The 53,936-nt window shown below is 69.9% G+C and carries 65 protein-coding genes (2 of these 65 only partly in view); 28 read left to right on the top strand and 37 right to left on the bottom strand.

Annotated elements, in window-relative coordinates:
- Positions 1–315, top strand: the 3' portion of a protein-coding gene (locus tag FHR37_RS22660) for a hypothetical protein (protein ID WP_139238851.1). It extends 225 nt beyond the left edge of the window; only the last 315 of its 540 coding nucleotides appear in the window; its start codon lies off the left edge, out of view; its stop codon occupies positions 313–315.
- A gap of 4 nt (positions 316–319) precedes the next feature.
- Here FHR37_RS22660 and FHR37_RS22655 read toward each other — a convergent pair whose 3' ends face one another.
- From FHR37_RS22655 to FHR37_RS22635, 5 genes are all read right to left on the bottom strand, one after another.
- Positions 320–1,273, bottom strand: coding sequence for a phosphotransferase family protein (locus tag FHR37_RS22655; protein WP_092882169.1), 954 nt, complete (start codon positions 1,271–1,273; stop codon positions 320–322).
- A gap of 75 nt (positions 1,274–1,348) precedes the next feature.
- Positions 1,349–1,609 carry a YciI family protein gene (locus FHR37_RS22650; RefSeq protein ID WP_092882171.1) on the bottom strand — a complete coding sequence of 87 codons (261 nt, stop codon included), beginning with the start codon at positions 1,607–1,609 and terminating at the stop codon, positions 1,349–1,351.
- 101 nt (positions 1,610–1,710) lie between these two features.
- Positions 1,711–2,487: a nucleotidyl transferase AbiEii/AbiGii toxin family protein gene (locus tag FHR37_RS22645; RefSeq protein WP_202817948.1), complete on the bottom strand. Its 777-nt coding sequence runs from the start codon at positions 2,485–2,487 to the stop codon at positions 1,711–1,713.
- Positions 2,484–3,113 (bottom strand): type IV toxin-antitoxin system AbiEi family antitoxin domain-containing protein, encoded by a 630-nt coding sequence (locus FHR37_RS22640; RefSeq protein WP_092882173.1) that lies wholly within the window; start codon positions 3,111–3,113, stop codon positions 2,484–2,486. The genes FHR37_RS22645 and FHR37_RS22640 overlap by 4 nt, the downstream gene beginning before the upstream one ends.
- Positions 3,114–3,254: 141 nt before the next feature.
- Positions 3,255–3,764: a hypothetical protein gene (locus FHR37_RS22635; protein WP_139238852.1), complete on the bottom strand. Its 510-nt coding sequence runs from the start codon at positions 3,762–3,764 to the stop codon at positions 3,255–3,257.
- A 137-nt stretch (positions 3,765–3,901) separates the two neighbouring features.
- On the opposite strand from FHR37_RS22635, the gene FHR37_RS22630 reads away from it, so the two are divergent.
- Positions 3,902–4,564, top strand: coding sequence for a hypothetical protein (locus FHR37_RS22630; protein ID WP_092882177.1), 663 nt, complete (start codon positions 3,902–3,904; stop codon positions 4,562–4,564).
- Positions 4,565–4,600: 36 nt separating this feature from the next.
- Here the strand turns inward: FHR37_RS22630 and FHR37_RS22625 are convergent, their stop codons facing one another.
- Positions 4,601–5,119: a GNAT family N-acetyltransferase gene (locus FHR37_RS22625; protein ID WP_092882179.1), complete on the bottom strand. Its 519-nt coding sequence runs from the start codon at positions 5,117–5,119 to the stop codon at positions 4,601–4,603.
- Between the two features lie 210 nt (positions 5,120–5,329).
- Between FHR37_RS22625 and FHR37_RS22620 the strand changes: the two genes are divergently transcribed.
- The 4 genes from FHR37_RS22620 (at position 5,330) to FHR37_RS22605 (ending at position 7,917) form a co-directional block, all read left to right on the top strand.
- Positions 5,330–6,166 carry a hypothetical protein gene (locus tag FHR37_RS22620; protein ID WP_202817949.1) on the top strand — a complete coding sequence of 279 codons (837 nt, stop codon included), beginning with the start codon at positions 5,330–5,332 and terminating at the stop codon, positions 6,164–6,166.
- Positions 6,167–6,246: 80 nt separating this feature from the next.
- Positions 6,247–6,576 (top strand): HIT domain-containing protein, encoded by a 330-nt coding sequence (locus tag FHR37_RS22615; RefSeq protein WP_092882183.1) that lies wholly within the window; start codon positions 6,247–6,249, stop codon positions 6,574–6,576.
- A complete protein-coding gene (locus FHR37_RS22610; RefSeq protein WP_092882185.1) occupies positions 6,576–6,965 on the top strand; it encodes a hypothetical protein in 390 nt (129 codons plus the stop codon). The genes FHR37_RS22615 and FHR37_RS22610 overlap by 1 nt, the downstream gene beginning before the upstream one ends.
- Before the next feature lie 115 nt (positions 6,966–7,080).
- The gene (locus FHR37_RS22605; RefSeq protein ID WP_092882459.1) at positions 7,081–7,917 is read left to right on the top strand and encodes an alpha/beta hydrolase; all 837 of its coding nucleotides are present in this window, start codon (positions 7,081–7,083) and stop codon (positions 7,915–7,917) included.
- Position 7,918: 1 nt separating this feature from the next.
- Here FHR37_RS22605 and FHR37_RS22600 read toward each other — a convergent pair whose 3' ends face one another.
- Positions 7,919–8,560 (bottom strand): GNAT family N-acetyltransferase, encoded by a 642-nt coding sequence (locus tag FHR37_RS22600; RefSeq protein WP_092882187.1) that lies wholly within the window; start codon positions 8,558–8,560, stop codon positions 7,919–7,921.
- A gap of 256 nt (positions 8,561–8,816) precedes the next feature.
- On the opposite strand from FHR37_RS22600, the gene FHR37_RS22595 reads away from it, so the two are divergent.
- Positions 8,817–9,500 carry a DNA alkylation repair protein gene (locus FHR37_RS22595; RefSeq protein ID WP_237768644.1) on the top strand — a complete coding sequence of 228 codons (684 nt, stop codon included), beginning with the start codon at positions 8,817–8,819 and terminating at the stop codon, positions 9,498–9,500.
- Positions 9,501–9,555: 55 nt separating this feature from the next.
- Here the strand turns inward: FHR37_RS22595 and FHR37_RS22590 are convergent, their stop codons facing one another.
- The gene (locus FHR37_RS22590) at positions 9,556–10,320 is read right to left on the bottom strand and encodes a MerR family transcriptional regulator (protein WP_202817950.1); all 765 of its coding nucleotides are present in this window, start codon (positions 10,318–10,320) and stop codon (positions 9,556–9,558) included.
- 141 nt (positions 10,321–10,461) lie between these two features.
- On the opposite strand from FHR37_RS22590, the gene FHR37_RS22585 reads away from it, so the two are divergent.
- Positions 10,462–10,845, top strand: coding sequence for an SHOCT domain-containing protein (locus FHR37_RS22585; RefSeq protein ID WP_092882191.1), 384 nt, complete (start codon positions 10,462–10,464; stop codon positions 10,843–10,845).
- Positions 10,846–10,866: 21 nt separating this feature from the next.
- On the opposite strand, the gene FHR37_RS22580 is transcribed toward FHR37_RS22585, so the two are convergent.
- The gene (locus FHR37_RS22580) at positions 10,867–11,109 is read right to left on the bottom strand and encodes a hypothetical protein (RefSeq protein WP_092882192.1); all 243 of its coding nucleotides are present in this window, start codon (positions 11,107–11,109) and stop codon (positions 10,867–10,869) included.
- Between the two features lie 52 nt (positions 11,110–11,161).
- Here FHR37_RS22580 and FHR37_RS22575 point away from each other — a divergent pair, with 52 nt between their 5' ends.
- Entirely contained in the window at positions 11,162–11,557 is a 396-nt protein-coding gene (locus FHR37_RS22575) for a VOC family protein (protein WP_237768645.1), read from the top strand.
- Here the strand turns inward: FHR37_RS22575 and FHR37_RS22570 are convergent.
- Positions 11,554–11,967, bottom strand: coding sequence for a hypothetical protein (locus FHR37_RS22570; protein ID WP_092882194.1), 414 nt, complete (start codon positions 11,965–11,967; stop codon positions 11,554–11,556). The genes FHR37_RS22575 and FHR37_RS22570 overlap by 4 nt on opposite strands.
- A gap of 226 nt (positions 11,968–12,193) precedes the next feature.
- Here FHR37_RS22570 and FHR37_RS22565 point away from each other — a divergent pair, with 226 nt between their 5' ends.
- Both FHR37_RS22565 and FHR37_RS22560 read left to right on the top strand, forming a co-directional pair.
- A complete protein-coding gene (locus FHR37_RS22565; protein WP_330831765.1) occupies positions 12,194–12,934 on the top strand; it encodes a VOC family protein in 741 nt (246 codons plus the stop codon).
- 49 nt (positions 12,935–12,983) lie between these two features.
- Positions 12,984–13,496, top strand: a complete 513-nt coding sequence (locus tag FHR37_RS22560; protein WP_175542402.1) for an AAA family ATPase — start codon at positions 12,984–12,986, stop codon at positions 13,494–13,496.
- A gap of 6 nt (positions 13,497–13,502) precedes the next feature.
- Here FHR37_RS22560 and FHR37_RS22555 read toward each other — a convergent pair whose 3' ends face one another.
- The 7 genes from FHR37_RS22555 to FHR37_RS31960 all read right to left on the bottom strand — a co-directional run bounded on the left by FHR37_RS22555 (position 13,503) and on the right by FHR37_RS31960 (position 19,550).
- On the bottom strand, positions 13,503–14,540 hold the full coding sequence (locus tag FHR37_RS22555; protein ID WP_175542403.1) for an alpha/beta fold hydrolase: 1,038 nt from the start codon (positions 14,538–14,540) through the stop codon (positions 13,503–13,505).
- A 162-nt stretch (positions 14,541–14,702) separates the two neighbouring features.
- Positions 14,703–15,254: an AAA family ATPase gene (locus tag FHR37_RS22550; protein WP_237768646.1), complete on the bottom strand. Its 552-nt coding sequence runs from the start codon at positions 15,252–15,254 to the stop codon at positions 14,703–14,705.
- A gap of 101 nt (positions 15,255–15,355) precedes the next feature.
- Positions 15,356–15,838, bottom strand: a complete 483-nt coding sequence (locus FHR37_RS22545) for an NUDIX hydrolase (RefSeq protein ID WP_092882198.1) — start codon at positions 15,836–15,838, stop codon at positions 15,356–15,358.
- A gap of 90 nt (positions 15,839–15,928) precedes the next feature.
- Positions 15,929–16,768, bottom strand: a complete 840-nt coding sequence (locus FHR37_RS22540) for a Fic family protein (protein WP_202817951.1) — start codon at positions 16,766–16,768, stop codon at positions 15,929–15,931.
- 378 nt (positions 16,769–17,146) lie between these two features.
- Positions 17,147–17,701: a HEAT repeat domain-containing protein gene (locus FHR37_RS22535; protein ID WP_092882199.1), complete on the bottom strand. Its 555-nt coding sequence runs from the start codon at positions 17,699–17,701 to the stop codon at positions 17,147–17,149.
- The gene (locus tag FHR37_RS22530; RefSeq protein ID WP_092882200.1) at positions 17,698–18,591 is read right to left on the bottom strand and encodes a GIY-YIG nuclease family protein; all 894 of its coding nucleotides are present in this window, start codon (positions 18,589–18,591) and stop codon (positions 17,698–17,700) included. The genes FHR37_RS22535 and FHR37_RS22530 overlap by 4 nt, the downstream gene beginning before the upstream one ends.
- Entirely contained in the window at positions 18,588–19,550 is a 963-nt protein-coding gene (locus tag FHR37_RS31960) for a LysR family transcriptional regulator (RefSeq protein WP_092882201.1), read from the bottom strand. The genes FHR37_RS22530 and FHR37_RS31960 overlap by 4 nt, the downstream gene beginning before the upstream one ends.
- Positions 19,551–19,733: 183 nt before the next feature.
- On the opposite strand from FHR37_RS31960, the gene FHR37_RS22520 reads away from it, so the two are divergent.
- Entirely contained in the window at positions 19,734–20,963 is a 1,230-nt protein-coding gene (locus FHR37_RS22520; protein WP_202817952.1) for an MFS transporter, read from the top strand.
- Positions 20,964–20,966: 3 nt separating this feature from the next.
- On the opposite strand, the gene FHR37_RS22515 is transcribed toward FHR37_RS22520, so the two are convergent.
- Positions 20,967–21,410 carry a winged helix-turn-helix transcriptional regulator gene (locus tag FHR37_RS22515; protein WP_092882202.1) on the bottom strand — a complete coding sequence of 148 codons (444 nt, stop codon included), beginning with the start codon at positions 21,408–21,410 and terminating at the stop codon, positions 20,967–20,969.
- Between the two features lie 122 nt (positions 21,411–21,532).
- Here FHR37_RS22515 and FHR37_RS22510 point away from each other — a divergent pair, with 122 nt between their 5' ends.
- Positions 21,533–22,468: an NADP-dependent oxidoreductase gene (locus FHR37_RS22510; RefSeq protein ID WP_237768647.1), complete on the top strand. Its 936-nt coding sequence runs from the start codon at positions 21,533–21,535 to the stop codon at positions 22,466–22,468.
- A 48-nt stretch (positions 22,469–22,516) separates the two neighbouring features.
- Here FHR37_RS22510 and FHR37_RS22505 read toward each other — a convergent pair whose 3' ends face one another.
- Genes FHR37_RS22505 through FHR37_RS33260 form a run of 3 tightly spaced genes read right to left on the bottom strand, consistent with a single transcriptional unit; the run spans position 22,517 to position 27,074 of the window.
- Positions 22,517–23,239, bottom strand: coding sequence for an ABC transporter ATP-binding protein (locus FHR37_RS22505; protein ID WP_202817953.1), 723 nt, complete (start codon positions 23,237–23,239; stop codon positions 22,517–22,519).
- On the bottom strand, positions 23,236–23,991 hold the full coding sequence (locus tag FHR37_RS22500; protein ID WP_092882203.1) for an ABC transporter ATP-binding protein: 756 nt from the start codon (positions 23,989–23,991) through the stop codon (positions 23,236–23,238). The genes FHR37_RS22505 and FHR37_RS22500 overlap by 4 nt, the downstream gene beginning before the upstream one ends.
- Positions 23,988–27,074, bottom strand: coding sequence for an FtsX-like permease family protein (locus FHR37_RS33260; RefSeq protein ID WP_139238854.1), 3,087 nt, complete (start codon positions 27,072–27,074; stop codon positions 23,988–23,990). The genes FHR37_RS22500 and FHR37_RS33260 overlap by 4 nt, the downstream gene beginning before the upstream one ends.
- Before the next feature lie 163 nt (positions 27,075–27,237).
- On the opposite strand from FHR37_RS33260, the gene FHR37_RS22490 reads away from it, so the two are divergent.
- Positions 27,238–28,137, top strand: a complete 900-nt coding sequence (locus FHR37_RS22490) for an aminoglycoside phosphotransferase family protein (RefSeq protein ID WP_092882205.1) — start codon at positions 27,238–27,240, stop codon at positions 28,135–28,137.
- Between the two features lie 11 nt (positions 28,138–28,148).
- On the opposite strand, the gene FHR37_RS22485 is transcribed toward FHR37_RS22490, so the two are convergent.
- Both FHR37_RS22485 and FHR37_RS22480 read right to left on the bottom strand, forming a co-directional pair.
- Positions 28,149–28,955 carry a class I SAM-dependent DNA methyltransferase gene (locus FHR37_RS22485; protein ID WP_092882206.1) on the bottom strand — a complete coding sequence of 269 codons (807 nt, stop codon included), beginning with the start codon at positions 28,953–28,955 and terminating at the stop codon, positions 28,149–28,151.
- 115 nt (positions 28,956–29,070) lie between these two features.
- Entirely contained in the window at positions 29,071–29,883 is an 813-nt protein-coding gene (locus tag FHR37_RS22480; protein WP_092882207.1) for a class I SAM-dependent methyltransferase, read from the bottom strand.
- 113 nt (positions 29,884–29,996) lie between these two features.
- Here FHR37_RS22480 and FHR37_RS22475 point away from each other — a divergent pair, with 113 nt between their 5' ends.
- The gene (locus FHR37_RS22475) at positions 29,997–30,668 is read left to right on the top strand and encodes a hypothetical protein (RefSeq protein WP_139238855.1); all 672 of its coding nucleotides are present in this window, start codon (positions 29,997–29,999) and stop codon (positions 30,666–30,668) included.
- Between the two features lie 12 nt (positions 30,669–30,680).
- On the opposite strand, the gene FHR37_RS22470 is transcribed toward FHR37_RS22475, so the two are convergent.
- The 3 genes from FHR37_RS22470 to FHR37_RS22460 all read right to left on the bottom strand — a co-directional run bounded on the left by FHR37_RS22470 (position 30,681) and on the right by FHR37_RS22460 (position 33,257).
- On the bottom strand, positions 30,681–31,784 hold the full coding sequence (locus tag FHR37_RS22470) for an acyltransferase family protein (RefSeq protein WP_092882209.1): 1,104 nt from the start codon (positions 31,782–31,784) through the stop codon (positions 30,681–30,683).
- A 9-nt stretch (positions 31,785–31,793) separates the two neighbouring features.
- Positions 31,794–32,492 carry a DUF305 domain-containing protein gene (locus FHR37_RS31945; protein ID WP_092882210.1) on the bottom strand — a complete coding sequence of 233 codons (699 nt, stop codon included), beginning with the start codon at positions 32,490–32,492 and terminating at the stop codon, positions 31,794–31,796.
- A 174-nt stretch (positions 32,493–32,666) separates the two neighbouring features.
- Positions 32,667–33,257, bottom strand: coding sequence for a phosphatase PAP2 family protein (locus tag FHR37_RS22460; protein WP_139238856.1), 591 nt, complete (start codon positions 33,255–33,257; stop codon positions 32,667–32,669).
- A 179-nt stretch (positions 33,258–33,436) separates the two neighbouring features.
- Here FHR37_RS22460 and dinB point away from each other — a divergent pair, with 179 nt between their 5' ends.
- Complete coding sequence (dinB, locus tag FHR37_RS22455; protein ID WP_092882212.1) at positions 33,437–34,627, top strand: DNA polymerase IV; 1,191 nt, start codon at positions 33,437–33,439, stop codon at positions 34,625–34,627.
- Here dinB and FHR37_RS22450 read toward each other — a convergent pair.
- Entirely contained in the window at positions 34,624–35,247 is a 624-nt protein-coding gene (locus tag FHR37_RS22450) for a DUF2087 domain-containing protein (protein ID WP_092882213.1), read from the bottom strand. The two genes, dinB and FHR37_RS22450, sit on opposite strands and share 4 nt — an antisense overlap.
- Before the next feature lie 412 nt (positions 35,248–35,659).
- Between FHR37_RS22450 and FHR37_RS22445 the strand changes: the two genes are divergently transcribed.
- Complete coding sequence (locus tag FHR37_RS22445; RefSeq protein ID WP_092882214.1) at positions 35,660–37,642, top strand: elongation factor G; 1,983 nt, start codon at positions 35,660–35,662, stop codon at positions 37,640–37,642.
- 63 nt (positions 37,643–37,705) lie between these two features.
- Here the strand turns inward: FHR37_RS22445 and FHR37_RS22440 are convergent, their stop codons facing one another.
- From FHR37_RS22440 to FHR37_RS22430, 3 genes are all read right to left on the bottom strand, one after another.
- Complete coding sequence (locus FHR37_RS22440) at positions 37,706–38,740, bottom strand: fatty acid desaturase family protein (RefSeq protein WP_092882215.1); 1,035 nt, start codon at positions 38,738–38,740, stop codon at positions 37,706–37,708.
- 255 nt (positions 38,741–38,995) lie between these two features.
- The gene (locus FHR37_RS22435; protein ID WP_139238857.1) at positions 38,996–39,760 is read right to left on the bottom strand and encodes an AAC(3) family N-acetyltransferase; all 765 of its coding nucleotides are present in this window, start codon (positions 39,758–39,760) and stop codon (positions 38,996–38,998) included.
- A 35-nt stretch (positions 39,761–39,795) separates the two neighbouring features.
- Positions 39,796–40,338 carry a 2'-5' RNA ligase family protein gene (locus FHR37_RS22430; protein WP_092882217.1) on the bottom strand — a complete coding sequence of 181 codons (543 nt, stop codon included), beginning with the start codon at positions 40,336–40,338 and terminating at the stop codon, positions 39,796–39,798.
- 108 nt (positions 40,339–40,446) lie between these two features.
- Here FHR37_RS22430 and FHR37_RS22425 point away from each other — a divergent pair, with 108 nt between their 5' ends.
- The 5 genes from FHR37_RS22425 to FHR37_RS22405 all read left to right on the top strand — a co-directional run bounded on the left by FHR37_RS22425 (position 40,447) and on the right by FHR37_RS22405 (position 46,214).
- On the top strand, positions 40,447–41,313 hold the full coding sequence (locus FHR37_RS22425) for a nuclease (protein WP_092882218.1): 867 nt from the start codon (positions 40,447–40,449) through the stop codon (positions 41,311–41,313).
- A 104-nt stretch (positions 41,314–41,417) separates the two neighbouring features.
- On the top strand, positions 41,418–42,308 hold the full coding sequence (locus tag FHR37_RS22420) for a thermonuclease family protein (protein ID WP_092882219.1): 891 nt from the start codon (positions 41,418–41,420) through the stop codon (positions 42,306–42,308).
- A gap of 152 nt (positions 42,309–42,460) precedes the next feature.
- Positions 42,461–43,660, top strand: coding sequence for a phosphatidylinositol-specific phospholipase C1-like protein (locus tag FHR37_RS22415; RefSeq protein WP_237768649.1), 1,200 nt, complete (start codon positions 42,461–42,463; stop codon positions 43,658–43,660).
- Between the two features lie 194 nt (positions 43,661–43,854).
- On the top strand, positions 43,855–45,261 hold the full coding sequence (locus FHR37_RS22410) for an alkaline phosphatase PhoX (protein WP_202817954.1): 1,407 nt from the start codon (positions 43,855–43,857) through the stop codon (positions 45,259–45,261).
- 134 nt (positions 45,262–45,395) lie between these two features.
- Positions 45,396–46,214 carry an NAD-dependent epimerase/dehydratase family protein gene (locus FHR37_RS22405; RefSeq protein WP_092882221.1) on the top strand — a complete coding sequence of 273 codons (819 nt, stop codon included), beginning with the start codon at positions 45,396–45,398 and terminating at the stop codon, positions 46,212–46,214.
- Positions 46,215–46,248: 34 nt separating this feature from the next.
- On the opposite strand, the gene FHR37_RS22400 is transcribed toward FHR37_RS22405, so the two are convergent.
- From FHR37_RS22400 to FHR37_RS22390, 3 genes are all read right to left on the bottom strand, one after another.
- On the bottom strand, positions 46,249–46,557 hold the full coding sequence (locus tag FHR37_RS22400) for a winged helix-turn-helix domain-containing protein (protein ID WP_092882222.1): 309 nt from the start codon (positions 46,555–46,557) through the stop codon (positions 46,249–46,251).
- Complete coding sequence (locus tag FHR37_RS22395) at positions 46,554–47,000, bottom strand: hypothetical protein (RefSeq protein WP_092882223.1); 447 nt, start codon at positions 46,998–47,000, stop codon at positions 46,554–46,556. Before FHR37_RS22395 ends, FHR37_RS22400 begins: the two co-directional genes overlap by 4 nt.
- An 81-nt stretch (positions 47,001–47,081) precedes the next feature.
- Entirely contained in the window at positions 47,082–48,182 is a 1,101-nt protein-coding gene (locus tag FHR37_RS22390; RefSeq protein WP_202817955.1) for a hypothetical protein, read from the bottom strand.
- 44 nt (positions 48,183–48,226) lie between these two features.
- Here FHR37_RS22390 and FHR37_RS22385 point away from each other — a divergent pair, with 44 nt between their 5' ends.
- Positions 48,227–48,976: a TetR/AcrR family transcriptional regulator gene (locus FHR37_RS22385; RefSeq protein ID WP_092882224.1), complete on the top strand. Its 750-nt coding sequence runs from the start codon at positions 48,227–48,229 to the stop codon at positions 48,974–48,976.
- On the top strand, positions 48,976–49,707 hold the full coding sequence (locus FHR37_RS22380) for an aspartate/glutamate racemase family protein (protein ID WP_092882225.1): 732 nt from the start codon (positions 48,976–48,978) through the stop codon (positions 49,705–49,707). The genes FHR37_RS22385 and FHR37_RS22380 overlap by 1 nt, the downstream gene beginning before the upstream one ends.
- Before the next feature lie 11 nt (positions 49,708–49,718).
- On the opposite strand, the gene FHR37_RS22375 is transcribed toward FHR37_RS22380, so the two are convergent.
- A complete protein-coding gene (locus tag FHR37_RS22375; RefSeq protein WP_092882226.1) occupies positions 49,719–49,955 on the bottom strand; it encodes a helix-hairpin-helix domain-containing protein in 237 nt (78 codons plus the stop codon).
- A gap of 64 nt (positions 49,956–50,019) precedes the next feature.
- On the opposite strand from FHR37_RS22375, the gene FHR37_RS22370 reads away from it, so the two are divergent.
- A complete protein-coding gene (locus FHR37_RS22370) occupies positions 50,020–50,253 on the top strand; it encodes a hypothetical protein (protein ID WP_139238858.1) in 234 nt (77 codons plus the stop codon).
- Between the two features lie 10 nt (positions 50,254–50,263).
- Here FHR37_RS22370 and FHR37_RS22365 read toward each other — a convergent pair whose 3' ends face one another.
- Positions 50,264–51,376, bottom strand: coding sequence for a serine hydrolase domain-containing protein (locus tag FHR37_RS22365; protein ID WP_237768650.1), 1,113 nt, complete (start codon positions 51,374–51,376; stop codon positions 50,264–50,266).
- A 127-nt stretch (positions 51,377–51,503) separates the two neighbouring features.
- Here FHR37_RS22365 and FHR37_RS22360 point away from each other — a divergent pair, with 127 nt between their 5' ends.
- Entirely contained in the window at positions 51,504–51,938 is a 435-nt protein-coding gene (locus tag FHR37_RS22360) for a DUF1622 domain-containing protein (protein ID WP_092882228.1), read from the top strand.
- Positions 51,931–52,215 carry a hypothetical protein gene (locus tag FHR37_RS22355; RefSeq protein ID WP_092882229.1) on the top strand — a complete coding sequence of 95 codons (285 nt, stop codon included), beginning with the start codon at positions 51,931–51,933 and terminating at the stop codon, positions 52,213–52,215. The genes FHR37_RS22360 and FHR37_RS22355 overlap by 8 nt, the downstream gene beginning before the upstream one ends.
- Here the strand turns inward: FHR37_RS22355 and FHR37_RS22350 are convergent.
- Positions 52,204–52,524 (bottom strand): rhodanese-like domain-containing protein, encoded by a 321-nt coding sequence (locus FHR37_RS22350; protein WP_092882230.1) that lies wholly within the window; start codon positions 52,522–52,524, stop codon positions 52,204–52,206. The genes FHR37_RS22355 and FHR37_RS22350 overlap by 12 nt on opposite strands.
- Before the next feature lie 159 nt (positions 52,525–52,683).
- On the opposite strand from FHR37_RS22350, the gene FHR37_RS22345 reads away from it, so the two are divergent.
- On the top strand, positions 52,684–53,304 hold the full coding sequence (locus FHR37_RS22345) for a hypothetical protein (protein ID WP_202884552.1): 621 nt from the start codon (positions 52,684–52,686) through the stop codon (positions 53,302–53,304).
- Here the strand turns inward: FHR37_RS22345 and FHR37_RS22340 are convergent.
- A protein-coding gene (locus FHR37_RS22340) for an NAD(P)/FAD-dependent oxidoreductase (RefSeq protein ID WP_175542404.1) crosses the window boundary here: on the bottom strand, positions 53,195–53,936 show its 3' portion. Its footprint extends 437 nt past the window's final position; the window shows 742 of its 1,179 coding nt (coding positions 438–1,179); its start codon lies off the right edge, out of view; its stop codon occupies positions 53,195–53,197. The genes FHR37_RS22345 and FHR37_RS22340 overlap by 110 nt on opposite strands.

The following is a 53,936-nucleotide window of genomic DNA, read 5'->3' as shown; positions in this document are numbered from 1 at the left end:
CACTACGCGACCGCGCAGATCGCCGACGACCAGACAACGGTGTCCGGCCATGATCGCGCAGACTCCCGCTCCGTCGTCTTCTACCCGGCCAGGGGTGGTGCGCAGGCGGACCTGCCCATCGTCATCATGTGCGTCCAGTTGACCGACCTGAAGAACGAACTGTGCCCGTCCACGGCCGACTCCCGGCACCTGCAGCGGCACTACCGGCACAGCCGAGTTGCCATCTACGCCGTGAGCAAAGCTCACTGGGACGTCGCCGCGTGGAAGACCGTCCGGCTCACCGACGACCTGAACCAGGTCCGTTGGCTGCGCTGAGACCCTAGGGGAGGGGGCCGCGTTCGAGGAGTTCGGCGAGGAGCCTGACCGTTGCGTCGACATGTTCGGGTTGCCAGGTCCGCAGGCTCCACCCTAAGTGGGTGAGGCCGAGCTGCAGCTCGTAGCAGTGATGGCGTATGGCAGCATCGACGAGCGCGGTCTCGTCGGCTCGCAGGATCGGGTCCTCGAGCAGTCCGGACAGCGGGTCGATGGCCGCGATCCCGGGGTAGAACACCGGCCCCCAGGCACTGCACCAGGCGGCGTCGTACAGGAAATCCCCGCGCAGCGAGCACTTCCAGGAGATGACCGCCTGAACCCGGCGGTAGTCCGGGCTTACCAGCACGTTGCCGTGCAGGAGATCGCCGTGGATGAGGTCGCGGCGTTCGGGGCAGGCCTCGATCAGCGTCCCCACCCGGTCGCTGACCGCCGTCGACAGGGCCGCGAGCTTCGGGTCGGCGGCCAGGTCGGCGCGCCAGCCGTGTGCCCGGCTCCCCGGGTCGTCCACCAGTCTGCCGAGGACGAGCTCCCGCCAACTGCGGGCCGGTGTGCCCGCCGGGTGCCACATCACCGGGATGTCGGGGGCCGCGGGTACCTGCTGGAGCGCGACGAGCAGGCGGGTGAGGGTGGGGGCCACAGCGTCGGCGTGCTCGACCGGGGTGTCCTCCAGGAACTGCCCGTGATGGCGTACCGAGATGGCGTACGCCAGTCCGTCCGGGGTGGTCCCAATCTCCCTGACCTCCGGCACCGGCAGCTCCGGTCCGCCGAATGCCATCGCCATCCGGTCGGTTTCGTACCACGAACGTTCACGGCCGAAGCGGATCACCAGCTCTTCGTCGCCCGCTCGGTAGGCCCACGCCGACGACCACGCGCCGCCGGTGAGAGGCTCAAGGTCACTGGGAGGGCTACCGGAGTGTCGGGTGAGGAACGCGGCGACCTCATCGCGTGTGGGGTGCTGCATCCGGCCAGTATCCGCCCAGGTCGCCCGCACGCCCGTCGACGGGTTCGCCACGCTTGGCGTCAGGACGTGTCGCGGTCAGGCGTCCCAGGGCAGCGGTTCACTCGGCTTCACCAGGCCCTTGGTGACGAACGGATCCCCGGCGACGAATCGATGCGCGGAATCAAGCGAGGCGAAGATCGCCATCGATCCGTTGGTGAGAGGGTCCTCGAAGGCTCCGATGCCGACGATGTCGGTGGCCGGCTCGAACGCGTCGATGTACGCCTTGTGAAGGGGGTACACCGTCATCAGGTCGGCCGCGCGCTCTTGGACGGTCGAGTAACGCACCACGTACTTCATGCGTCGACATTAACTGGATCGAACGATGCGAACCCGCCATTATGTCGTGTCTGGTTGGGTGTCCCCGGTGTGGCGGCTCAATGTCGCTGACCGTCGATTGATCATCCCCAGCGCTCGTTCACGGCGTCGGCCCACGCCGTGCGTACGATGCCGAGCGCCTCAGCTGCAGTGACCCGGAGGCGGGTCTGCTCGGCCAGGGCGGCATGCCATACCGGCTCGCTCGGCGGAGTGGAGAACATGAACTCGCGCGGAGGTGTGCCGGTAGGTCCGAACCTGGCGAACAGGGTGGCTGCCACGGCGGTGATCGACCTGGCTTCGGCCAGGGCCCACAGGTCGTAGAGGTCGCGAGATGCGCCGCGTTCGGCCCAAGCTGCGGTTTTCGATCCGGCAAAGGAGGCAACGGTCGGCACGTGCAGAGCTGCGGGACGTGCATCGTGATACCGCTGCTCGATGTCGTGCAGCTCCGTCGGCCAGGACTCATAGTTTCGCCCATCAAGTAGCTGCACCCGTATGGACGTTCCACTCGTGGTGTGTATGACAGCAGGATCCACATCGCGGGTGGTGAACGGCGGAGACCACGAGAGCCTGCCGTGGCTTCGCCGTAAGGCTGTATCGATCGAACGCACGAATCGCTCGGCGATCTCGGCACGATTGCCGAGGGCAATCAGGTCGATGTCCTCGGAGAGTCTCGCGTGGATCAGGTGAGTCCGGCTGAGCGCCGTCCCACCGAAGAAGACGACCTCGTTGCACAGGCTGTCGGAGATTGCGGCGAGGATGTGAGAAATAGCGTGATCGCGACGGACCTGCTCGTCCGCGACACCGAAACGTGCGATCTCGCGGTCCAGGTCTTCCTGGGAGAGTCCGAAGCCTGCCGTCACGATGCCATCCTGCGGACCCGCTCGAGTGCTCGGCCAAGTCTTTGCGTGGAGGCAATTTCGGCCATCTGGTCCCAATCACAGCGCGGCATCAGTGTCTGGATGGCTGCCATGGCTTCGCCTTCGGCTGCACCGATTCCAGGGAGGTGCGCGAGGTCGAGCACGGTCTGCTCAGGCGTGGTGACCAGGCAATCGCCTAGATCGGTCTGCATCAACTCCACCTGCAGGACGGCGATGTCGCGGACAAGGAAACGCACCGTGGCTTCGCGATCGGTCAGGCGCAGAGACTGCCGGCGTCGTGGCGCAGCGATCGTTGCGGTGGCGATCGCCCTGGGGATCGCATTGTGCAGTCGGGCGGCGGTCAGGCTCATCAAGGCGTAGTTGCCCGTGCCGAACTCCGCTGCGCCGATGCCAGCGGCCGCCCCCTCCAGGGTAGGCAGCCACTCGCTACCCACGCGATTTTGTGGGACCACCGTGTAGAAACCCTCGGCAACGCGGTGCAGTAGGCCCTGCGTCTCCAACCGCGCCAACTCCTTGCGAGGGTTGGAGTACGCGGCATCGCGCGGGCGGACGGTGCGCAGCGGCGCGCGAGCGACGTCGAACGGCAATCCGGGGTGTCGAGCGCTCATACTGGCTCCGAACAACGAATCTTCGGCTCTAGTAGCCTTCGAGGCTACACTAGCCGCACTTTTGGCAAAGCGGTTGCAGTACGAACGCATAACGTGATGATCATCGTCCGGTTCGGCGGACTCGACCGGCGCCGCTCTGGGTCATGGGTGGGGCTGGCCTGGATCCGTCTGCTCGGTGCGGTCGTCGTCGCGCCGGTCCAGGGCTGCTTCTCGTTGATCCAGTGCTGCTTCTCGCTCGTTAGCGGCGGTCTCTCGGCGGTCGGCGACACGTTCTCGTTCGTCGGCGACTGCTTCGCGGTCGTCGGCCACCCGCTGACGCTCCTTCGCGGCGAGTTCCCGTGCCCCGAGTTCGACAGGAAGTGCGTCTCCGATCCGGATCCGCTCCTGCGCCGCCTGGGCGCGAAGTGTCCCGGCCGCTTCGCGTTCGCGTCCCGCGACGGCACGATCTTCCCGCAGCCGCCTCCGCAATGCCGCGGCACGATCACGCCACAGGTCGGGGGAATGCCACTCCTGGATGCACCGGTCGAACTCCTGCGCCGACCGATCGCGAAGCTCGGCAGCGAACTGGCGCAACCTGGCCTCCCGCTCCCGCAGCTGACGAACAGTTTCGTCGTACTCAGGACCGCCATCGGGGGGCAGGTCCGTGCCCATATCTTGGAGTCTAGGCACCTCGCGGGCCGCCGATCGAGGGGCCATCCCTTACAAACAAAGCAATTGCTGGTACGAAGTGGCCCAAACCCACCCGATGTGAGCGTGAGACCGACGGCCGGCCGCGCTACGTTGGACGTGTGCCCACAGCCGACGACGGTCGGCAGTACGAACCGATCGAAATCCCACGAAGGCAACGGATCGCGCTGAGCTTTCGGCAGCGAGCCGCGGAGGCCCGTGCGCTCGCCGCGCGGCTGCGCAAGGGAGCGTCGGAACGCAGAAGGCTCCTCGCGGCGCGGGAGGGTGAAGCCGCCTCCGGTCGCCATCGAGCCACCGGTGAACGCGCCGCGGCGACCGAAGAGCGCGACAAGGCCAGCAAGGAACGACGGCGCAAGACCTACATCCGGAACATGGAGGCCGAAGCTCGCCGCCGGCTTCAGGAACTCCGGTTCATCGAGGCCGACGAGCGTTCGCGTAGCGCCGACGAACGCGATCGTCTCGGCAACCAGCGCAACCACGAGGCCGACGAACGTGACCTCGAAGGCGACGAGCGGGAACGGATCGCCGACGAACGGGAACGTAGGGCCGACCAGCGGGACCGCGAAGCTCACCATCGGGAGCGAGTTGCCGATGATCGTGAACGCGACGCCGACCAGCGCGACCACGAAGCTGATCAACGTGACAGTGAAGCCAACCAGCGCGAGCAAGCCGCGGACGACCGGGAGAAGGCTTCCGACGAGAAGGAACCAGCCACCGGCGAGCTGGACGTCCCCTATGCCCGCCGGCACACCGACGCCCCCTGACGCCTCACGGAGGCTGGTTTGTCAGGCCGCGCGGCTTCACCGATGCAGATCGATCCAGTAACGCCTCACCGGGCCATGGTCGCTGTCGCGAACACCTTCGAGCACTCCGCCGTTGCGTTCGATCGTGCGGGCCGAAGCGACGTTGTCCTCCAAGCAGGGAACGAGAACTCGGTCCAGGCCCAGAGCACGCGCCTCGCCGAGCATTTCGCGCAGCGCCCAACTCGCGAGTCCGCGACGGCGTGCGGAGGGACGGATGCCGTAGCCGATGTGGCCGATGTCGTCGCTGAACCAGTGCCGCAGGGCGATTCCCCCGAGCACATGGCCATCCTCGACGATCCACCGGGGTGAGCCGTGGCGTTCGTCCGGACAGGGGTCCTCGGGCGGATGAGTCAGGCGCGTCCGCTGGTGAACCCAGGCCGCGAAGCCGTCTGCTGAGTCCAGGTCGTCATCGGCGGACAGGCCGAAGCCGTCCTCGTGCAAACCAGGTCCCCAGTCGTCCCGGCACTCCAGGAACGCCGCGTGCAACTGGGTGGTCGGCAGGATCAGTTCGGGCATACGGCCACGTTAGTCGGCGACCCGTGTGCGTCCACGCCTGATCGCCGACCGATTGCACACCCAGGCGTACGTGCGCCGCAGTACTGTCTGCCCAGGCTGTCCTCGTGATCGGTGCCGGCGACGAAACGAAGGGGGTGACAAGTGGCAGTTGACTGGTCACGGACGGAAGTGCTCGCAGCGATCCGCACCCACTTGCTCCAGGCTGGTGCGGTGACCGACGGGTACGCCGGGGTCGAGGTGATCGCGCGGGCCGAGACCATGCTCCTGGTCTTCCGTTGGCGGCGTGACCCGAACGTGTACGCGATCGAGGTCGACTACCCGAGGTCGCCCGAGAGCCCGATGACAGGTGAGCCCGCGGAGTCGGCCGATGAATGGGCGCAGCACCTGGGATGGCATCTGAGCGAGGAACTGGGAACCGGACTGGTACACCGTGCCCGCCGGACCCTCCGAGACGGCCGTGTCCTGTTGGACGTCGACAATGCACCTGACGTCGGTCCGCCCGGATTCCACATCGACTCGGTCCAGTTCGACGATGACGATCACCGCGGACGGTCACCTGGACGGCGACGGTTCGGGCAGCTCCGGCAGGAGGTCACGAACACCTTCTGGGTTGCATGGAACTGCCTCTTCCGGCGCAGGCTGTACGGCGTGTCGCTCACCGTTCCGCCGGAGCCGGCGGGCGAATCCGCGCCCGAGCTCTGGCTGACCGAGCCTGCGATGGACGACACCATCCCCAGGCGGTTGCTCGCGGCTGGGCGTCTTGCCTGTTGGGTCCGGACGTACTCCGAGCACGGAGGAGTATTCGTCGGCCAGGCCGCGGCGTCGTGGGAGGACGACGAACGCACTACCGCCCGCGTCGAGGTGCTGTACACGCTCCCCGGGGTTCCCTCGGAAGTTCGCCATGCCCTGGCGCGCCACATGATTGTTGAGGCGGCCGGGGGCGGCGCGCTACGGGTGGTCACCTTCATCGACGATCCGGTCCTGCCGCGCCTCGGATTCCGGTCCTCGGGTGCCGGTGAGTTCACAGTCGGAACGGCTCACGAGTAGGCAGACGGCCCGCTACGATCAGCGACTCGGGCCGACGTCGTGGGCGCCGACGCGACAAGGACCGGGGATGAGGGGCAGTTGTGAGTGAGGACTTCTACTGCGATGAGGCGTTGAGTGGCCGAACGCCGGTCGAGGTCGTTGCCGAGACCGAGGAGGCTCTGGCGTTCCACCACACCAGACCCTTCTGGCCAGTACACATTGTCGTGGTGCCGAAGCGGCACATCCCGTCGCTGACAGACCTCGGCGGCGCTGATGAGGGTCTCCTCCACAGCGTCCTGGCCGTGGTCCGTCAGGTGGCCGGACGGGTCGAGACCGAGCACGGCGCATGCCGCGTCCTGACGAACCTCGGCCGCTACCAGGACTCGAAGCATCTCCACTTCCACGTCGCTGCCGGAGAGGAGCTCCGATAGTGGACATGGGCCGGATCTGGCGTTCCTTGCCGGGGTGGTTGCTGGTTAGCTATGCGCTGCTTCTCCTGCTGCTGCTCGGCTACACAGAAATCCTGAGCGCCGTGATGGGTGCCTACTCTCCGCTCGGAGTGGCGCCGGTGCCGGTGTTGATCTCCGTCGGGCTGGCCTGGCTCGTGTGGTGCCGGATCCGCCTTGCGTGGTGTGTTCTCGTTACGCTGAGCGTCCTGACGTTGTTCGTGATCGTCGTCAGCAGCGATGTCACCGCGTACAACTTCCCGCTGTTCCCGGTCCTGGGTGCCCACGTGGCGATCCTGCTGTCGCCCGCCATACGCACCCACGTGGCGCGACCAGCAGGGTCGGCTCCGCCACCTGCACCGGACACGGCCTGATCGCCGGGAAGTACGCCGGCGCCCTTCCGGTCGTTCAGCCGGCAGCTTCGGCTGAGCGCGTCGGTCTACGGAAACCTCTTGTGGCTTCCGTCCGGCCTCCCGTAGCGTGCCGGCCGTGATTGTCGAGGTGCCCTACCAGCCGATTCCTGTCGATCAGTCGGACGTTCGTTACGTCCACGGACCCGACTCGGAGCTTCGGCCGGGTGTTCCCGCCGGTGAGACCGTCGAGTTCGAATGGAATGACAGCGCGATCTACCCAGGCACGTCACGGAAGTTCTGGGTTCACGTGCCCGTGAAGTACGACCCCTCCGAGCCGGCGTCGCTGATGGTGTTCCAGGACGGGCAGTGGTACCTCGACCCGGACGGAGAGGTGCGCGGTGGAATCGTTCTGGACAACCTGATCCATCGCGGCGAGATCCCGGTGACCATCGGTGTGTTCGTCGACCCCGGTGTCTTCGTCGGTGCCGAGAACCCGAAGAACCGCAATGCCGAGTACGACGCGTTCGACGACCGCTACGTCAACTTCCTCCTGACGGAGATCATCCCCCAGGTCACCGACCGGTACTCGATCACCGATGACCCGGACCGGTGGGGTATCTGCGGTGGCAGCAGCGGGGGCAACTGTGCCTTGACAGCCGCGTGGATGCGTCCGGACAAGTTCCGGCGAGTCATCGGCTACCTGTCCAGCTTCGTTCAGATGCCGGGAGGCAACCCCTACCCGGAACTCATTCCCAGTGTCCCCAACAAACCGCTGCGCATCTTCCTGCAGGCGGGTCACCGTGACCTGGGCTGGAACGAGCCCAAGGGGAACTGGCTGGCGGCCAACCTGCGCGTCGCGGCCGCGCTCGCCGAAGCGGACTACGACTTCCGTCTCGTGCTCGGCGACGGTGACCACAGTCCGAACCACGGTGGAGTCCTGCTGCCCGACGCCCTTCGCTGGCTGTGGCGATGACTCAGTCCGCAGGCGTCGTGGGCGAACGTTGGTAGTTCTTCCGCAGCAGCACGCAGACTGTCAATGGTGGGTTGCCAAGGGCTCCTTCGAACTCCTCGCTCCACAGGTCACCGGCGTATCGCATGCCGATCCGTTCCATGACAGCACGCGAACGTACGTTGTGGTGATCTGTGCACGACATCACGGCTTCCATCCCGAGGACGTCGAACGCGTACGCCAGCCCGGCACGTCCGACCTCGGCCGCATAGCCGCGGCCCCAGAACTCGTGCCGTAGCGCCCATCCGATCTCCAGCCAGTTCGCGTGCACCACGGACGGGTGGCGGTTCTCGTGCACGACGTCCACCCACGGCTCTGCCGGCAGGAAATCGTAGACCCGCCCCCAGTCGTCGTCTACCGGTGTGCGTCCCAGGCCACCGCGACCGACGACCTCACCACTCACCCGGTTGTACGCGATCCACTTGGCGGCGCCGTGCGAGCGCCACGACTCGCCCATCGACGCGGCCCACCGCTCGACCTGCAGTCGGTCCGGCTTCTCGTTGCCGTACGAGGGCCACGCCTCGTCGTCGCCATGAACAAGCCACAGGTCGTCGGCGTTGGCCGGGCCGACCGGCTCAAGCCGCAGGCGTTCGGTGTACTCAGCCATGTCGCAGGACGCTAGCGGTTACGCCTGGTGCTCTCAAAAGGTTTGCGTGGCTATGGTGTGGCGGCACGCGCAGAGCGGGACGACACCACCGACGACGCTCGCTGGTTCACTCGTGATGCCGCCGGTGGGCTCGATCTCTCCGCGCATGCCCGTTACGGAGTTGGGCTTCTGATCGGCGACACCGAGCTGGACGTGGGTCGATCCCAGCGACGCCCGTCGTAGTGTGAAGCCGATACGGCACAAACAGGAGGCTGAGGTGGCCGAGAAGACACTGACCGATGTGACGGTGGCCGAAGTGATGGCCGAGCTGGCCGCGCTCGAGGACCCCAAGGTGCGCGAGGTCAACGAGAGGCACGGTGACGATCACGGGGTCAACCTCGGCAAGCTGCGCGCGGTCGCGAAGCGGCTGAAGACCCAGCAGGAGCTCGCGTGCCGGCTCTGGCAGACCGGAGACACCGCGGCGAGACTGCTGGCGTTGCTGATCTGCCGCCCGAAGGAGTTCGAGCTTGACGAACTGGACCTGATGCTGCGTGAGGCGCGTACACCCAAGGTGCACGACTGGCTCGTGAGCTACGTGGTGAAGAAGAGTCCGTACGCCGATGAGCTTCGCCTGCGATGGTTCGCGGACGAGGACCCGGTGGTCGCGAGCGCCGGCTGGGCCCTCACCACCGAGCGCGTGACGAAGAAGCCGAGGGCCCTCGACCTCGAAGGGCTGCTGGACATCATCGAGGCGGAGATGAAGCATGCCCCCGATCGTCTGCAGTGGGCGATGAACGCGTGCCTGGCGCAGATCGGGATCGACCATGCCGAGCACCGCGCCCGTGCGCTCGACATCGGCGAGCGACTGGGGGTGCTCAAGAACTACCCGACACCGCCTAACTGCACGTCCCCGTACGCGCCCATCTGGATCAACGAGATGGTGCGCCGGCAGGAGGAGTAAGGACGCGCGCCATCCGCTCGCCGGCGTCGGCGTCGGCCTCGGCACGCGCGTCCGGTCAGCGTGCCTGCCGTACCCGCTCGATGTAGCCGACCAGAGCGGACAGCTGGTCAGCGCTCCAGGGCAGCCGCCGGCTGAGCTCGTCGGTGTGCTCGGTCCACATGCGCCGAGCCGCCTCCTTCGTCTGCTCCCCCTCGGAATGGAAGGCGTCGCCGAGCTCGTCCCAGCGGCGGACGAGTTCCTGAACCCGTTGGTCGTCCGTCGCGGTGTCGGCCCGAACATGCGCGAGCAGGTCCTCGACGAGACCGACCCACTCGCGTCGTGCGGCGTCCACCGAGTCGGCGCCGATCTCGACCCGGCGCTGCGCCAGTTGCTCCTGCTGTTCGTGGGTGAAGTAGTTGTCCAGCACCGAGATCATCTCCAAGGTGGTCATGAAATGGCCCGAAGCGGGAACTGACGGCCCGTCGAGCTGCCGGAGCAACCCGTCGACCTGCAGGGTCAGCCGCGCGATCCGTTGCCCTCGGGACCGAAGATCGCTCAACTGGGCTTGCAGCAGAGTGCGCATCGACACCAGGTCGTCCGGCGATCCGGCCACCACGTCCCCGATGTCCTGCAACGACATCCCGAGCGACTGCAGTGCCCGAATCCGGTACAGCCGGTGCAGGTCTGCCTCGGTGTAGCGGCGATGGCCGGAGGTCGTACGCCCGCCTGCCCGCAGCAGGCCGATCTCGTCGTAGTGGTGCAGCGTCCGCACGGTCACGCCGCTGGCGGCGGCCAGCTCGCCGATGCTCCACCGACGTCCGGTGGCGTCCTTCCCGGTCACGTCGGCAACCGTAGGACCTGACGCCACGTGAGGTTCAAGCTCTCGCGTCCTGAAGACCGCCCCATGCGGGTGATGCGCCACCGCACGACGGCGCGAGGCTGGGTAGCGGCGTGCCCGCACAGTCCGAATCGGGGAGGAACCATGCAGTATCCCCTCTGGCAGATATTGGTCACCATGGCCGCTCTGTTCCTCTGTATCTTGTGGATCTTCCTGCTGTTCAAGGTCATCACCGATCTGTTCCGCAGCCAGGATGTGGGCGGATGGGGCAAGGCGGGTTGGTTGCTGTTCATCGTGATCTTCCCTGCCATCGGGGTCCTGACGTACCTCGGTGTGCGTGGGCCGTCGATGGCCGAGCGAGAGATGGCGGCGGCGGCCAGGCAGGAGCGGGAGGTTCAGGAGTACGTGCGTACGACCGCCCGCATTCCGAACCAGGCGGACGAACTCAGCAAGCTCGCCCAACTTCGGGACCACGGTGACATCTCCGAGGCTGAATACCAACGGGCCAAGGAGAAAATCCTCAGCTGAGGTGACTGGCCCGGTGGAAACTCAGGTTTCCGCTCGGGCCGGCCAGCCGATCAGCAGGGGTGTGCCGCCGACTTCTTCAAGCAGCGGTGTGAGCTCTCCACGCACCCAGGCCTGGACGGGCGGCTCGAACGGATCCGGCCGGTTGGGCGACCACGAGTGGCGGTGTACCGTCGCGCCCCGGCGTTCGGCGACCAGGGACGCGTACATCAGCAGGCCTGCCGCCGGCCCGAACGCTCCACCGGGAACCACCACCGCGTCAGCCATGACGGCCAACCTATCTTGAGAACCGGCAAGCGGACCTGCCATGGTTGGCGTCGTGACTCGATCTCCGCAGCGGTACCCCCATGGTGACCTCGTCGTCGTGATCGACTGCTCGGATCTCGAACGTTCCGCGAGGTTCTGGACCGGCCTGCTGGGATACGAACGCGCCGGCGCGGCGGTGGAGCCCTACCAGAGCCTGGTGCCTCCCGGCGGTGGCTGCGAACTGCTGCTGCAGCAGGTGCCGGACGCCAAGCGTACGAAGAACCGCGTTCACCTCGACCTGCGAACGAGGGACCTCGACGCCGAGGTCGAGCGCGCCCGGTCGCTTGGAGCCGCGCTGCTGACCGAGGAGCCCGTCGTCGAGGAAGGATGGGGCTGGCACGTCCTGGCAGACCCGGACGGCAACGAGTTCTGCGTACTGCAGCCGCCGGAAGAGTACTGGCGCGGTTAGCGGGTCGGAGAGGGCGTCGAGGGGAGCGACCGCGTGAGCGCCAACAACACCAGCGCGATCACAACCGCCGCCGACAACCCGATCAGCAGTGGTGGGCGTTGCCCTGGCGTGAGGTGGTGCAGCAGGCGAACGTGAATCAGCAGGTGCGGCACGGCGAACACCAGATACACGGCAAGCGCGGTGCGCACCATGCTCCGCCCCGTGATGACGACGCTCACTGCCAGCACCACCGACGTCGCCAGGCTCATCGCGCCGTAGTCCATCATCAGGTGCGCGTTGTACGGCATGTGCATCCCGACCCACGGAATGTCGAAGAACGAGCGGGGAGACATCAGCGCCCAGCAACCCACGACGAACTGTGTGCCGGCGAGGAAGGCCAGGCCGAGACGGAGCCAGGTGCGCGCGTTCATGCGGCAATCCTCCTACTCCGATGACCGTTGCCGGTGGTGAGAGTTGACAGATCCTGTTACCCATGCCGGGTGACCTTGGCATCGTCCCTAGCGACGGACGTGCGGTGGCGATGGAGCACGAACAATCACGTTGCACGGTGGAGGGCCGGCGCCTAGCGTTCGCTCCACCAACTGTGGCCCGGCGGACGTGCCACTCCGCGCGGCCTTCGACTCAGAGGATCGGGAGGTGCGGAGCCGAATGACCTGTCAGCTCGACGCGCTCTGCTTCGACACGAACAACCCTTCTCTGCTGGCCCGATTCTGGGCCGGAGTCCTCGGCCGGGAGCTGGTCGACGATCCGCAAGCCGGGGTTGCGCTGCTGCCGAGTGACGACATCGGTTTCAGGCTTCGCTTCCTGCCGTCCCAGGCGCAGAAGACGGGTCAGAACTGGACCCACTTCGACCTGACCAGTACGTCCCTGGAAGACCAGCAGGCCACGGTGGCGAGGGCGCTCGAACTCGGTGGCCGGCACCTCGACATCGGTCAGGGGCCGGACGCCCGTCACGTCGTGCTGGCGGACCCGGAGGGCAACGAGTTCTGCGTGATCGAGCCGGGCAACAACTTCCTCGCCGGCACCGGGTTCATCGGCGCGCTCGCGGGCGACGGCTCGCAGGAGGTCGGCTACTTCTGGAGCGCGGCACTGGGCTGGCCGCTGGTCTGGGACCAGGACGAGGAGACCGCGATCCAGTCGCCCCACGGCGGTACGAAGATCACCTGGGGCGGACCGCCCGTGGAACCGAAGACCGGCAAGGAACGCCTGCACTTCGACCTCGCCCCACCCGCGGACGGCGACCAGCAGGCGGAGGTCGACCGGCTCGTCTCCCTCGGTGCGACGCGCATCGACATCGGTCAGGGCGACGTCAGCTGGGTGGTCATGGCCGACCCCGACGGCCGCGAGTTCTGCGTACTGCCTCCGCGGCTGCCCTGATGAACCCGTGACTCGGCCCGAGTGGTCTCACGAACGGCCGGAAGTGCCGGTGCTGGTACTCAGCGGCACCGTCGGGGTCGGGAAGACCAGCGTGGGGCGAGCCATCTCATACCTTCTGAGCCAACGGCAGGTTCCGCACGCGCTGATCGACCTCGACTGGTTCGAGACGTTCTGGACGCAGCGGAAGGACCTCGAGCAGAACGAGGAGACGCTGCACAGAAACATCTCGGCCGTGTGGCAGAACTACCGGGACGCCGGCGCCGAGCGACTTGTGTTCTGCCGCATCGTGGAGGCGAACGCCGTGCTGGACCGGCTTACCGACGCGGTTCCGGGAGCCCGTCCGATCGTGGTCTGGCTGGCGGCTCCCACCGATCAGGTGCTGGCCCGAATCAGGTCACGAGAGGCCGAGGACCCGAGCTGGTTCATGGAGACCTCGGTACAGGTGGCGGAAAGAGTCGTACCCGAAGACATCGCCGACCACGTGATCCACGTCGGTGAACGTACGCCGACCCAGATCGCCGAGGAGGCCCTTCGCCTCACCGGCTGGGGCGAGCTCCGCTGAACCGGCTCACGCGGGTGACGCGACGCGCTGCGGTGCGCTGGTCTCGTGTACGAAGCGGTTGATCGCCTCGGCCACCTGGGCGGGTTGGTCGAGGTTGTCGAAGTGGCTGGCGCCGGTCACCCATTCCAGCTTCACGTTCGGGAACCTGCTCGCGGCATCGTGGAACAACCACTGCGGCTGCGAATCGTCCTCGGTCGCCTGCAGTTGCAGGATCGGGAACGGAAAGCTGTCCTCGGCGATCCGGTCCGTGGCGGCGGGCAGGTCCCAGTTGCGGGCAAGGTAGTAGTGCGCGACCGCCTCTGCGACCCCCGGCCGGGAGAACTCGTACACGAGGTAGTCACGATCCTCCGGCCGCAGTCGCGTCGTCATCCGCGGCGGATAGACCTTGTCGATGAGCTTTCCCGGGTCCTGCATCTTGTGCCGGCCGAACCAGTAACTGCGGCAGAACAGCCACTGCGGCTTGAGCCGGTAGAAGGTGATCCAGTCCCTCAGCGACTTCGGGCTGGCCAGGTCGACCTCCATCCGCACGTACCCGAGGATCCGCTCCGGGTAGTTGCCGACGAGGATGCTGCCGATGACCGTGCCCCAGTCGTGTGAGACGACGTAGAACTTCTTGATGCCAAGGTCGTCCATGAAGTCCAGGGTCTGCCGGGCGACCGTGTGCCAGTCGTAGTTGCGGTCCTCGTGGTCGGATCGGCCGTACCCCTTCATGTCGACGGCGATCAGCCGGTAGTCGTGATCAACCAGCGGGAGAACGTGGCGCCAGGAGTACCAGCTTTCGGGTAGTCCGTGCAGGAAGAGGATGACCTCGCCGTCACGCGCGCCTTCGTCCACGTAGTGCCAGTTCAGGCCGTTCACAACCCGGTCCTGGTGGTTGAAGTCGGCATCGACGCGATCGTGTGCGGCCTGCTGCTGCGCCCGAAACGCTACGTACTTCTTGGTCAGGCCCTGTGCACGCAGGCGGTCGTACACCTGGGTGTACGCGACACCCGCAAGCCCCGCACCCGCCGTGAGCAACGCTGCTCGTTTCACCAGCCTGCGCATCGCGATCATCCCCTTCGTCTCGCCGCTGCCAAGGCCCCACCAACCACCACATCAGCACCTCCTCGGCAAAGCGCAGGGCCTTGTGGTGCAGGGTTTCGCGACCCAGGTACCGGACCGACAGCCATGTCCGCGGCGTAGGTCGGGGACGAGCAGCCGAGGGAACTACTTCAGCCGGGCGCGGTGTGCCGCTTCCCTGACGATCAGTTCGGCGGTCGCGCCGGGGGTGAGGCCAGAAGTGTCGAGCCACCAGCCGACGTCGCCGAAGTCCCGTCGCAACCCGGCCTCGAGCCGGTGGTAGCCGTCGAACTCCCATCGCTCACTCAGCTCACGCGTCGCGTTCCGCTGCCGGCAGACGTCGACGGTTGGGGCGAGGGTGACGAGATGAACCGGCCGCGGCGCCATCAGGCCGACGAGGAAGTCGAGCTCCGCAAGATCTGTCACGAGCTGGTCGAGCAGCACGGTGAAGCCGAAGTCGATGTAGTTGTTCGCCAGACCGGCCAGGTTCCGGTCACAGAGCTCGCCCTGCCGCCTGGCTTCGTCCACTGGTTCGCCCAGCCGCCAGACGCGGCCGCTGAGAACCATCTCGTTCACGTCGTCGGCCTTGATCCGAGCGGCGCGAGGCAACAGCCGGGCGGCCAGTCCGGTCACCGTCGACTTCCCCGCCCCGGGCATCCCCGACACGATCACGCAGTCCTGCAGGTCTTCTCCGGTCACGGCCACGATCGTGCCGAGCCGCCGTGCGGACCGGCAACCCCATTTCGGCCGGACCTCCGGCGGATCACTTCCGAGCGATGTCCAGGACACGCCACAGGCACTCAGTGCTGGATGAGGCCGCCGACCGGGACGGGATCGACGTGGCCTGTGGCCGGTGTCAACCGCGCCAGGGTGAGCCCGACGTCGACCAGCGACGAACGAGGTAGCCGGGCGACGTCGGGAATCGGGGTCCACACGGATTCGACGACGTCGCCGTCCGGCTCGGGCCGCAGCTCGCCGCCGGTGATGCGAACCTGGTAGAAGATCCCGACGTTCTGGTGCTTGATCCCTCTGCGTGCCTCGGTTGCGGGAATCACCCGGGAGTCCACGCCCAGCAGGCGCTCGACGACTGCCTCGTAGCCGGTCTCCTCGGCGACCTCCCGGATCACCGCGTCGTACGGATCCTCCGCGTGCTCGACCCTGCCACCCGGAAGGGTCCAGGTGCTCTCGACCACCGCCGAAACGAGTCGGGCCAGGAGCACCCGGCCGTCCTCGACGCACACGGCGTATGCCGCGAGCCGGAAGCTTGGCTCCGTGCCGTCCACCAGCCCCTCCGATCTCCCAGCGTTCAGGACGCCATTCCCCGATTATGCGGGTCACCTTCCAGGCGATACCCAGCCCCCACGCATCCGGTCTCAGCCTCGTGGGGACTTGTAAGGGTCGCTGATGGTGTGGCGGCGGTGCGCGACGTCGAGTACGTCGGAAGGAAACTGAGGACCGGCAACGTAGTAGCGGGCCTTGGTGTTGCCGACCGGAGTGAGCAACCCCGCTCTGGTCAGGGCCTGGATGTCGCGGACGGCCTGTTGGTTGCTGAGAGCCTCGGCCTTCTCATAGCGCGAACGGCGTACGCGGCCGGAGATCGCGACGTCGTGCAGTGCGGTGATCTGGCGTTCGGCGAGGTGGAGCCGATCGGCGTGGTCGGCCAACGCGATCCAACAGTCGGTCGAGCGTTGTACGCGGTGCCGGACCCGCTGGGACTGTTCGTGATACGCGCGCAGGTTGAAGCGGACCCAGGGAAGAGTCTCCCGCTTGGGTGAATACACCGGCCCGCCCACTTCCCGCAGCACGCTGTAGTACTCCCACGTGTTGCCGGGAAGGCCGAGCCATTCCTCGATCGAGGAGAACTCGGGGGCCACCACGCCTGCTCGGGCGATCAGCAGGGTCTGCAGGCTGCGCGACATCCGGCCGTTGCCGTCGATCCACGGGTGGATCTTCACCAGGTTGAGATGAGCCATCGCCGCGCGCACCAACGGATCCGCCTCGAGATCACCTTGATTGAGCCAGGAGACCAGCTCGTCCATCAGATGAGGGACGTCCGCCTCGTCCGGTCCTTCGTATTCGGTGGCGTGCGGGTCGCCCGCCGTCGTGATGAAGATGGGCTTCTTCCGCCACCGGCCGGCCGGATAGTGAGGATGGTGATGGCCCTGCAGCATCCAGTGCAGTGCGTTGAGAAGACCCTGAGTACTCGAAATCATCGACGTCCCACAGTGACTGGATATAGGTCATCGTCTGTTGAAAGGCGAGCGTCTCCTTCTTGTTCCTATCGCTGGTATCGACGGCTTCTCGCTCTCCGTCGAGCAGGTCAGCCACATCCACCGGATCGACGCGGTATCCCTCGATGGTGTTCGACGCAGCGATCGCCGAAGCAGTCAAGGAACGCCGGATGTTGTCGACCAACCTCACGGGAACTCGTTGCACGACCTCGCGCAACTCGTGCCGCATGGCGGCGACCTCGACGAGGACCTCTCGGTCGATGGAGACCGGCGGCGGAGTTCGGTAGAGCACACGCCGAGTATGACCCACAGGTTGACTGACGATCCCGCGAAGCGCCGACCAAGATCGCGATCCCGACGTCAGTGGTCGTGGTGGGTGAGTTCTTCGGGGTTGAGGTCGAGGCGGTCACGTAGGGCCGCGAGGGCCTTCTCGGTGGCCACCCGAACGATGCGCTCCGGGTCGTCGGTCAGCCGGAGCAGCGTGGGGAGGTGCTCTCGCTCGGCGACGCTCGCCATTGCCCGGGCAGCGGCGGCTCGGACGCGGGGCCCGGGGTCCTCGGTAAGGGTCACGAGGGTGGGCACGGCGTCGGCAAGTTCGCGGTCACCGGCGATGACCGCGCAGTGCTCGACGACCCGCCACGCCTCGTCGTACAGGCCATGGAGCACGGCGGCCGCGGCCGTGTCGTCCCAGCAGTAGCGCAGGGCCCGTGCGGCCCAGACCCGAGCCCAGTAGGGGTTCGGCTCCTTCAGCAGCCAGGACAGCTCGCCACGAAAGCCCAGCGTCCGCAGGAACTCCTCCTCGCCCGCGGGATCCGCGCCGCGCAGCAGGGCCGCGCAACGCCGAACGACGTCCGCCGATCCGTAGCGGGCACAGGCCTGGCGTACGTACTCTCGCGGCGCTTGCCGGGCATTCATGACGGCGACCCTGTTCTCGCCGGATCGATCACCGGGCTGATCTCCGTACGGACAAGCCGCCGGTACGTGTCGACATCCAAGACCCTCGCACGTACGCGATGACGAAGGCGACGGGCACGCACCGACCGCGGTCCGGAGTCGAAGAACCCGAGTGCGGCGTCACGGTCGCGGCGCAGCGCCGGTTGCATGTACGCCGGCCGGCGGGAGGCCGCCTGCAGCAGTCCGTCCGTCAGTCGGGGACTCGTCCCGGACAGGAAGCGGTGCAGGTCGTCGTGGATGCCCGCCGGCGCCGCAACCGTGAACGACACAGGCGCCGACCTGGTGATCGAGGCCGGCACGTGCAACCCGTCACCGGAAGCCGCCCACAGCAGACGCAGAAAGGCGGTGTAGCCGTCGCTGCAGGTGACCCCGAGGCGTGAGCCCATTCCCTTGCCCAGGTGAGGAAAACAGCCGTAGGCGCGCCCACCCTTGGGTACGACGGGTTCCAGCGTGAAGCTGTGCATCCCTTCCGGCGTCTCCGTCACGACGATGTACGGGACCAGCGGTTCCTTCGTGATCGGGTTCGGAGAGCGCAGGTCAGGGTCGGCGTTGAACAGCGGCCGGAGGGCGAACATCAACTCCTCCTCCCGCCAGAACGCGGCCTGTTCGTCGGCGGCGGGCTCCCAGGCGACCCGGCGTACGAGGTCGTAGCGCTGGTCCAGTCGCGACCGGGGCACCTTCGTCGCCGCGTGCTGGCTCAGCCGCTGCCGGAGGTTCGTCGCCTTCCCGACGTAGATGACCTCCTCGTTGTCGTCGAGGAAGAGGTAGACCCCTGGATGGCGAGGCGCCTCGGCAGCGGCGGCCCGCAGGACGCCGAGCCCCACCGCACCCCAGCCGTTCGCTTCGGTCATGGCCGGACGATAGTCGGCGCGGTGAAGGAGGACCAGGTGGGCAGCCAGAGATCGCCGGCCTCGTCCGGCTGGGACCGGCTGCGGAGGAAGGCGAGCAGCGTCGGCAGGGCTTCGTGCGCGCTGTGTGCGGACCAGAGCGGGTAGAGCGGATACACCGGCGTGGGTGCCACGACGGGAATCCGGCGCAGGTCGTACGTCGCCGGCCACAGGTAGCGGCTGCCCCGGCCGACGAGGGTGGCAAGGCGTGGTGAGCCGGCGAGTTCGGCGAGGAGCGCCTCGTTGCCGAAGTTCGGGGCGACCGAGTCGATCGTCAAGCCGAAGTTGGCAGCAAGCTCGCGGTAGTAGGCGCCGGGTTCGCTGGCGGGCGGCATCGGGAACATCCAGATCGGGTGGTCGACCAGGTCGGCAAGCTCAAGTTGACGGCGGTCCGCGAGCGGGTGGCGGGGACCGACGAGGAGTTCGTGCCGGTCGTACAGCGCGGGCCCGGCGCGAAGCCCCGCAGGAGCGCGGCCGGCGGTCGCGGCCAGCGCGCGGAAGGTGAGGTCGACGGTCCCGTCGGCGAGGGCGGCCAGCGCCTCGTCGCCTTCGAGGAGCGGCAACGTCACGACGTCCAGGTCGATCTCGGGGTGTTGCCGGTGGAACGCCTGCAGCAGTACGGCGGGGGCGATGCGCCGGTTCACCACGTCCACACGCAACGCCCGGCTGGCCGGCAGGACGGACGCGACGGCGCGGTTCTCCACGCGGAGGAGTTCCCGCGCGTGCGGGAGGAACGCCTGGCCGTCGACGCTGAGGCGCACACCCTTCGGGCCGCGCACGAACAGGCGTACCCCCAGATCGCGTTCGAGTGCCGCGACCCTCTTCGACACGGCCTGCTGGGTGAGGGCCAGCTCGTCCCCGGCGGCCTGGAACCGGCCGGTGTCGGCGACGGCCACGAACGTACGCACGGCGTCGAGGTCCACCGGCCGAACCTATCTCCTCGGGCTCAGCACCCTGAACACCTCCGCACCCCCGAACAACTCCGCACAACGGCCGGTTGTGCCCGATCGGCGTGTCGGTTGTTTGGCTGCCCGGCCGCGGTCCGGTTGGCTACCGGTCGGGCAGCGCGCCGCTGTCCGCGACAGGTGGCGACGGGGGAGTGCTGGTTGCGGTCGTTCGGGAGTCTGGGCAGGCGGTTCGGCTGGTTGTGGGCGGCGTACGCGGTCAGTGCGTACGGGACGTGGCTGGGGTTCGGCGCGTTCTCGTTCATCGCGATCCGGGTGCTGCACGCGAGTGCCGCCGAGGTGGCCGCGATGTCGGCGGCCGGGCTGGCGGTCGGTGCGCTGGCGGCTGTGCCGGTCGGCCCGTGGGTGGAGTTCCGCCGCAAGCGTCCGGTGATGATCACGATGGATCTGGTGCGGTTCGGTGCGCTGGTGTCGATCCCGGTCGGCTACGCGTTCGGCGTCCTGAGCATGGCTCAGCTGGTCTGCGTCTCGATCGTGCTGGCGGCCGCCAACATCGCCTTCACCGCCGCAAGCGGTGCGTTCCTGAAGTCACTGGTCGCACCGGGCGACCTGCTGACCGCCAACGCGCGGTTCGAGTCCACAACGTGGTCGGCCAGCGTGGTTTGCCCGACCGTCGGCGGGGCGGCGATCGGGCTCTTCGGGCCGGTGGTGACGATCGCCGCCGATGCGGTCAGCTACCTGCTCTCGGCCCTTGGCGTCACATCGATCGGCGGCCCGGAACCCGCTCCGGCCGGACCGTCGGCCCGCCCGAGCCTGGCCGGACTTGCCGAGGGCTGGCGCCACATCCTGCGCCATCGCCCACTGCGCCGGCTGTTCCTGAACTCGGTGGTGGTCAACGGCCTGATCATGGCCGGCGAGGCGCCGCTGGCGGTGCTCATGCTCGGCGAGCTGGGGTTCCCCGCCTGGCAGTACGGACTCGCGTTCGCCGTCCCCTGCGTCGGCGGCCTGGTCGGCTCCCGGCTGGCCCGTCCGCTCAGCGCGCGCTTCGGCAGCGCCACCGTCCTGCGCGTCTTCGGGGCACTGCGGTGCGTGTGGCCGCTCGGGCTCGTCCTGGTCGGTCCCGGGCTGCCGGGCCTGCTCGTCGTGATCGCGGTCGAACTGGTGCTGATCGTCTGCTGCAGCATCTTCAACCCGGTGATGGCTACCTACCGGCTGCAGGCCGTCGACCACGACCGCGTTTCCCGCGTACTGGCCGCCTGGTCGGTGACCAGCACCGCGGCCAGGGCCGTCCTCATCGCGGTGTGGGGAGTCCTCGCCACCGCCACCAGCCCGCGGTGGGCGCTGGGCTTCGCCGGAGTGCTCCTGCTCGTGGCGCCTTTCCTGCTGCCCGTCGGCGTCAAGGACGACCGGACCGCTGCAACCGTGGGTTGACGCTCAGGGGAGAGACGCGTCGTACTCCTCCCGGTTGGCGAGCACCTCGTTCATGTGCGCCTCGGCCCACTTCTTGATGTCGCGCATCACCTGGTGGAGCGACAGCCCGAGCTCTGTCAATTCGTAGGTGACAGTGATCGGCACGGTCGGGGTCACCGAGCGGGTGACCAGGCCGTCGCGTTCGAGCGAACGCAGTGTCTGGGTGAGCATCTTCTGGCTCACTCCGGCCAGCCGCCGGGACAGCTCGGAGTAGCGCATCGCCCGCGGCCCTCCCGCGCGCTCGCCCCTGGTCCGGTGTGGGCCGTCGCTGCCGAGCGCAGCCAGGATCAGCGCGACCCACTTGTCGGAGATCCGGTCCAGCAGCTGGCGGCTGGGACACTCCGCCAGGAAAGCGTCGTACTCCACCTTCGCCTGTGCCCTCTTCTGGGCCGCCGTCTTCGTCGGCATCGAGCCCTCCTTTTCGCTGACAGGAGAGTTACGCACTTCCAGGTGTGTACTTCCCGATAGAGAGTTATCTCTCCATAGTGGTGGCAGAAGCGATCGAACGCAACGCCACGAGGGAGTACGCCATGAGCACCGACCTGAACACCGCAACCTTCCGTACCGCCGTCGTCCGCGAACCAAGCGGACCCGACTCGATCGAGATCATCGACGTTCCCGTCGTCGAACCCGGCCCGGGCGAGGTCAGGGTCCGGGTCGCCGCCACGGCCGTCAACCCGGTCGACCTCGGGGTCGCGGGCGGCTTCTTCCACTCGATGGGCCTGATCGACCAGCCTGAGCACACGGGTCTGGGCTGGGAGTTCGCCGGCACCGTCGCGGCCACCGGACCGGGGGTGGACCTGCTCTTCGGTGCCCGGGTCGCCGGACTGGTGGCGGGTTTCGACCGCGACTTCGGCACCTACGCCGAACAGCTGGTCGTACCCGCTGCAGACATCGCGCTCGTACCCGACCGGCTGGACCTGACCGTGGCGTCGACGGTACCGCTCAACGGGCTGACCGCCGCCCAGATCCTGGACCTGATCGGCGACGCGCCCGCGCCCAGCGGAGGCAGCCGGCTGCTGGTGACCGGGGCCGCCGGGGCGGTCGGGGGATACCTCGCGGTGCTCGCGCAGGACCGCGGCTGGCAGCTCACGGGCCTGGCCCGGGCCGAGGACGAGGAGTTCGTACGCGGCCTCGGCGCCGACTTCGCCACCCAGGCCGAGCCGCGCTGGGACGCTGTGGCCGACGCCGCGGTCCTGCAGGAGAAGGGTCTTGCCCTGGTCGCCGACGGCGGGATCTTCGTCGGAGTCCGGCCGGGCGCCGCACCGCCCGCGGAGCGCGGGATCACGTCGCAGGCCGTGGAGGTGCACCCCGACGGTGCCCGGCTCGGCGAGCTGCTCACCCGCACCGCGTCCGGTGAGCTGCCGGCCCGGGTGCACGCGGTCCTGCCGCTGGACCAGGTTGCCGACGCCCACCGGGCGGTCGCCAAGGGCGGCGTACGCGGTCGTTACGTCCTCACGCCCTGATCGTTGCGGCGGTCGTGGATCGGATGGCTCACTGAAACTCGACCCAGGTCAGGCGAGTGCCTCGACCTCGGTGAGCTGCCCGTCGACGATGTGCAGGCGGCGGTCGCAGCGCCGGGCGACGTCGGCGTCGTGGGTGGCCAGCAGCACGGCGGCGCCGTGGTCGGCGGCTCCGAGGATGGCGTCCAGGGCGAGGTCGCGGTGGGCCGGGTCCTGCTCGGCGGTCGGCTCGTCGGCGAGGAGTACGGCGGGCCGGGTGGCCAGCGCCTGGGCCACCGCGACCCGCTGCTGCTGACCGCCGGAGAGCTCCTCGACGAGATGCTCGGACCGGTCGCTCAGCCCGACCACGCGCAGCGCCTCGGCGGCCCGGGTTCCGGCCTCCTCGGCTGGTACGCCGGTGGCGCGCAGGGCCAACTCGATGTTCTCCGCGGCGGTCAGCAACGCCACCAGGGCGTACCCCTGGAACACCATGTGCACCCGGCGGTGCGGCCGGGCTCCGTGCCGGTCCAGCGGCCGGCCGTCGAGGGTGACGGTGCCCGCGGTGGGGGCGGACAGCCCGGCGAGCACCGCCATCAGGGTGCTCTTCCCGGAGCCGGACGGGCCGGTCAGGGCGACCCGCTCCCCGCCGCGGACGGCGAGGTCGATGCCGCGGAGGATCTCCTGCCCGCCGCGGGCGAACCGCAGCCCACGGCCGACCAGCTCCACCCCGACCAGCTCCACCCCGGCCAGCTCCACCCCGGTCTGCTCGACCCCGCTCGGATCCACCCCGGTCACGATCGGTCTCCTTCCAGTCCGGGCCGGCCCTGCGAGCCCGACCGCAGCCACGCACCCGCACCCGGCTCCAGCCGCCCGTCGTGGATGGCGTACTCGGTGTCCAGCGCGTCGCTGACGTGCCGGTCGTGGGTGACGACCACCAGCGCGGTGCCCCGCCGCTCCCGGGCGGCCAGCATCAGCGCGATCACCGCGTCGCCGGTGCCGCGGTCCAGCTGGCTGGTGGGTTCGTCGGCCAGCAGCAGGGCCGGGCGTCCGGCCAGCGCGACGGCCAGCGCAAGCCGCTGTTGCTGCCCGCCGGACAGCAGCCGGGCCGGCCGGTCGGCGTACTCGTCCAGGCCGACCGACTCCAGCAGCTCGCCCGCCTCCGCACGGCGCTCGGCCCGGCTCGACGTCCCGGACCGCTGGGCGAACGCGACGTTCTGCCGGGCGGTGGCGTACGGCAGTACGTTGCGGCCGGGCGTCTGCAGCACCATGCCCAGCTTGCGGGCCCGCAGCCGCAGCAACCCTCGCTCCGACAGGGCGACGACGTTTTCCCCGTCCACCGCGATCCGGCCCGACGTCGGGCGCACGAGTCCGGCGAGCAGCGTCAGCAACGTCGACTTGCCTGCCCCTGACGGGCCGACCAGCGCGACCGCTTCCCCTTGCCTTACTCGCAGTTCGACCTCGTTCAGCGCGGTGACCTCGGTGCCCTCGTCGTCGCGGTAGACGTGGGTGAGCCGCTCACACAGCACGGCGGGGGTGTCCACGGTCATGCCGGCGCCTCCCGCAGCTGGTCGAATCTCGACGTACGCATCAGGTTGATCGAGCTGGCGGCGACGACCACGGCGAGCACCGCCACCACGGCGGCCACTGTGAGCAGCACCGGAACCGCGTGCAGGCCGTACAGCATCGGCGGGGTGGTCGGCAGGTCGGCGAACTCGGGTACGACGGGCACCGTCAGCACCGCGCCCACGATCCCGGCGGCGACGCCGATGGCGATGCCGAACAGGATCAGCAGACTCTGCTCGGCGTACAACGCGGTGAACAACGTGCCGCGGCGCACCCCGAGCGCGGACATGGCGGCGAGCTCGTACGTGCGCCGGCGCCCGGTCAGGTGCAGGTGCAGCACCGCTCCGCCGGCGGCCAGCACCGCGCCCAGCAAGGCGCCGGCGAGGAACAGCAGGATGGCCAGTGCGGGTCCCTGTCGTTCGTAGATCGCGGTCTGGTGCGCCGCCGAACTCGTGTCCAGGATGGCCACTCCGGCGCGTTCGAGCCGATGCGGGAAGGTGTCGACCGCGCTCGGCGCCAGCCAGACCGTCTCACTGGTCACGGTGTTGAACCCGTGCAGGGCGCGCTGGGCGTAGGCACGGTCCACGACGACTCCGTGCGTGCCGGCGCCGGGCAGCGCCGGCCCGGTCGACAGCGCGTGCACGGCAAGGGCCTGTCCCGTCAGCCCGGTGATGCGCACCGGACCGGTGGGCGGCCCGGTCGCCAGCGCGGGCAGGGCAGCCGGGGTGTCGGCGATCCGCCAGGTCGGGGTGTCCGCGGCGTTGGCGTGCGTCGTCAGCGTGAGCCCCGAACCGGTCGGGGTGACCGCGGTCGCACCCCCACCGGCCGGCCGCCAGGCATGCGCTCCCCGCGCGCCGTGCGCGTCGGACAGGTGGGCGTCGACGGTCCGCCAGCCGGCGCCGGTCCGGGTGGACACGCCGGTCAGTGTCAGGCTGCCGCCGATCGGGTAGAAGGCGCCGGCCGGACGATCCAGGTGTACGCCCGCCAGCCGGCACCCGCCGGTCAGGCAGGGCAGGTCGGCGGTCAGCGTGTTCACGCCCTCGTGCAACGGGCCGAGGGTGATCGGGGTCAGCCCGCCCTCGCGCTGGGCGACCTCGGCGACCAGCAGGGGTTCCCGGGCGCCGGGCAGCCGCCCCGCCCGCACGTTCACCCGGAGCTGTTCTCCGGACAGCATCACCGGTGGCGCCGCCGTGGTGGTCAGCCGGCCGGTCAACCGGGGGAGTGAGGCCGGGCCGAAGTCCGTACGCCAGAAGGCGATCCGCGCGAACCGGTCGGGCTGTACGGCGAGCAGCTGCACCTGGTCCGAGCCGCGGAACTCGGTGGCCGTGCTGACCGCGGTCGCCTGCCGTCCCGACGGGTCGAGCCGGTTCACGATCGCGGCCAGGTCCTGGCCCGGCGGCGGGCTGACGGTGAGCACCTCCGCGGCGCCGACCTCGGTCCAGGCCCGGTCGTGCGCGTTCGTCCGGGCAACGGCCCAGGCGTCGATCGCGAACGCCACCAGCCCGAACGCCACCGACAGCACCAGGGCCAGCCGGAGCGTGCTCGGGCGCCGACCGAGTTGGCGTACCGCGAGGAACCCTCCGAGACCCGCTCGCCGCCGCCGGGTCCGGCCGAACCCGGCCCGGCACAGCCCCGGCAGGACGCGTGAGCCGATCAGGGCAGCGGCGAGTACGACGAGACCGGGCGCCAGCAGTGCGAGCACGCTGGGGGAGCCGGCTTCGGTGCCGACCGCGCCGCGGCGGGCGAGCACCACAAGTCCCGCGACCGACGCCAGGCCGACCACGACGTCGACCGCCCAGGGCCGGGCCTTGGCGCGCCGGGAGGCCCGCCGCCACTGCTCGACCACCGGGCGCCGGAGCGTACGGGAACCGGCGAGCACCGCCGCCACCGCGGCGCCGAGGCCCGCGCCGAACGCGGCGAGTCCGGCGGCTCCGGTGATCACGACGGGGGTGCTCGGCGCGAGGCTCAGCGAGGCGATGCCGGACACCCAGCCCACCGCGAGCGCGAACCCGATCGGGACGGCCAGCACCACCAGCACCAGTGTGTCCAGCAGGCCGAACGCCACCGTCCGGCCCGGCGGCACTCCGCGCAGCTTGGCCAGCGCCACCTCCGGCCCCCGCGCCTCCGACGCGTTGGAAACCACCAGGAACAGGATCAGCCAGCACAGCACCAGCAGCTGGATCTCGACCACCCAGACAGGCAACGTGAGCTTGTCCCTGATCTCGTCGGCCTCCATCAGCACCGCCACCATCGCGGCCGTGTCACTCGAGGTGCCGTCGGCGGTGAGCTGCTCCGAGCCCTGGCCGTAGGTGCCCAGGTCCTTCCGCAGCGCGGGCAGGTCGGTCAGCCGGATCCGGTCGAGGTCGAGATAGCGGTCCACCGCGCCGACCGAGTCGGTGTCGCCGGGCTGGTCCTCGACGGTTGCCCGTGGTGCGAAGATCGCGTCCAGGGTGCCGCCCTGGTCGCCGGCCACACCCGAGCCGGAGTACGCCGCGAAGTACGGCCGGCCGGCCCAGTAGTCGCCGGTCGGCTCCAGTGGTGCGTACACCCCGGCCACCGTGACCCGGCGGCCGTTCACCTCCAGCACGCCGCCGACGCGCCAGTGCTGGGAGGCGGCTGCGCTCGCGCTGACGATCACCGAGCCGGCCCGGGTCGCGCACCGGCCCTTCTGGATGGTCACGTGCGAGCAGACCCCGGCGCGGTAGACCAGCGGCGCGGGGTTGCCCGTCGTACCCGGTGTGCCCGCGATGGCTCGTACCTGCAGCGACTCCACCGGTGACACCAGCAGGCGGTTCAGGGTCGGCACGGACCGCAGCCGGTGGTCGCTGCGCCGGACCACCTCCTCCAGCCGGCGGGTGCGGACCGTGCCGTTCAGGTGGTCGGTCACGATCCGGCCGATGGGCAACGCCTGGGACAGCGTGTCCCGCAGCACCGACTCCCCGGCCGACCGCAGGAACAGCGGCCCGGTCACCGCCGCACCCACCACGAGCGAGGCGATCACCAGCACCGCCAGGGAAACTCCCCGCCGGAACCACATCCCCCGCAACACCAGCCGGACATCGTGCACCCGGGCACCTTAGCCCTGTCGGCCGGGAGGAGTCCTGCCAGTTACCCGCGCCGTTGCGCCGCGCCGCCTCGGCCGTGGGAAGCGTGAAGAGTGCCAGATCCGCCATCGGAGCAGGCCCGGGCAGCACGGTGATCGTCGGGGACACGTGCCTTAGGGTGCACGGATGATCGACGTGCCCGAACTGTTCGTACGCGAGACCGTGCGTCGCGAGGGCGACACCGGCGAGCGCTGGATCGCCACCCTGCCTGGGCTTGTCGAGGAGCTGCTCGAGAAGTGGGCCTGTACACCGACCGGGCCGGTGATGCACGGCAAGGTCGGCGTCGTCGTTCCCGTACGCCGGCACGACGGATCCCCCGCCGTACTGAAGGTCTCGTTCCCGCATCCGGGCAATGTCGACGAGCCGACCGCCTACGCCGCGTGGGCGGGCCGCGGGGCGGTGTGCCTGTACGAGCGGGACGACGCGCGGTTCGCCATGCTGCTGGAGCGCGTCGAGCAGACCACGCTGGTCGAGATCGAGGACGACGACGAGGCCGCCGCCGTGTGCGGGCGGCTCACCCGGCTGCTGGCGGTGCCGGCCCCGCCGGGCCTACGCCGGCTGAGTGACCGCGCGGAGGAACAGGAACGCGAACTCAGCACCGCGTCGCAGACGTTGATCAGCCACGTGCCGCGCCGGGTCGTCGACGCGGCCCTGGCCACCATCCGCGAGCTCGGGCGCGAGCAGCCGGAGACGCTGGTCCACGGAGACCTGCACTACACCAATGTCGTACGCGCGAACCGTGAACCCTGGCTGGTGATCGACCCCAAGGGCTTCGCGGGCGACCCGGCGAACGACGCGTTCAGCGTGGTGGTCGGCAGCGCCCAGCGTCAAGTGGCCGTTGACGACCTCTGCAGACAGCTGCGGCGACGGCTGGCGATCTTCGCCGACGCCGCCGAACTCGAACGGGAGCGGGTGATTCGCTGGGCGCAGGCGCACTCACTTCTACACGCCTGCTGGGCGCGCAACGCCTCGGACCCGGAGGGGACGGCCGCGCTCGCCGAGCGAGTCGCGGCCGTCCTCACCTGAGCGCGACGAGCTCAGACCTTCTCCCAGACGGACACGTGCGTGGTGCTGTCGGCGGTGAACTCCGAGCGGTCCCAGCCGGCCCAGCGGTGCTTCAGTCGCATGCCCGCGATGCGTGCCATCAGGTCCATCTCGGCCGGCCAGGCGTACCTGAACGGGATCCGGTAGAAGCGACCCTTGCCGTCCGGGCTCACGGTGACGTGGTTGGAGCTGAACTCCTGCGTCACCACGTCGTACTGGTCGAATCCCACGTACCCACCGCGGTGTCCGTCCGGTGCCACCGTGAACGGAACGGTGTCCTGCCCCGGCGGCAGCCGGCGCAGATCCGGTACGCCCACCTCGATCAGGAACAGCCCGCCCGGACGCAGGTGCGCGGCCGCGTTGCCGAAGACGTCGACCTGCCCGTCCTGGGTGGTCACGTTGCTGATCGTGTTGAACACCAGGTAGACCAGCGAGAACTCGCCGGCGCCGTCCACCCGCGTGCTCGTCATGTCGCCCATGGTCAGCGCGACCGCGTCGCCGCCCGGTTTGGAGCCGATCCGCGCGGCCATCGCCTCGCTGAGCTCGATGCCGCTGACCGGGACGCCGCGGGTGGCCAGCGGGGCCGCGATCCGGCCGGTCCCGACGGCGAACTCGAGGACGGGACCGCCGTCGGCCAGGTCCTCCAGCACGTCCACCGCCGGCGTGACCACCTCGGGTGCGTTGGCGGCGCCGCCAGGGTCGTCGTAGCTCGCGGCCACGCTCTCCGGGAACCAGCCGTCGGCAGGGTCGTCGTTCCGCGCGTCAGCGGAAGGGCCGTTGTCGTTCGCCTCGTCACTCACGGCCCGAAGGCTATGCCCGAGGCGGGCCGGTCCTCACGTCCTTTTCGGTGGCCGGCGAGTCGTGGGACGCGAGAACGTATGGAGGCCACCACGCCCCGTTCGGGCCTTGCCTCGATCAGCTCCGCGCCCGGGCCAGCAACGCGGCGTGGGGGAGGGTCAGCAGACCGTCGGTGTCCGCGAACTCCGCGCTGAACTCGTCGAAGAAGGCCTTGATGTCTGCCCGGACCGCGGGCGGCTGGCTCTGGATCAGCTGCCCGGTGAACGCCACCCCCGCGGCCGGTCCCGCCCACCACTCCTCGGCGCCGACCCGGTGGTTCCAGTGCAGCGTTTCGCAGGACACCTCCCGCAGTCCTGCCGCCGCCAGCAACGAGGTCAGCCCCTCCGCGGTGCGGGCGAAGTCCTCCTCGGCCTGCAGCGGCGGAAGGTGCGGCGGCCGTCGCGCCCCCGCGGCCTGGATCGCGCGGCCGATCAGCGACTGTCCCGGCGCGGGCGGCGTCGGCCAGATCGTCAGCGCGACCCACCCGCCGGGGCGCACCACGCGGCGCAGTTCGGCAACGGCGGACCGCGGCTGCCCGACATGGTTGAGTACGAAGTTGCCCACGACGGCGTCGAACTCCCCGTCGCCGAACGGCAGGTCGGGAAGGACGGCGACCCGGCAGTCGGCGGCGGGGACCGCCGCACGGGCGAGCTCGACCATCGAGGGCTCGGCGTCGACGGCGGTCACCGTCGCGCCTCTGGCGTACGCGGCGGCGGCGACCGTACCGGGGCCGGTTCCCACGTCCAGGAGCCGAACGCCGGGACCCACCTCGGCCGCGTCGAGCAGGTCCGGGACCGCATGCGCGCACAGCCGGGCGAACGTGTCGGCATACGCGCCGGCCCGGCCGGCCCAGATCGTTCGTTCGCTGTCGTCGAAGGTCGTCGCCGACACAGGGCACCTCCCAGAAACCGCATTCGACACCCGCGTGATCAAACCGGGCCACACCCTAGGGCAGCCGTCCGGCGCATCGGCCTGCCGTCCGGGGGCGACGTAAACTCGCTGGCATGCCTACCGGCGACGGCGGTCGGCAGTACGAACCGGCCCGAACCACTCGTACGCAGCGAATCGCCCTGGCATTTCGTCAGCGTGCGGCCGAGACACGCGCGCTCGCCGCGAGGTTGCGCAGAGGGGCCTCCGAGCGCCGCAAGCTCCTCGCCGCGCATGCCGGCGAGGCGTCCATGCGCCGTAAGCGGGCCGCCGAGGACCGTGCTCGGGCGTCGGCCGAACGCGAACGCGCGGGCAAGGATCGCAGCCGGGTGTCGCATCTGCGCGGTGTCGCGGCCGACGCGCGCCGCCGGCTGGAGGAGCTGCGCTACATCCAGGCCACCGAACGCATGCGCGCCGCCAACGAACGCGACCAGCTCGCCGACCAGCGCGACCGTGAGGCCGACGTTCGTGACCGTGACGCCGATCAGCGGGAGCAGGCCGCCGACCAACGCGACCGGTCCGCCGACCTGCGCAACCACGAAGCGGACCTGCGGGACCGGATGTCGGACGACCGCGAGCACGGTGCCGACGAGCGCGACCATGACGCCGACACCCGGGACCGGAACGCCGACGAACGCGAAGAGGCAGCCGACGAACGCGAACGCGAACACGAAGCCGACGAGCACACCGAGATCCCCGACCAACGCGAGCACCAGGCACGTCAGCGTGGCCGCGCAAGCGGAGGTTGACACCGACGGGGTTCACCCGTCCGTTCGGTCTGTTCGGCCCCTCGGCCACAGCTGGGGCCGCCGCCTCGCGGCGAGGTCCTCGACCCAGCCGAAGACCAGCACCGCCACCACCAGCAGCGGCCAGGTGAGCACGAACTTCCACCAGTTCGTCCGCAGGGGAAGGGCGTTCGCCAGCGACGGCACGCTCCACATCCAGTCGATCACCAGGACCGCGGCGATCAGCGCGAGCTCGTGCCACAGGTAGATGGTGACGGCGCGTGCGTTGAACACGTACACCAACCTGTCCACCGTCCACACCCGGCGGAGCCAGCCGAGGTCGCGTGGCCGGAAACGCAACAGGAGAAGGACGAACCCGAACGACCAGTACGCCTGGGCGAGCGGGATCGGACCCAGGTCGTAGGCCTGCCGGGTCTGGTGGGTGAGGGCGTACCAACCGCCGAAGGCCATCGCGGGCACGGCGAGCACGCCGACCGTGCGAGGTGACAGACGTGCGATCTGCCCGCTGTGGTGGGCGAAACCCAGCAGCCAGCACGCGCCGAACACGGTCAGGTCGGTGACGATCCTGCCCAGTGCCGCGGAGTCGCCGGTGTCCAGCACCCCGAACTCCAGCAGGGTGACCGCCAGCAAAGTCGCGGCGATCAACGGCACCGGCAGCCGCCGGAAGACGGGCAGCACCAGCGGGGCGAGCAGGACGAACCACAGGTACGCCCGGACGTACCACAGCGGCTCGTTCACCTGCCACGCCCACTGGCTGAACGGCGGGTCGTCCAGTGGTACGACCCACAGCAACAGCCGTGCCCACCACCCGGAGGCCTGGGACGGGTCGGGAGGTCCCCAGCCGTGCAGGAACATCGCTGGTACGACGAGGGCGGCGAAGACGCCGAACGGCACCAGCAGCCGGCGCATCCGGGTGCCGACCACGGATGGCGCCGAACGGCGTTCCAGCGAGGAGGCCATCAGCGATCCGGCGAGGGCGAACATGACCCCGAGGGAGGGGAAGAGCAGGGTCAGCCAGGGCCAGCCGAACGCGTGGTAGGTGACGATGCGGACGAGGGCCAGCGCCCGGAGCAGGTCGAGGTACCTGTCCCGGCCGACCCCGGACGCCGGCTCAGTCACCTGGGTGGTTCACAGCTTCCCGGACAGAGCCTGCATCTTCGCGATCTCGGCCGGGTGGTGGGCCACGATGTCCGTCGCCAGCTTCTTGGCGGGCGGGTACAGGCCCTTGGCCTTCTCGATCTTCGACTCGTCCACCGCTTCGGAGTACTGGTGGATCATCGCGTCGAGGTACATCTTGTCGAACTCCTTGCCGGACGCGTGCCGCAGATCGGACAGCTCGTGCTCGTCCGCCGCCCCGGGGCTGGGGCTCGCCATTGCCTTTCCGGGGCTGGGCGAACGCGTCGCGTGCGGCGTCACGCCCATGGTGGGCACGGGCTCTCCCCACGCCTTCAGCCAGGCGCTCAGCTCGGCGATCCTCGGTGCGTGCTCGGACTTGGCCTTCACCGCGAGCGCCTTGACCTGAGCGTTGGTCGCCTTCCTGGCGGCCAGGGCGCTCATCGCCACCACTTCCTGGTGGTGCTCGACCATCTCCTCGGTGAACTCCACGTCCTGGGCGTTGTGCTTGCCGGCCGGAGCTGTCACGCCGGCCGGTTTCGCCGGGGTTCCGGTGCCCCCGCCGCAGCCCGCGAGGAGGGCGGCGACACCGACCAGGGCCGCGATGGCGAGGACGGAGTACGCGCGCGGCATCGTTCCCCGTACGACCGTCCGCGCGGCGGTCCGTGCGGCGCTGTGCGCGCTCTTGTGTACGACGTTCTCTGCGGCACTCACGTGAGTCCCCCGGATGTCCAGACGTGCAGGAGAGGTGGCATGCGAACCGTCGTTCCGGCAACACCGGACAGACGGTCCCCACCGCTGCGTACCCGTGGAGATCGGCGGGACCCGCGGTCCCGGTCCCCCCGTGGTCCTGTGGGATTGGTCCGATCGACCCGGTTGACCCGGTGATCAACTGCCCTGCGGCTGCTCGTCCCGCGGGTCGGGCCGTCGGTCGTCACGCCGGTCGGCCCCCTGGGCGCGCCGGCACAGCAGGCCCGCGCCGGCGCCGAGCGCGATCCCCAGCGCCCATCCGGCCAGCACGTCGGTGGGCCAGTGCCCGCCGAGGTAGACCATGCAGACCCCGACGAAGGCCGTGCCGGCGGCCAGGACAAGCGTCCACAGAAGTCGCGCCCGCGAGGAGGTCCAGGTCGTCGCCACCAGGACGGCGGTCGCGGCGGCGGAGGTGAGAGCAGCGTGGGTGGAGGGCATCGACGCGCCGGCGAGGTGGACGAGAGCGAGATCCGCCGGCGGCCGGGACCGGCCGAAGAGCTCCTTGAGCAGCCTCGCCACGGCACCGGCGGTCACGACCGCCAGGGCGACCGCGGCGGCCTGGCGGTAGGCGCGCCTGGCCACGACGACCACGACAGCGAGGAGTACGACGACCGCCAGCGCGGTGAGGCTGTTCGCGACCCACATCAGGGCCCGGGCGGCGCCGGTGGCCCAGTCGCTGCGATGCGCGGCGACCAGCTGCATGATCGGGTCGTCCACCCAGCCACCCACGCCGCCACCGTCCTCCCCGCCCAGGCGCGCGCGAGGATCGGGCCGCCGGATGAATCGTGCCGTACGCCGGCAGGCCGCGCCAGCCGATCTCGTCCTCTGCCGAGACCGGCCCGGCATGGTGGGTGGCGGATTCGGTCGTGACCTCGCGCCCGAGCGCTGAGTTATGCGAACATACGTTCGTGACGGCGGACGCGACCATCCTGCACGCCGACCTCGACGCGTTCTACGCCTCGGTCGAGCAGCGTGACGATCCCGGCCTGCGTGGTCGCCCCGTCATCGTCGGCGGCGGTGTGGTGCTGGCCGCGAGCTACGAGGCCAAGGCCCATGGCGTACGCACCGCGATGGGTGGGGCACAGGCCCGGCAGCTGTGTCCTCAGGCGATCGTCGTACCACCCCGGATGTCGGCCTACTCCGACGCGAGCGCGGCGGTGTTCGAGGTGTTCGAGCAGACCACCCCGCTGGTGGAGGGGCTGTCGATCGACGAGGCGTTCCTCGACGTCGCCGGGCTCCGGCGGATCTCCGGCACGCCGGCCGACATCGCGGCGAAGCTGCGGCGCGACGTGCTCGACCAGGTGGGCCTGCCCATCACGGTCGGGGTGGCCCGGACCAAGTTCCTCGCCAAGGTGGCCAGTGGCGTGGCCAAACCCGACGGGCTGCTCGTGGTGCCGCCCGACGGCGAGCTGGACTTCCTGCATCCGCTGAAGGTCGGCCGGCTGTGGGGAGTCGGCGAGGTGACCGCCAAGAAGCTGCACGACCGGGGCATCACCACCGTCGGCCACGTCGCCGAGCTTCCGCAGTCGGCGCTGGTCGCCATGCTCGGCCAGGCGGCCGGCCGGCACCTGCACGCACTCGCCCACAACCGCGACCCGCGGCCGGTGCGGGTGGGGCAGCGCCGGGGTTCGGTCGGTGCGCAGCGCGCGCTCGGCTCGCGGCCGAGATCCGCGGAGGAGGTCGACGCGATCCTCATCGAACTGGTCGACCGGGTGACCCGGCGGATGCGTTCGGCGGGGCGCACCGGCCGCACCGTCGTGCTCCGGTTGCGGTTCGCGGACTTCTCCCAGGTGACGCGGTCGCACACGCTGTCCCATCCGACCGCGCAGACCCACGAGATTCTCCAGGCGGTACGCGGGTTGCGGGCCGCCGCAGCGCCGACGATCGAACGCCGCGGGCTGACTCTCGTCGGCGTGGCCGTCGGCAACCTCGACGACGACAGCGCGGTCCAGTTGGCGTTGCCGTTCGACCGCAGACAACACGACGCGCTCGACGAGGCGGTCGACAAGGTGCGCCGGCGCTTCGACTCCGGGGCGGTGACCCGGGCCGCGCTCCTCGGCCGCGACGAGGGCATCTCGGTCCCGTTGCTGCCCGACTAGAGCTCGAGCAGGTCGGCCGCCTTGTCGGCCAGTGCGTACACGCTGTCCCGGTCGCGGGTCATCACGCCCACGTCGACCATCAGCCGGCGCAGCGTGGCGACGTCGTCGTCGACCTCCCGGACGATCTCGTTGACCTCGGCCTCGGTGTAGGAGACGCCGCGGTCGAAGTAGCTCGCCAGGAAGTACGCCAGGTCGTCCAGGTGCGCGTCCTCGACCGGGAAGCTGGTGAGCCGGCCGTGGGAGAACATCGGCCGCAGATGCGGGAAGTCCTCCAGCCGGCGTACGACCGGATTGATCCCGTCGAGTTCGTGCGCGGTGTCTCGCAACAGGTCCGCCCGCACCTCGATGCGGGGTCCGTCGGCGGCGATCAGGCCGACCGCGGTGAGCCGTCCGTACAACCTCGCGGTGTTTCGCGCGTCGAGTCCCAGTGCCTGCCCGCAACGGCTGACCGCGGCGCGCTCGCCGGGTTCGCGTTCCAGCATCCAGCCGAGCACCCGCACCGCGTCCGGATCCGCGAGCGTCGTCAACAGTGCCGCCGACGTCGCCAGCACAGCCGTCACCGTCGCCTGTCCCGTCGCGTGCGCCGTCATCTGTGCCGTCACCGAAGGAACCCGCACCATCCTCGCCTCACCTCGTTCGCGCTGCCTCCGCCGATCAGCATGGTGAGCACCGCGGTGGTCCGGCAATCGGTTATCGGGCGGCACCCCGTCGGCGGTCTTCTTCGAGGTGCCCGCCGGCGGCTACGAGCTGTACGTACGCCCGGACGGGTCGGTACAACTCACGGTTGACATCCGGGGGGGCCACGTCCCCGAGGCCGACCGGCCGAGCTGACCGGCCACGCTTCCGTCCGTGCCGCGGCGGAAAACCGGTTGCCGGACCGGCGGCGAGGGTGCTTCACTCCGGCCAGCCGACCAGGCCGATCCGGCCGTCGAGCAGCCGAGCCCACCGGGGCCAGCCAGGAGGAGACACCGATGCGAGCGGCGTTCATGTCCATCCGAGAAGGGATCTTCATCTACGTAGAGGACATGACGCGTGGCGCGGACGTTGAACCTTGGGATCGTGGCCCATGTCGATGCGGGTAAGACGAGTCTGACGGAGCGGTTGCTCCACCTGGCGGGGGTGATCGCGCAGGTGGGGAGTGTGGATGCGGGCAGCACGCAGACCGACACCTTGGAGTTGGAGCGTCGCCGGGGGATCACGATCCGGTCGGCGGTGGTGTCGTTCGTGCTGGACGGTGTCACGGTCAATCTGATCGACACTCCGGGGCACCCGGATTTCATCGCCGAGGTGGAGCGGGTGCTGGGGGTGCTGGACGGTGCGGTGCTGGTGGTGTCGGCGGTGGAGGGTGTGCAGGCGCAGACCCGGGTGCTGATGCGGACGCTGCGGCGACTTCGCATACCCACGCTGATCTTCGTGAACAAGCTCGACCGCGGCGGCGCGGATCCCGACCGCGTGCTGGCCGCGATCGCGGACACGCTGACGCCGGCCGTCATCGCGATGGGGGCGTCCCACGATGCCGGTACCAAGGCGGCCCGGTTCGAGCCGTACGACGACACCGACGGCGCCGACGGCACCGGCTTCCGGGCGGGCCTCACCGACCTCCTCACCGGCCACGACGAGGACCTGCTGGCCGCGTACGTCGAGGACGAGGCGGCGCTCTCCTACCAGCGGCTCCGCGGTGAGCTCGGCGCGCAGACCCGGCAGGCGCTGGTGCACCCGGTGTTCTTCGGCTCGGCGGTCACCGGTGCCGGGGTGGACGCGCTGGTCGCCGGCATCACCGAGCTGCTGCCCGGCAGGGAGGGTGACCCGGACGCACCACCTGCCGGGACGGTGTTCAAGGTCGAGCGCGGGCCGGCGGGGGAGAAGGTCGCCTACCTGCGGATGTTCTCCGGTTCCCTGCACGCCAGGGAGCAGGTCGGTTTCAACCGGGGCGAGAGCGCGAAGATCACCGCGATCCGGGTGTTCGACCACGGTGCGGCCGTTCAGCGTACGTCGGTCACGGCGGGCCGGATCGCGAAGGTGTGGGGGCTTTCCGACGTACGGATCGGCGACACGATCGGTGTCTCGGGAACGACCGGCGACCATCACTTCGCGCCGCCGACGTTGGAGACGGTGGTGGTGCCGATCGACGCCGCCGACAAGGGACGGTTGCATGTGGCGTTGACGCAGCTGGCCGAGCAGGACCCGCTGATCAACCTGCGTCAGGACGACGTCGCCCAGGAGCTGTACGTCTCGTTGTACGGCGAGGTGCAGAAGGAGGTCATCGAGGCCACCCTCGCCCTGGAGTACGGCATCGACGTCACCTTCCGCGAAACCACCCCCATCTGCGTCGAGCGCCCGGTCGGCACAGGTACAGCCGTGGAAGTCCTCGGCAAGGACGGCAATCCGTTCCTCTCCACGGTCGGGCTTCGCGTCGAACCGGCCCCGGTCGGCGCCGGCGTGCGAGTCGAGCTGGATGTCAAGCTGGAGTTGATTCCGCTCTACGTCTTCAAGTCCGTCGAGGAGTTCCGGCAGGCGGTGCGGAACACCGTCGTGGACACACTCCGGCAGGGGCTGCACGGCTGGCAGGTCACCGACTGCGTGGTCACGCTCACCGACTCCGGCTACGTCTCGCCGGAGACCACCGCGGGCGACGTTCGCAAGCTGGTCCCGCTGGTGCTGATGAGCGCGCTCGGTCAGGCGGGGACGGAGGTCTGCGAGCCGGTGCATCGTTTCCGGCTGGAGTTCCCGGCGGACACCCTGGGTGCCGTGCTTCCCCTGCTGGGACGGCTGCGCGCGGTTCCGGGCGCGCCGCTGGTCCGCGGCTCGTCCGGCGTACTGGAAGGCGACGTGCCGGCCGCCATGGTGCACGAGTTGCAGCAGAACCTGCCGGCAGCAACCCGCGGGGAAGGCGTGCTGGAGTCGGCGTTCGACCACCACGAGCCGGTTCGGGGCACCGTCCCCATCCGGCCCCGCACGGACCTGAACCCGCTCAACCGCAAGGAGTACCTCCTGCACGTCCTGCGCGGAGTCTGACGCGATCAGGCGGGAACTACCGGAAGGGGAACCAATGCCGCACCGACCCCTTCCGGTGGCCGGTCAGTTGGGCTGCCGGGACACCCGGGCGGGCACCGCCGCGCGCCGGGAGCCCCGGAGTCCGGCCCCGACACTGTGGAGGTAGGCCAGCGCCTCGCCGTAGGAGCGGATCAGTCCCGTCTTGTGGTAGCGAATGCCGTGCTCCTCGCAGAACGCCTGGACCAGCGGTTGCGCACGGGACAGGTTCGTCATCGGCATGGTCGGGAACAGGTGGTGCTCGATCTGGTAGTTCAGCCCGCCCAGGGCGCGGTCGACGAACCATCCTCCGTGGACGTTTCGGGACGTGAGCACCTGCTTGCGGAGGAAGTCGAGCTTCTTCTCCTCCACCAGCGGCATGCCCTTGTGGTTGGGGGCGAACGAGCAGCCCATGTAAAAACCGAACAGTCCTTGGTTGACCGCGAGGAAGACCAGCGCCTTGCCCGGCGAGAGAACGAGGAAGAGCGCCGACATGCAGGCGACGGTGTGCACGGCGAGCAGGACGCTTTCCAGGGCACGCTCCTTGACGTCGCGACGCCACAGCGCACGGACCCCGGACACGTACAGGCCAAGGCCTTCCAGCAGGAGCATGGGGAAGAAGAGGTACGCCTGCCAGCCGGTGAGGGTCCGGGCGAGGAAGCCGCGTCGTTCGGCGGCCTGTTCGGGACTCCACGCGATCCCGCCGACGCTGACGTCGGGGTCCTCGTCGACGTGGTTGGGGTTGGCATGGTGGCGGGTGTGCTTGCCGATCCACCAGCCGTAGCTCAGCCCGACACCGAGGTTGCCGAGCAGGATTCCGGCACGGCGTGCGGCCCGCTTGGAGGTGAACACCTGCCGGTGCCCGATGTCGTGGGTGACGAACGCGACCTGGGCGAAGATCACGGCGACCACGGCCGCCAGCAGGATCTGCCACCAGGAGTCACCCAGCCAGACGAACGCGGCACCGGACGCGGCGAGCATCAGCGCCGCCGCCGTGATGCGGACGGCGTAGTGGCGCGAACGCGGAGCGAGTAGGCCGGCCTCGCGGACCCGGCGGGTGAGGTTCGCATACTCGGACGACATGCGCGCACTTCCTGACCTGGGACGGATGGGGCGCCTTACCGGATCGCGGATCGGATCTGATCCTTGTCGGATCGCCGACCGCACCGGATCCCCCCGAGGGGTGCGTGCGTCTGCGGACATGCACGGTGAACGTGATCTTCGCCGGAACACTGCCGGACAGATACGACATCCGGCCCCTTGGCGACAGGCGCGGTAGGCACCTCGAAGTGGATGTCGTCGACTCCGAGCCCCGACAGTACCCCAGATCCTGGAGCCCTAGCTGCCCGCAGCCGTCCGGACGAAGTAGCGCGGTGCGGCGCGGAGCACCTCGACGCCGAGCGACACCAGGCCGCTCGCGGGCATCAGCCGGGCGGTCGCCGCGCCGACGGGACCGGTCGACTGGAGACCGCGCTGCACCAGCAGGGGTTCGATCGCGCCGAAGTTCCGGGGGGTGCCGTACCGGTGGACCCAGTAGTCCCGCCGCTCGGTGCGGCCCGGCAGCGTCAGCACCGCGCGGACCGGCGCCGGCTGCAGGTGGTAGTCGGACCCGGCGACCTCCTCCACGTGGTGCAGCGTCGTGTTGGACTCGTGGTCGCAGCCGAGCAGCAGGATCATTCCGGCCGGGTCGGCCGCGAGTCGCGCGTACGGCGAACCCGGTCCGCACGGGGTGACGCAGTCCTCGTGGCCCTCGGTCAGCCGCCGGGCCGCCGCGCCGATGGCCGCCACCGAATGCGTCGGGTGCGCGGACCGGACGGCGCCGTCCCAGGTGCGTACGGTCTCGGGGATCACCCCGGTCGACGACGGCGTCCCCGCGAGGTCGAACACCACCTCCGCATGCGGGCCGACGTGCTCGCTCCCGGTGAGCGTCGGCGCCAGCACCGTCCCTTCCGGACCCACCGTGTCGAGCAGCGCGCGTACGACCGTCGCGGCCCCACCGTCGACGTGGCCCATCGACGACAGCGACGAGTGCACCAGTACGTGGTGTCCGGGGCGCAGGCCCAGGTGGCCGAAGGCCGTACCGAGGTGTTCCGCATCGATCATGCGCGCCACCCTAGGACACGCCCTGAGCCCGATGCCTACGGTCGGCCGCCGAGCGGGAACCGTCGCAGCAGGGTGAACGACGTGGCGGTCGTCTCGGTGTGGCAGACCTCGGCCACGTCGAACTCGCGTACGCCGACGCCGACGCCCAGGCCGTCGCCGCGCCGCCGGCCGGCCAGTGCGGCCAGGCACGCCGGACCGTCCGGGGCGGTCCGCGGATGCGCGACGGTGACGTGCGGCGGGAAGCCGACGGGCCGGAACGGCGGTGCCAGCAGGTGGCGCCGTAGCCGAGCCCAGCCGCCGTCGACGTCCTCGACGGAGAGGAACACCCCGCCGTGCCCGCCGTCCTCGGCGAACACGGCGGCCAGTCCCAGCCGGAAGCGGGGTGTGTCCGCGGCGACCCGCGCGGCTCGCCGCAGCAGCAGTTCGTCGTCGCCGGTCTCCTCCGGATAGGTGACCGTCACGTGGGCGGGCGCGCGGGCGGCCATCAGCGGGTCCCATCGCCGGCGGAGCACCTCCACCGGTTTCGCGGCGGGGGCGGGAAGAAGGACGCACAGGTGACGTCGCGGGGCCGGGACCACGTTCGTACGTTAGCTTCCGCGGATCAGGCGATTGTCCGCCCGGGCGGGCGTCGCTGCTGCTATCAAGGAAGAACCCGCCGGCAACCGTGAAACCAGGAGGGTCCGACGATGCCACTCGCCGCCATTCCCGGAACGTTCCAGGTGATCGGGGCATCCCCGGACGGTGACTCCGTGCGCTTCCGCCCCGACGACCCGGACGCGTTCGCCAACGCCGGGATCAAGGCTCGTACGAACTCCTCCGGCGCAGCCCAACTGCGCCTGGACGCGATCGACGCCCTGGAGACCCACTACACCCCGCGGAGCGCGCCGCATCCGTGGCGCCAGCCGGCCAACCTCGGTGACGGCGCGGCGACCGCCCTGCTGGACCTGCTCGGCTTCAGCGACGTCCAGCGGAACGACCGCGGCATCGTGACCGCCGCGACGCCGGAGACCCGGCCCGGCTACATCCTCAGCCGGTTCGCCGACAAGTACGGCCGGGCGGTGTCGTTCGCCTACGCGGGCAGGCGGCGCGGAGGCGCGAGCGGCTCGGTCTACCTGGAGGTCCCCGAGCTTCGCCGGTCGGTCAACCACCAGCTGCTCAGCGCGGGTTGGGTGTATCCCACCTTCTACTCGCTGCTGTACGTCGACCTGCGCGAGGAGCTCGCGGAGGTTTCCGTCGCCGCCCGCGCCGCGAGAAAGGGCGTGTGGCGGCACGACTCCACCCTGACCGGCTTCGGGCTGAAGTCACGTGACCAGCTGCAGAACCAGCTCGTCATCATGCCGAAGCTGTTCCGCCGGTTGGCCGACTACCTCACCCTGGACGAGCCGAACAGCGTCGACCTCGCGGGCTTCCCGGCGTTCCTCGAAGCGCGGGACGACCGGATCTTCACCGTTCCGGCCGGTCAGGCGACGTCGTTCGCCACCCTGGTGGAGCGGCGGCGGCAGCGGCTGACGCTGACCGAGGCCCCCGAGCAGATCGTCTTCCTCGAGGCCTGATCCGATCAGCTGGATCCCGGCGGCGAGCGTTCGCCCGAGCCGCCACCGGCCTGCTATCAAGGAAGCAGAGCCCCCCGCCCGTCCCGAGGCAGGAGGTTCTGATCATGCCGCTGACCGCCATTTCCGGCACGTACCAGATCGTCGGGTTCTCGCCCGACGGCGACACCGTTTGCTTCGTCCCCGACGACCCGGGCGCGTTCGCGGCCGCCGGCCTCAGGCCCAGGGTGACTCCTGTCGGCGCCATCCACCTGCGCCTGGACGCGATCGACGCGCTGGAGACCCACTACAAGCCGCATTCGTGGCACCAGCAACCCGAACTCGGCGACGGTGCGGCGAACGCGCTTCTCGACCTGCTCGGGTTCACCGACGTCCAGTGGGACGAACGCCACCGTGTGAGCGCCGCGACGCCGAAGACCCGGCCCGGCTACATCCTCACCGGCTTCGTCGACAAGTACGGCCGGGCGGTGTCGTTCGCGTTCGCGGGCATGCGCGCAGGGGGAACGAAGGACCCGGTCTACCTGGAGGTTCCCGAACTCCGCCGGTCGGTCAACCATCAGCTGCTCGGCGCGGGCTGGGCGTACCCCACGTTCTACTCGAAGCTGTACGCAGACCTGCGGGAGGAACTCGCCACCGTCTCCGTCGCCGCGCGTGCCGCCAAGAAGGGCGTGTGGGAGCACGACTCCGCCCTGACGGGATTCGAGCTGAAGTCGCAGGACCAACTGCAGAACCAGCTGGTCATCCTGCCGAAGTTGTTCCGGCGGTTGGTCGACTACTTCCTTTCCGAGGATACGAGCGGAGTCGACCTCGCCGGGTTCGCGACCTTCCTGAAAGCCCAGGACGACAAGCTCTTCACCGTCCCCGCCGGTCAGGCGACCTCCTTCGCCGCACTTGTGGAGTCTCGCCGTCAGCGGCTGACGCTGACCGTGCCGCCGGAGCAGCTCGTCTTCGTCGAGGCCCCACCCAAGGTCCTGCCCAAGGTCCCGCCCGAGGCCTGATCCGGTCGCCGTCTGCCGTACGCACGCCGGAGACTTGGCGTTTTCTTGCCCTACGCCTTGCCAAGTAATGATCTTGGTCGCAGACTCACCTGCCAAGCAGCAGGGGAGTTCCGGGCCGAGACGGTGAGGCCGTCCGAGCGAGAGGACCCGACGTGGGCAGGGCCGGCCGATGGAAACGTGCCGCGACCGCGGCGACGATGATGACCGCGGCGGCGTGCGTGCTGTCCGCGGCGGTGACACCCGCGGGTGCGCAGCCGCGGGAGGCCGCACAGACCGCACGCGGACCCGCCGACAACCGGGTGAACCTGAACGAGATCCAGACCATCAACACGCACAACTCCTACAAGCGGGAGACCAGCCCGGCCGAGCAGGCGGCCTACGACGCGATCGTCGGCACCCCGGGCGCCTACCAGAACGGCATCGGCTACAGCCACGCGTCCCTGGCCGACCAGTTCGAGCAGCAGAACGTCCGAGGTATCGAGCTCGACCTGCGCCCCGACCCCGACGGCGGGCTCTACCGCTACCCGATGGTGCGGCGCGACGCGGGCCTCGGACCGCTGACCGATCCCGCCTGGTCCGAGCCCGGCATCAAGGTGTTCCACATCGCCGACGGCGACTACAACACCACCTGCGTGCGGTTCGTCAGCTGCCTGCGGCAGGTGAAGGCGTGGTCGGACGCGCACCCCGAACACGTACCCATCACGATCATGCTGGAGCTGAAGGGAAGCGACCGCGTGTTCGCCGAGCGCGGCGGCGTGGTGGTGCCGCCGTGGGACGCGACCGCCCTGGACGCGATGGACGGCGAGATCCGGTCGGTGTTCGGCGAGGACGACATGGTCACCCCCGACGACGTACGCCGGCCCGGCATGACGCTGAACGAGTCGGTCACGACGGTCGGCTGGCCCACTCTCGAGCAGGCGCGCGGCCAGGTGATGTTCGTCTTCAACAACGTCGGCAACACCTCGCCCTACACCGACAACGGCCACCCCAACCTGGAGGGCCGGATCGCGTTCGTCAATGCCTCCCCCGGTCAGCCGAACGCCGCCTACCGCGGCCGGGACGAGGTGATCCAGCTTTTCGACGAGATCCAGGACCTGGTGCGCCGCGGCTACTTCGTTCGTACGCGCTCCGACTACTCGTTGACGACCGTACGCGAGGAGGACTTCAGCCTGATCGAGGCGGCGCTTCCCAGCGGGGCCCAGGTCATCTCCACCGACTTCCCGGCGGTCGGCATGGCCGCCCGCTACGACAGCGACTACGTGGCCCAACTGCCCGGAGCTGTTCCGGTGAGGTGCAACCCGGTCAACGCGCCGAGGACCTGCCGGGACTCCCAGCTCGAACCATCCCACTGACCCGACCTTGCCAACCGTTGACCCGTTGGCCAGTTGCCGAACGGGTGTGCACCGGCGGATGTTCGCCCGTCGTTCGCCCGCCGGCCATCAGTTCCTGTCCACGTGCTCGTACGTACGCGCTTCGGTGGACCTGTTCATCGGTTCGTTCGTACGTACAGGTCGATCCCGAAGGCCTGATTCGAAGGGTGATGTGCATGACCTCGCTTTCTCGACGTGACCTCCTGGCCCGCAGCGGTGTGACGGCGATGGGCCTCGCGTTCGCCGGCAGCATCGACACGGTTGCCGGTCCGCGTGCGGCACTGGCCGACGCCGGATCGCAGGTCGGCTACGGGCCGCTCGTTCCCGACCCTGCCGGCATCCTCGCGCTGCCCAAGGGCTTCAGCTACAAGATCGTCGCGGAGACCGGCAAGACGACGCTGGTGACCGGCGAGCCGACGCCGAGCGACCCCGACGGCACGGCGAACTTCCGCAGCCCGACCGGCGCCACGCTGGTCAACAACCACGAGGTCGGCGGGTCCGAACCGTTCCGCGTCCCCGCGCTGCCCGGTCTCACCTACGACCCCGGAGCCGGCGGCGGCACCACCAACATCGAGGTCGACCACGACGGCAACCGGCTGCGTGAGTACGTCAGCGTGGCCGGCACGCACAACAACTGCGCCGGCGGCCTCACGCCGTGGAACACCTGGCTGACCTGTGAGGAGACCGAGGCGCGGGCGGGCGGCGCCCTGCAGAAGGACCACGGGTACGTCTTCGAGGTCGACGCGTTCGACCAGCAGGCCAACATGGACCCGGTGCCGTTGAAGTTCCTCGGCCGGTACGCCCACGAGGCGGTGGCGGTGGACCCGCACACGTCCGCCATCTACGAGACCGAGGACGCCGGCGGCCCGAACGGCCTGTACTACCGCTGGACCCCGCCGAAGGGGTTCAAGGGCGGCAAGGGCGCGCTGCGGAAACTGGCGCTCGCCGACGGCGGCGACACCGCCGGGACGCTGGAGGCGATGAACTGCTACTACGGCGGGCGGCACGTGGCCGACCTGTCCGAGGCGACCCGACCGGGCACGACGTACAAGGTGCGGTGGGTCGAGGTGCCCGACCGTGACGCCCGCACCACCTCCGTACGCAAGCAGTTCACCGACGACCAGGTGACCCGCAGCCACAAGCTGGAAGGCGCCTGGTGGGACAAGGGTGGCGCCTACTTCGTGGCCAGCTTCGCCCGCACCGAGGACGGGAGCGTCAGGCCGCACGACGGTCAGGTGTGGTTCTACGACCCCGAGTCCCAGACCGTGACGCTGAAGGTGATCTTCGGCGTCAACCCCGACCCGGACACCGACGGCAACTACGACGGTCCGGACAACATCACGGTCTCGCCGTACGGCGGGGTGATCCTGGCCGAGGACGGCGAGGGGATCCAGCACCTGGTCGGCGTCACCAGGTCGGGCCGTTCGTACCCGCTGGCACGCAACGACCTGAACGGCAGCGAGTTCACCGGGCCGAACTTCTCGCCCGACGGGCGGGTGCTGTTCGCCAACATCCAGTCGCCGGGGCACGTGCTCGCGATCACCGGGCCGTGGGAGCACCTGCGCCAGGGCGGCCAGCGCTGAGCCGCTGATCATCGGTCTGCTGACCGAGCGCGGCACCGCTGGGGGGTGCCGCGCTCGGTCGCGTCGGGCGACTGCCCCGGCCGCCCACTAGCATCGGCACGGCATACCGACGGCGAAGACGGAAGGCGTACCCCATGACCGAGGCTCCCCTGGTGCTCATCACCGGCGCGGCCGGACGGATCGGCACGACGTTGCGCTCGGCGCTGTCGCAGTACCGCCTCCGGCTGACCGACCGCGATCTGAGCGCGTGCGAGCCGAAGCCGAACGAGGAGATCCTCGAGGCAGACCTCGCCGACTTCGCCGCGATGCGGCAGGCGGTCGAGAGGTGCGACGCGGTGATCCACCTCGGTGGCAACCCCTCCCCGTCGGCCACCTGGTGGGACCTCAAGGCGCCGAACGTCGACGGCCTCTACAACGTCTTCGAGGCGTCCCGGCAGGCCGGTGTGCGCCGCCTCGTGTTCGCCAGCACCAACCACGTGACGGGGATGCTCGACGAGCGGGGCGAGTGGCCGGTGGGTCCGCAGGGCCCGATCGCGCCGGACTCGTTGTACGGCGTGACCAAGGCCCTCGGCGAGGCGATGGGCCGCTACTACGCCGAGAACACCGACCTGTCGGTGATCTGCCTGCGGATCGGTTGGTTCACCGGTGAGCACCAGATGCTCGACAACGAGGGCTGGCTGCGGATGTGGCTGAGCATCCCGGACCTCGGCCGGCTGATCAACGCCACGCTGACCGCCGACGTACGCTTCGGCATCTACTACGGCGTCTCGGCCAACACTCCCATGCGGTACGACCTGGAGAACGCGCGTACCGAACTCGGCTACGAACCCCTCGACGACTCCAGCAAACTCCTCATCGACGCCGAAGCCGAGCACGCCGAGGCGACCAGGGACGACCCTTACCCGCCCGGCGTGGTGGGCGCGCGCCGAAACCAGAACCGCACAGATGGTTGAGTCCCGGGTGCTGTCGGCGCTGCCGGGTGTGCTGTCAATCTCCGGTTGACGGTCCGGCGGCCAGTTGGTTGAGCACGTCCAGGTGTTTGGCGAACGCCGTTCGCCCTGCCCTGGTCGCCGCCAACCAGGTTCGCGGCCGCCGGCCGACCTGTCCCTTGGTGACCTTGACGTAGCCGGCCTCCTCCAGCGTCGTCACGTGCTGGGAGAGGACGGAGTCGGTGATCTCCACCGTGTCGCGGACGAAGCGGAACTCCACCCTGTCCGCGGGCAGCAGCGCCGCCATGATCGAGAACCGCGTCGGGTTGTGAATGACGGCGTCCAGTTGGTGACGCGGGTGGCTCACGAGCGCCTCCGCTCGAGGGCCGCGAGAGCCGGGAACGGCACCGCCAGGACGAGGGCGGCCAGGGCCCACCAGCCCAGTGAGTCGTCGGCCCGCCAGCGCACGATCGGGCCGAGCACGAACAGGTAACCCCCGAACCAGATCGCGGTGGCCACCAGCAGCCGGCGGCCCGCTCCGCGTGGCTGGACGTCGTGGGAGTCCGCCCACCAGGCCAGCAGGCCCATCGCGACCGCCCATGCCCCGGACGCGACGTACCGCGCGAAGCCGTCCGGGAAGAGCGCTTCGATCGCCACGATCAGCGCGAACGCCAAAACGCCCACCAGTAACAGATATCCCGGCCACCAGCGCCCCGCCGCACGGGTCCGGCTGCCTGCCCGGGACGCGTCGGCCAGGGCCGAGTGGGCGTCGGACGGGCTGGGGCCAGGGGTGGAGCTGTGCTCGGTCATGGGTCTCCTCCAGCTCGAAGTACTTTAGGAACCATAAACTACTTCGAGCGAGCGAGGCAACCCGGCGCGGGCGAATGCCGCTCAGCCGCGGATACCGAAGATCCGGACGAACATCGGGGTGTCCACCAGTGTGTGCGGCGCGATCGCGTGGTAAGCCCACACGTGGGTCCAGGCGTTCGCGGTCCGCAGGGTGAGGTAGGTCTTGAACATCCCCGGCCCGGTGTAGAAGAGCACCAGGTAGAACACCGAGATCAACGCGTCCGCTGGGGAGGCGAAGGTCGTCCACCCGTCGAAGAAGTGCAGCAGGGCGTACGTCAGTCCGCCGAGCAGCACCGTTGCCGGGATCGAGCCTGTCAACCTGAGGTAGCGCGGCGTCAGGACGCAGAAGACGAACACCATGGTGGGCAGCACCGTTCCGGCGAACGACAGCGCGAACGTCAGCGGCGCACCGAGCAGTGCCTGCCGGGGTGCCAGTCCGAGGATGGAGTCCGGGGTGACCAGCAACTGCACCGCGGACTCGAGCAGGAGCACGACCACGACCACCAGCAGGTCGCCGCGCCGGTCGACCGACCGCAGGTTCAGCCGCTCGGCGGAGTAGCGCCGGCGGAAGAACGCCAACGGCAGCACGGCGTACGCCAGCAGGTTGTACGCCGCCCAGACGACCGCCTCGGCGGGCGTCACCGGCTGACCGGTGCGGATCACCATGCCGTCGAGGTGGAAGCCGAACGCGTGCCAGCCGAACGCCCTGCCGAGCAGGTAGCCGCCGACCATCGCCGCGACGCCGTACGTCAGCACCAGTTGGGTCTCGCGCTTCGCCACCTCGCGTGTGGGTGCCCGGCTCGCCACCAGTTCGGCTCCGTGCCGGTGCCTGGTGAGCAGCCGGACGACCACCATCAAGACGAGGATCTCCACGTACATCGCGTTGGTACGCAGGATGGTGGCGACGGTGGGTGGGTCGGCGAGGCTGGACGCGCGGAGCGGAAGGTGCCGGCCCGCGAGGGCGAGCAGGTTCGCGTTGACGACGATCCAGCAGACCAGGCCCGCGACCACGGCCGGCAAGGTGTCGCGACTCGTCGGCGGCACGGGCGGTGGAGGTGAGGGGTCCAGGCTCCGGGGTGGTGCGGAGTGCGGCCGCCGGGGTGCGGGCGTCCGGTCGGTGTCGGTCGGCTTGGCGCTCGGCATGCCTCCACCATACGCTCGTACTATACGGATGTACCATGGATTTCATGACGCCGACGAGTGGCCGCGATGCCGCCGGCACCCGGGACCGCGGTGGCGCGCGCCCCCGGGTGCTGGCCGCGCTGATGGAGATCATCGCCGAGCGTGGGCTGGACCAGGCGACGATCCGCGAGGTCGCGGCCGGCGCGGGGGTGTCCATCGGCACGGTGCAGTACTACTGCCGGAGCAAGGACGAGATGCTGCAGATGGCGTTCGAGCACGTCTGCGAGCAGATACTGGGCCGGATCCGGCAGATCGAGGGTTCCGGGCCGGGCGCGGCCGGCGGGCCCGACCGGACCCGCGGTGCCGGGCAGGGCGACCGCCAGGTCGGTCCTGTCCTGCGCCGCGCACTGCTGGAGTTCCTGCCGCTGGACGACCGCCGCCGGGCCGAGGCGAGGGTCTATCTCGCGTTCGCCGCCAGGGCGGCCGTCTCTCCCGACCTCGCCCAGGTGCAGCAGACGATGATGGCGGACCTGCGGGCGATGTGTGCGGCGGCGTTCCAGCTGGCCGTCGACCGGGGTCAGGCCCACGCCGGTCTCGTACCCGCCCGTGCCGCGGCGGCGACCACGGTGATGGTGGACGGCCTCCTGCTGCACCTGCTCACCGACCCCGCTGGCATGCCGGCGAAGACCGCGACCGGCATCGTCGACGACCACCTCGCCCGCTACGTCACTGTGGACACCAGAAACACTGTGAACACCAGGAACACCACGCACACCAAAAGCTCCAGGATCACCAGTCGGAGGAAGGGGCGTTGATGCGCACCATAGGGCTGATCGGCGGCATGAGCTGGGAGAGTTCGGCGGAGTACTACCGGCTGCTCAACGAGGAGACCCGGGCCCGGCTCGGCGGGCACCACTGCGCGCCGAGTCTGCTGCTCACCGTCGACTTCGCCGAGATCGAGGCCATGCAACGTGCCGGGGCGTGGGACGCCGCCGGCGCCCGGCTGGCACAGGCCGCGGTCACCCTGGAGCGGGCGGGTGCGGACGTCGTGGTGCTGTGCACGAACACGATGCACCTCGTGGCGGACCGGATCACCGCGGCGATCGGGGTGCCGTTCCTGCACATCGTGGACGCCACCGCCGACCGGATCGCCGCGGCGGGACTCCGCACGGTGGGGTTGCTCGCGACCCGCTACACCATGGAACACCCCTTCTACAGCGAACGGATGCGCCGCCACGGGATCGAGGTGATCGTGCCGGACGAGCCGGAGCGCACACTCGTGCACGACGTCATCTACCAGGAGCTGACCCAGAACAGAATCGAGCCGGCGTCGCGGGTGGCGTACCAGAAGGTGATGGCCGGGCTGGCCGAACGCGGTGCGCAGGCGCTGATCCTGGGCTGCACCGAGATCACCTTGCTGGTCGACGATTCCGACAGCCCGGTGCCGGTGTTCGACTCGACCCGCATCCACGTGCGGGCGGCCGTGGACCTCGCCCTGAAAGCCGACCCGACCGCGCCCGACGACGGGCCCGTCACCCGGGCGTGAGCGCGGGTGACTCAGCCGAGGGCGCGTTTGCGTTCGGCGGTGTACTCCCACCACGGCCGGCGCGGGCCGCCGCCGGCCTGGTCGACGACGGACATGAACGTGTCCAGCAGGCACGGGTCGTACCGCCTGCCGTCGCGTACGCACAACGTGTCGTACAGCTCGAACGGGTCCCTGCCGACGAGCTGCCCGGGTTCGGTGATCCCCAGCCGGGCGAGGTAACCCACCACGGCCGGGCCGACGTTCGCCATCGCCAGCAGGTCGCCACGGGTCGCGGCCGTGCTGGCGTCGCGCGGCCGGGCCTATCCTGGCCGCATGAGCTCCGGACCGGCACCCGCCGGGTCCACGCCGACGCCCGAAGGGGCGGACGTGTGCCCGGTGTGCCGCGAGCCGCTCCGGCCGACGTCACCGTCCACGCCGTCCATGCCCTCCACGTCGGTGGTGGACGTACCGACCCGGAGTTGCCCGTACGACTGCGCGCTGACCGTGTGCGCGGAGGAGTGGGAACGCGCGGTGCTGGCACTTGCCCGCGAGCGCCGCGGGAACTGACGGCGCCGATCTACACCGCGTCGGCGACGAGGGTGGCGATGCGCTCGGCGGTGTCGAAGTCCGACGTCAGGCGGTTCTTGGTGAGGGCGAACGCCAGCCCCGTCGAGGTGTCGCCGAACGCGTACGTGCCGCCAGCGCCGCCCATGCCGAACGTGCCGGACGTCTGCTCCTGATCGGCGCCGATCCGGCCGACCGAGTAGCCCAGCGCCCAGCGCGACGGCATTCCCATCACCTGGTCGTCGCCGGTGAAGGAGACCGCGGACAGCTCCTTCAGCCGCTCCGGTGACACCAGGCGGACGCCGTCCACCGGCCCGAGCAGCGCGGCGTACATCCGGGCCGTCGCGCGCGCCGTCAGCTTCGCCCCGGCCGGAATGTCGGCGGCCAGGATGTCGGTGCGGTTGCCGAACTCCGCGGTCGGCGTCAGGTCGCGGGGCGACAGCGCGAAGAACGGCGAGTCGTCCGGCAGCGCGGCCATGAACTCCGCACTGCCCTCGGCGTCCTCCAGCCGGGCGAGCCGGCCGTGCTCGGACACCGGCATCCCGAAGTACAGCTCGCCGGCCACGCCGAGCGGCCCGGCCACGTCCTCCGCGAGCACCCGCGAGATCGGCCGGCCGGTGACCCGGCGCACGACCTCGCCGACCAGGTAGCCGAACGTGTAGGCGTGGTAGGCGGTCTTCGCTCCCGGCTCCCACCAGGGCTCGGCGGCCGCGATCCGGGCGCACATCCGGTCCCAGTCGCACACGTCCTCCGGCGTGGTGTCGGACGGGATGGCGGGAACCCCCACGGTGTGGGTGAGGACGTGCCGCAGGGTCGCGCCGTCCTTCCCGTGTACGCCGAACTCCGGCCACACGTCGGCCAGCCGCAGGTCGTAGTCGAGCACGCCCTGCTCGGCAAGCACGTGGGCGACGGTCGCGGTGGCGCCCTTGCCGGCGGAGTAGGCGTAGAAGACGGTCCCGGAGGTGACCGGCCGCCCGGTCGCCGGGTCGGCCAGGCCGGCCACCGCGTCGACGATCTGCTCACCGTGCAGGTACGCCGCGACCTGCACGCCCTGTTCCCTGCCCGACCGGACCGCCTCGTCGACGGCTCGCTGGACCTGCTGCTGTACGTCGGCCACTGGTGTCACGTCGATGCCTTCCTCGCAGAGCCGGCCTTTCCGTCGTACAGACTTCCCGTTCGGTGAGAACTCATCGCGGATCGGCTCGGACCGGGCCCGCGGATGAGCGCCGATTCGGCCGGGTAACACCCAGGGCATGTTCGATCTGCTGTCGGAGGAGTTTCTCCGGGAGGTCGTCAGCCTTCTGGTGCGGCTCGTCGAGGCGGCGGGAGCTCTGATCATCTTCGTCGGCGCGGCGTTCGCGTTCGTCCGGTTCGTCACCACCGCCCTTCGCCGGCGCGGCGAGGAGGACTTCAACGCGGTACGGCTGTTCCTGGGCCGCTACCTCACGCTGGGGCTGGAGTTCCAGCTCGCCGGCGACGTGCTGCGTACGGCTGTCTCACCGACGTTCGCCCAGATCGGCCAGCTGGCGGCGATCGCGGCCATCCGTACCGGCCTGAACTACATCCTCGGCAAGGAGATCGAACGGGAGCGGGCGGCGCTCGCGGAGTCGGGGCGGCGACCCGGGCTCGGGCCGGGGCCCGGCGCCCTGGGCGGCCCGGGAGGCCAGGGACCCGCCGGGGATGGCTGACACGTACGCGGAGATCATCCGCGGCGCGGTCATCCTGGTCGTCGTCCTCGGCCTGGTGGCCGCATCGGCCGCGCTGGTGTTCGGCGCCGGGATCAGGACGGCGCTGTCGGTGCTGCTGGAGTTCCTGGTGGCGGCGGGGCTGCTGCGGCTGTCCCTCGCCCACACCTGGGCGGCGATCCTGCTGGCGGTGGCCACGATCGTCATCCGCCGGATCATCGTCGCGGGCTTCTCGATCCCCCTGTCGGGGCCGCGGAAACCGGTCGGGTCAGGTCGGTGAGTCCCCGGTCACCACGGGATTGCCCGCACGCATCCATCCGAGGGTGCCGCCGGCGACGGAGTGCGCCTCCAGCCCGGCCCGGGTGAGGACGTCGGCGCCGGCCAGGCTGCGGTGCCCGCTCGCGCAGATCACGTAGATCGGCTGGTCCTTCGGCAGGCTCGCGGTGTGCTGGGGGAGGGTGCCCAGCGGGATCAGCCGCGCTCCGGGAACGTGCCCGGCGGTGTACTCCTCCGGCTCGCGGACGTCCACGGTGAGGTGGCCCGCCTCCTGCGCGCGGACGAACTCCGGCATCTCGATCTCGTGGGCCATCTGGCTCCCCTCACGGTGGGTCCTGCGGCGCCCGGGCGGCTGCCGCGTCGACCCTACCAACGGACCGCCGCCCGCCCGGCCGCGTACGCGGCTCGGCGTAGGAGCGAATCGGCTCCCGGGCGGACGATCCGGCCCGCCCCGCCGGGCGAGGATGACCGGATGGAGTTGACGACCGCCACGGAACCGGGCCGCGTGCCCCGCCGCTCCGGTCGCGTGCCATCCCTCTCAGGGCGGGCACGTAAGGGAGTGCTGCTCGTCCACGTCGCCGCCGCCGGGACCTGGCTCGGCATCGACGTGGTGATGGCCGTGGTGGTGTTCACCGCGGTTCTGTCCGACGACCGTCACACCGTCGCGCTGTGCTACCAGGCGTTGCGGCTGTTCACCGTGTGGCCGCTGCTGGTGACCGGCCTGATGTGCCTGACGAGCGGGATCTGGCTGGGACTCGGCACGAGGTACGGCCTGCTGAGGTACTGGTGGGTCGCGGTGAAGCTCGCCCTGAATCTCCTGCTCACCGGACTCGTCCTGGTCGCGCTGCGGCCCACGGTCGCCGAGTCGGCGGAGTACGGCCGGCTGCTGGCGGCGGGACAGCCGGGCATACCTCCGCAGGACATGATCTACCCGCCGATCGTGTCGCCTCTCCTGGTGGGGTTCGCGTTCGTCCTGGCCGTGTTCAAGCCCTGGGGGCGGATCCGAGCCGTGCCTCCGGACGCAGGTCCGCGGCGAGTTCCTCGCCGACGGCGGCCCGGGCCAGGGCGCGCCCCAGCGCGGGAGCGTGCTTGAAGAGGTTGTTGCCGGCCACGAACAGCACCTGCCCGCCCCGGCCGCCGCCGGGCCCGGCCTGCCAGACCGCGACACCGTCGGAGCTCCAGGGCAGTTCGGTGGTCCAGCAGTGCACGTGGCCCACCGGGTCGGGGTCGAGTCCGGGCAGCGCCGCGCGTACGTAAGCCGTGGCGCCGTCGGCGAGTCCGGCCAGGCCGTCGGGGTCGACCACACTGCCGTCCGCCCGGGCGGCCACGTGCCCGCTGGCCCCCAGGGCGTACGCACGACCGCCGGGCAGCGCGGCCGCGTAGACACTGCCCGCGGTGAACTCCCCGCTGTTGTCCTGGAGGCAGGCCAGCCTCGCCGGTGGCTCGCCGCGTACCGCGAAGGTCACCCGGGCATGTGCACCGAACTCGACCGGCAACGTCAGCCCGGCGCCACGGGCGAGGGCGGGCGTGCCCCGGCCGGCGCAGACCACCACCGTGTCGTAATCGGCGCGCCGGCTCACCGAGCGCACCTGCGCCCTGCCGGTCGGGGCGCCGGTCCCGGCGGTGTGCACCGACAGGACGTCGTCGCCGATGATCTCCCCGTCGACGGCGGCGGCCAGCGCCCGGATCGCGGCCTGGGTACGGATCGCCCCGGCCGTCTCGTCC

The organism is Actinopolymorpha cephalotaxi (assembly GCF_013408535.1).
GTDB classification, from domain to species: Bacteria; Actinomycetota; Actinomycetes; order Propionibacteriales; family Actinopolymorphaceae; genus Actinopolymorpha; species Actinopolymorpha cephalotaxi.
This window is presented reverse-complemented; position numbering and strand designations above follow the sequence as displayed.

What these genes read in the sequence shown, in the direction of transcription:
- FHR37_RS22655 (WP_092882169.1), bottom strand. Translation starts at nt 1,273, where the DNA reads ATGCAGCACCCCACACGCGATGAGGTCGCCGCGTTCCTCACCCGACAC.
- FHR37_RS22650 (WP_092882171.1), bottom strand. Translation starts at nt 1,609, where the DNA reads ATGAAGTACGTGGTGCGTTACTCGACCGTCCAAGAGCGCGCGGCCGAC.
- FHR37_RS22640 (WP_092882173.1), bottom strand. Translation starts at nt 3,113, where the DNA reads ATGAGCGCTCGACACCCCGGATTGCCGTTCGACGTCGCTCGCGCGCCG.
- FHR37_RS22635 (WP_139238852.1), bottom strand. Translation starts at nt 3,764, where the DNA reads ATGGGCACGGACCTGCCCCCCGATGGCGGTCCTGAGTACGACGAAACT.
- FHR37_RS22625 (WP_092882179.1), bottom strand. Translation starts at nt 5,119, where the DNA reads ATGCCCGAACTGATCCTGCCGACCACCCAGTTGCACGCGGCGTTCCTG.
- FHR37_RS22600 (WP_092882187.1), bottom strand. Translation starts at nt 8,560, where the DNA reads ATGGCTGAGTACACCGAACGCCTGCGGCTTGAGCCGGTCGGCCCGGCC.
- FHR37_RS22585 (WP_092882191.1), top strand. Translation starts at nt 10,462, where the DNA reads ATGCAGTATCCCCTCTGGCAGATATTGGTCACCATGGCCGCTCTGTTC.
- FHR37_RS22580 (WP_092882192.1), bottom strand. Translation starts at nt 11,109, where the DNA reads ATGGCTGACGCGGTGGTGGTTCCCGGTGGAGCGTTCGGGCCGGCGGCA.
- FHR37_RS22570 (WP_092882194.1), bottom strand. Translation starts at nt 11,967, where the DNA reads ATGAACGCGCGCACCTGGCTCCGTCTCGGCCTGGCCTTCCTCGCCGGC.
- FHR37_RS22555 (WP_175542403.1), bottom strand. Translation starts at nt 14,540, where the DNA reads ATGCGCAGGCTGGTGAAACGAGCAGCGTTGCTCACGGCGGGTGCGGGG.
- FHR37_RS22540 (WP_202817951.1), bottom strand. Translation starts at nt 16,768, where the DNA reads ATGATTTCGAGTACTCAGGGTCTTCTCAACGCACTGCACTGGATGCTG.
- FHR37_RS22535 (WP_092882199.1), bottom strand. Translation starts at nt 17,701, where the DNA reads ATGAATGCCCGGCAAGCGCCGCGAGAGTACGTACGCCAGGCCTGTGCC.
- FHR37_RS22530 (WP_092882200.1), bottom strand. Translation starts at nt 18,591, where the DNA reads ATGACCGAAGCGAACGGCTGGGGTGCGGTGGGGCTCGGCGTCCTGCGG.
- FHR37_RS22515 (WP_092882202.1), bottom strand. Translation starts at nt 21,410, where the DNA reads ATGCCGACGAAGACGGCGGCCCAGAAGAGGGCACAGGCGAAGGTGGAG.
- FHR37_RS22510 (WP_237768647.1), top strand. Translation starts at nt 21,533, where the DNA reads ATGAGCACCGACCTGAACACCGCAACCTTCCGTACCGCCGTCGTCCGC.
- FHR37_RS22500 (WP_092882203.1), bottom strand. Translation starts at nt 23,991, where the DNA reads ATGACCGTGGACACCCCCGCCGTGCTGTGTGAGCGGCTCACCCACGTC.
- FHR37_RS22490 (WP_092882205.1), top strand. Translation starts at nt 27,238, where the DNA reads ATGATCGACGTGCCCGAACTGTTCGTACGCGAGACCGTGCGTCGCGAG.
- FHR37_RS22475 (WP_139238855.1), top strand. Translation starts at nt 29,997, where the DNA reads ATGCCTACCGGCGACGGCGGTCGGCAGTACGAACCGGCCCGAACCACT.
- FHR37_RS22450 (WP_092882213.1), bottom strand. Translation starts at nt 35,247, where the DNA reads ATGGTGCGGGTTCCTTCGGTGACGGCACAGATGACGGCGCACGCGACG.
- FHR37_RS22440 (WP_092882215.1), bottom strand. Translation starts at nt 38,740, where the DNA reads ATGTCGTCCGAGTATGCGAACCTCACCCGCCGGGTCCGCGAGGCCGGC.
- FHR37_RS22435 (WP_139238857.1), bottom strand. Translation starts at nt 39,760, where the DNA reads ATGATCGATGCGGAACACCTCGGTACGGCCTTCGGCCACCTGGGCCTG.
- FHR37_RS22425 (WP_092882218.1), top strand. Translation starts at nt 40,447, where the DNA reads ATGCCACTCGCCGCCATTCCCGGAACGTTCCAGGTGATCGGGGCATCC.
- FHR37_RS22420 (WP_092882219.1), top strand. Translation starts at nt 41,418, where the DNA reads ATGCCGCTGACCGCCATTTCCGGCACGTACCAGATCGTCGGGTTCTCG.
- FHR37_RS22410 (WP_202817954.1), top strand. Translation starts at nt 43,855, where the DNA reads ATGACCTCGCTTTCTCGACGTGACCTCCTGGCCCGCAGCGGTGTGACG.
- FHR37_RS22405 (WP_092882221.1), top strand. Translation starts at nt 45,396, where the DNA reads ATGACCGAGGCTCCCCTGGTGCTCATCACCGGCGCGGCCGGACGGATC.
- FHR37_RS22395 (WP_092882223.1), bottom strand. Translation starts at nt 47,000, where the DNA reads ATGACCGAGCACAGCTCCACCCCTGGCCCCAGCCCGTCCGACGCCCAC.
- FHR37_RS22390 (WP_202817955.1), bottom strand. Translation starts at nt 48,182, where the DNA reads ATGCCGAGCGCCAAGCCGACCGACACCGACCGGACGCCCGCACCCCGG.
- FHR37_RS22385 (WP_092882224.1), top strand. Translation starts at nt 48,227, where the DNA reads ATGACGCCGACGAGTGGCCGCGATGCCGCCGGCACCCGGGACCGCGGT.
- FHR37_RS22380 (WP_092882225.1), top strand. Translation starts at nt 48,976, where the DNA reads ATGCGCACCATAGGGCTGATCGGCGGCATGAGCTGGGAGAGTTCGGCG.
- FHR37_RS22375 (WP_092882226.1), bottom strand. Translation starts at nt 49,955, where the DNA reads ATGGCGAACGTCGGCCCGGCCGTGGTGGGTTACCTCGCCCGGCTGGGG.
- FHR37_RS22370 (WP_139238858.1), top strand. Translation starts at nt 50,020, where the DNA reads ATGAGCTCCGGACCGGCACCCGCCGGGTCCACGCCGACGCCCGAAGGG.
- FHR37_RS22360 (WP_092882228.1), top strand. Translation starts at nt 51,504, where the DNA reads ATGTTCGATCTGCTGTCGGAGGAGTTTCTCCGGGAGGTCGTCAGCCTT.
- FHR37_RS22355 (WP_092882229.1), top strand. Translation starts at nt 51,931, where the DNA reads ATGGCTGACACGTACGCGGAGATCATCCGCGGCGCGGTCATCCTGGTC.
- FHR37_RS22350 (WP_092882230.1), bottom strand. Translation starts at nt 52,524, where the DNA reads ATGGCCCACGAGATCGAGATGCCGGAGTTCGTCCGCGCGCAGGAGGCG.
- FHR37_RS22345 (WP_202884552.1), top strand. Translation starts at nt 52,684, where the DNA reads ATGGAGTTGACGACCGCCACGGAACCGGGCCGCGTGCCCCGCCGCTCC.